The sequence below is a fragment of the Corallococcus sicarius genome (genome assembly GCF_003611735.1).
Taxonomy (GTDB): Bacteria; Myxococcota; Myxococcia; order Myxococcales; family Myxococcaceae; genus Corallococcus; species Corallococcus sicarius.
In genome coordinates, this window is the sequence record NZ_RAWG01000046.1 from 1 (window position 1) to 43,337 (window position 43,337).

The 43,337-nt window shown below is 70.5% G+C and carries 41 protein-coding genes; 17 read left to right on the forward strand and 24 right to left on the reverse strand.

Annotation, left to right across the window (positions count from 1 at the left end; genetic code table 11):
- Positions 1-37: 37 nt before the first annotated feature.
- Positions 38-529, reverse strand: coding sequence for a hypothetical protein (locus tag D7X12_RS09865; protein WP_208718919.1), 492 nt, complete (start codon positions 527-529; stop codon positions 38-40).
- A gap of 243 nt (positions 530-772) precedes the next feature.
- Here D7X12_RS09865 and D7X12_RS09870 point away from each other — a divergent pair, with 243 nt between their 5' ends.
- The 8 genes from D7X12_RS09870 to D7X12_RS09905 all read left to right on the forward strand — a co-directional run bounded on the left by D7X12_RS09870 (position 773) and on the right by D7X12_RS09905 (position 9,787).
- A complete protein-coding gene (locus D7X12_RS09870) occupies positions 773-2,005 on the forward strand; it encodes an adenylate/guanylate cyclase domain-containing protein (RefSeq protein WP_244224460.1) in 1,233 nt (410 codons plus the stop codon).
- 191 nt (positions 2,006-2,196) lie between these two features.
- On the forward strand, positions 2,197-2,715 hold the full coding sequence (locus D7X12_RS09875; protein WP_120609687.1) for an NADH-quinone oxidoreductase subunit C: 519 nt from the start codon (positions 2,197-2,199) through the stop codon (positions 2,713-2,715).
- A gap of 11 nt (positions 2,716-2,726) precedes the next feature.
- On the forward strand, positions 2,727-3,983 hold the full coding sequence (gene nuoD / locus D7X12_RS09880; protein ID WP_120625015.1) for an NADH dehydrogenase (quinone) subunit D: 1,257 nt from the start codon (positions 2,727-2,729) through the stop codon (positions 3,981-3,983).
- Positions 3,980-5,860, forward strand: coding sequence for an NADH-quinone oxidoreductase subunit G (locus D7X12_RS09885; protein WP_120625016.1), 1,881 nt, complete (start codon positions 3,980-3,982; stop codon positions 5,858-5,860). Before nuoD ends, D7X12_RS09885 begins: the two co-directional genes overlap by 4 nt.
- A 2-nt stretch (positions 5,861-5,862) precedes the next feature.
- Positions 5,863-7,314, forward strand: coding sequence for a complex I subunit 1/NuoH family protein (locus D7X12_RS09890; protein WP_120625017.1), 1,452 nt, complete (start codon positions 5,863-5,865; stop codon positions 7,312-7,314).
- A gap of 48 nt (positions 7,315-7,362) precedes the next feature.
- On the forward strand, positions 7,363-8,139 hold the full coding sequence (locus D7X12_RS09895) for a NuoI/complex I 23 kDa subunit family protein (protein WP_120625018.1): 777 nt from the start codon (positions 7,363-7,365) through the stop codon (positions 8,137-8,139).
- A gap of 173 nt (positions 8,140-8,312) precedes the next feature.
- On the forward strand, positions 8,313-8,675 hold the full coding sequence (locus tag D7X12_RS09900) for a (2Fe-2S) ferredoxin domain-containing protein (protein WP_120625019.1): 363 nt from the start codon (positions 8,313-8,315) through the stop codon (positions 8,673-8,675).
- A gap of 44 nt (positions 8,676-8,719) precedes the next feature.
- Complete coding sequence (locus D7X12_RS09905; protein WP_120625020.1) at positions 8,720-9,787, forward strand: alpha/beta hydrolase family protein; 1,068 nt, start codon at positions 8,720-8,722, stop codon at positions 9,785-9,787.
- On the opposite strand, the gene D7X12_RS09910 is transcribed toward D7X12_RS09905, so the two are convergent.
- Positions 9,784-12,390, reverse strand: coding sequence for an adenylate/guanylate cyclase domain-containing protein (locus tag D7X12_RS09910; protein WP_120625021.1), 2,607 nt, complete (start codon positions 12,388-12,390; stop codon positions 9,784-9,786). The two genes, D7X12_RS09905 and D7X12_RS09910, sit on opposite strands and share 4 nt — an antisense overlap.
- A 104-nt stretch (positions 12,391-12,494) precedes the next feature.
- On the opposite strand from D7X12_RS09910, the gene D7X12_RS09915 reads away from it, so the two are divergent.
- Positions 12,495-13,361: a hypothetical protein gene (locus tag D7X12_RS09915; protein WP_208718921.1), complete on the forward strand. Its 867-nt coding sequence runs from the start codon at positions 12,495-12,497 to the stop codon at positions 13,359-13,361.
- Positions 13,362-13,367: 6 nt separating this feature from the next.
- On the opposite strand, the gene D7X12_RS09920 is transcribed toward D7X12_RS09915, so the two are convergent.
- From D7X12_RS09920 to D7X12_RS09960, 9 genes are all read right to left on the reverse strand, one after another.
- The gene (locus D7X12_RS09920; RefSeq protein WP_341868209.1) at positions 13,368-14,363 is read right to left on the reverse strand and encodes a hypothetical protein; all 996 of its coding nucleotides are present in this window, start codon (positions 14,361-14,363) and stop codon (positions 13,368-13,370) included.
- A gap of 28 nt (positions 14,364-14,391) precedes the next feature.
- Complete coding sequence (locus D7X12_RS09925; protein ID WP_120625022.1) at positions 14,392-16,497, reverse strand: putative metal-binding motif-containing protein; 2,106 nt, start codon at positions 16,495-16,497, stop codon at positions 14,392-14,394.
- A 106-nt stretch (positions 16,498-16,603) separates the two neighbouring features.
- Entirely contained in the window at positions 16,604-16,915 is a 312-nt protein-coding gene (locus tag D7X12_RS09930) for a YtxH domain-containing protein (RefSeq protein ID WP_120609661.1), read from the reverse strand.
- Between the two features lie 53 nt (positions 16,916-16,968).
- Positions 16,969-17,352: a hypothetical protein gene (locus D7X12_RS09935; RefSeq protein ID WP_120625023.1), complete on the reverse strand. Its 384-nt coding sequence runs from the start codon at positions 17,350-17,352 to the stop codon at positions 16,969-16,971.
- 37 nt (positions 17,353-17,389) lie between these two features.
- Positions 17,390-17,587, reverse strand: a complete 198-nt coding sequence (locus D7X12_RS09940) for a hypothetical protein (RefSeq protein WP_120609663.1) — start codon at positions 17,585-17,587, stop codon at positions 17,390-17,392.
- A gap of 75 nt (positions 17,588-17,662) precedes the next feature.
- On the reverse strand, positions 17,663-17,878 hold the full coding sequence (locus tag D7X12_RS09945; RefSeq protein WP_120625024.1) for a DUF3618 domain-containing protein: 216 nt from the start codon (positions 17,876-17,878) through the stop codon (positions 17,663-17,665).
- On the reverse strand, positions 17,868-18,338 hold the full coding sequence (locus tag D7X12_RS09950) for a phage holin family protein (protein ID WP_120625025.1): 471 nt from the start codon (positions 18,336-18,338) through the stop codon (positions 17,868-17,870). The genes D7X12_RS09945 and D7X12_RS09950 overlap by 11 nt, the downstream gene beginning before the upstream one ends.
- Before the next feature lie 147 nt (positions 18,339-18,485).
- A complete protein-coding gene (locus D7X12_RS09955) occupies positions 18,486-19,250 on the reverse strand; it encodes an endonuclease/exonuclease/phosphatase family protein (protein WP_120625026.1) in 765 nt (254 codons plus the stop codon).
- Positions 19,251-19,272: 22 nt separating this feature from the next.
- Entirely contained in the window at positions 19,273-19,779 is a 507-nt protein-coding gene (locus tag D7X12_RS09960) for a hypothetical protein (RefSeq protein WP_120625027.1), read from the reverse strand.
- Between the two features lie 315 nt (positions 19,780-20,094).
- Between D7X12_RS09960 and D7X12_RS09965 the strand changes: the two genes are divergently transcribed.
- Positions 20,095-21,081 (forward strand): M23 family metallopeptidase, encoded by a 987-nt coding sequence (locus D7X12_RS09965; protein ID WP_120625028.1) that lies wholly within the window; start codon positions 20,095-20,097, stop codon positions 21,079-21,081.
- Here D7X12_RS09965 and D7X12_RS09970 read toward each other — a convergent pair.
- From D7X12_RS09970 to D7X12_RS10025, 12 genes are all read right to left on the reverse strand, one after another.
- The gene (locus tag D7X12_RS09970) at positions 21,058-21,951 is read right to left on the reverse strand and encodes a beta-keto acid cleavage family enzyme (protein WP_120625029.1); all 894 of its coding nucleotides are present in this window, start codon (positions 21,949-21,951) and stop codon (positions 21,058-21,060) included. The genes D7X12_RS09965 and D7X12_RS09970 overlap by 24 nt on opposite strands.
- An 80-nt stretch (positions 21,952-22,031) precedes the next feature.
- On the reverse strand, positions 22,032-22,814 hold the full coding sequence (locus tag D7X12_RS09975; protein ID WP_120625030.1) for an enoyl-CoA hydratase/isomerase family protein: 783 nt from the start codon (positions 22,812-22,814) through the stop codon (positions 22,032-22,034).
- A complete protein-coding gene (locus D7X12_RS09980; RefSeq protein ID WP_120625031.1) occupies positions 22,763-23,500 on the reverse strand; it encodes a TetR/AcrR family transcriptional regulator in 738 nt (245 codons plus the stop codon). Before D7X12_RS09980 ends, D7X12_RS09975 begins: the two co-directional genes overlap by 52 nt.
- A 147-nt stretch (positions 23,501-23,647) precedes the next feature.
- Positions 23,648-23,998: a helix-turn-helix domain-containing protein gene (locus D7X12_RS09985; protein ID WP_120625032.1), complete on the reverse strand. Its 351-nt coding sequence runs from the start codon at positions 23,996-23,998 to the stop codon at positions 23,648-23,650.
- Between the two features lie 68 nt (positions 23,999-24,066).
- On the reverse strand, positions 24,067-26,760 hold the full coding sequence (locus D7X12_RS09990) for an LPS-assembly protein LptD (RefSeq protein ID WP_120625033.1): 2,694 nt from the start codon (positions 26,758-26,760) through the stop codon (positions 24,067-24,069).
- A gap of 51 nt (positions 26,761-26,811) precedes the next feature.
- Positions 26,812-28,332 (reverse strand): AMIN domain-containing protein, encoded by a 1,521-nt coding sequence (locus D7X12_RS09995; protein WP_208718923.1) that lies wholly within the window; start codon positions 28,330-28,332, stop codon positions 26,812-26,814.
- 92 nt (positions 28,333-28,424) lie between these two features.
- A complete protein-coding gene (locus tag D7X12_RS10000) occupies positions 28,425-29,696 on the reverse strand; it encodes an alpha/beta fold hydrolase (protein ID WP_120625035.1) in 1,272 nt (423 codons plus the stop codon).
- A gap of 9 nt (positions 29,697-29,705) precedes the next feature.
- Positions 29,706-31,025, reverse strand: coding sequence for a bifunctional folylpolyglutamate synthase/dihydrofolate synthase (locus D7X12_RS10005; RefSeq protein WP_208718925.1), 1,320 nt, complete (start codon positions 31,023-31,025; stop codon positions 29,706-29,708).
- A 14-nt stretch (positions 31,026-31,039) separates the two neighbouring features.
- Entirely contained in the window at positions 31,040-31,891 is an 852-nt protein-coding gene (accD, locus tag D7X12_RS10010) for an acetyl-CoA carboxylase, carboxyltransferase subunit beta (protein WP_120625036.1), read from the reverse strand.
- Positions 31,892-31,987: 96 nt separating this feature from the next.
- Positions 31,988-32,743: an MBL fold metallo-hydrolase gene (locus D7X12_RS10015; RefSeq protein WP_120625037.1), complete on the reverse strand. Its 756-nt coding sequence runs from the start codon at positions 32,741-32,743 to the stop codon at positions 31,988-31,990.
- 1 nt (position 32,744) lies between these two features.
- On the reverse strand, positions 32,745-33,395 hold the full coding sequence (locus tag D7X12_RS10020; protein WP_120625038.1) for a Crp/Fnr family transcriptional regulator: 651 nt from the start codon (positions 33,393-33,395) through the stop codon (positions 32,745-32,747).
- Between the two features lie 94 nt (positions 33,396-33,489).
- Positions 33,490-35,871: a CHASE2 domain-containing protein gene (locus D7X12_RS10025; RefSeq protein ID WP_120625039.1), complete on the reverse strand. Its 2,382-nt coding sequence runs from the start codon at positions 35,869-35,871 to the stop codon at positions 33,490-33,492.
- A gap of 73 nt (positions 35,872-35,944) precedes the next feature.
- On the opposite strand from D7X12_RS10025, the gene purM reads away from it, so the two are divergent.
- The 3 genes from purM to D7X12_RS10040 are packed head-to-tail and all read left to right on the forward strand — an operon-like array spanning position 35,945 to position 38,216.
- Complete coding sequence (gene purM, locus D7X12_RS10030) at positions 35,945-36,982, forward strand: phosphoribosylformylglycinamidine cyclo-ligase (RefSeq protein WP_120625040.1); 1,038 nt, start codon at positions 35,945-35,947, stop codon at positions 36,980-36,982.
- Positions 36,979-37,644, forward strand: a complete 666-nt coding sequence (gene purN / locus D7X12_RS10035) for a phosphoribosylglycinamide formyltransferase (RefSeq protein ID WP_120625041.1) — start codon at positions 36,979-36,981, stop codon at positions 37,642-37,644. Before purM ends, purN begins: the two co-directional genes overlap by 4 nt.
- Positions 37,641-38,216: a 2-thiouracil desulfurase family protein gene (locus D7X12_RS10040; protein WP_244224462.1), complete on the forward strand. Its 576-nt coding sequence runs from the start codon at positions 37,641-37,643 to the stop codon at positions 38,214-38,216. The genes purN and D7X12_RS10040 overlap by 4 nt, the downstream gene beginning before the upstream one ends.
- A gap of 9 nt (positions 38,217-38,225) precedes the next feature.
- Here D7X12_RS10040 and D7X12_RS10045 read toward each other — a convergent pair whose 3' ends face one another.
- On the reverse strand, positions 38,226-39,305 hold the full coding sequence (locus D7X12_RS10045) for an enoyl-CoA hydratase/isomerase family protein (RefSeq protein WP_120625042.1): 1,080 nt from the start codon (positions 39,303-39,305) through the stop codon (positions 38,226-38,228).
- Positions 39,306-39,388: 83 nt separating this feature from the next.
- Here D7X12_RS10045 and D7X12_RS10050 point away from each other — a divergent pair, with 83 nt between their 5' ends.
- The 4 genes from D7X12_RS10050 to murQ all read left to right on the forward strand — a co-directional run bounded on the left by D7X12_RS10050 (position 39,389) and on the right by murQ (position 43,070).
- Positions 39,389-40,078 carry an HAD family hydrolase gene (locus D7X12_RS10050; protein WP_120625043.1) on the forward strand — a complete coding sequence of 230 codons (690 nt, stop codon included), beginning with the start codon at positions 39,389-39,391 and terminating at the stop codon, positions 40,076-40,078.
- A gap of 86 nt (positions 40,079-40,164) precedes the next feature.
- Positions 40,165-41,688, forward strand: a complete 1,524-nt coding sequence (locus D7X12_RS10055) for an NAD(P)-binding protein (RefSeq protein WP_120625044.1) — start codon at positions 40,165-40,167, stop codon at positions 41,686-41,688.
- Between the two features lie 105 nt (positions 41,689-41,793).
- Positions 41,794-41,985, forward strand: a complete 192-nt coding sequence (gene rpmB, locus D7X12_RS10060; RefSeq protein WP_120625045.1) for a 50S ribosomal protein L28 — start codon at positions 41,794-41,796, stop codon at positions 41,983-41,985.
- A gap of 23 nt (positions 41,986-42,008) precedes the next feature.
- Positions 42,009-43,070, forward strand: coding sequence for an N-acetylmuramic acid 6-phosphate etherase (gene murQ, locus D7X12_RS10065; RefSeq protein ID WP_120625046.1), 1,062 nt, complete (start codon positions 42,009-42,011; stop codon positions 43,068-43,070).
- Positions 43,071-43,337: the final 267 nt, after the last annotated feature.

The following is a 43,337-nucleotide window of genomic DNA, read 5'->3' on the forward strand; positions in this document are numbered from 1 at the left end:
GCGTTCGCTGAGGACGATACCGTCGGTTGCTTTTTTTTCAAGCAGAAGACGGAATACGAGATAGGCTCCGGTCTCGTGGGCTCGGAGAGGTGTATAAGAGACAGCCCCCCACCCACGCCCCCGCCGCGGCGCGGGCCTGCCAGGGCTCGCCGTGATCCACCAGCCACGCCAGCGCGGGCTTCAGCGCGGGAAGGTCGTCGAAGAGGGCGGGCCTCTCGAGGGCCCGGTCCCAGGCCCAGAACAACAACAGGGCCCACCAGTGCAGGACCGTCAAACCCGCGGCCCGCCAGCCACCGCGCCGCGTCCAGGCGAGGGCCAGCACCCCAGCGCCGAGCCCCAGCAGTCCCCCTGCCAGGAGGTAGACGGCGGCCACGCGCAGCACGACGCCCGGAAGCAGCGGACGCACCGCCGCTGCGAGCGCCGCGTAGGGGCCGTCCAGCGGGATGTCCACGCCCACGACGCCGGCCTTGAGCAGCCAGGCCGTCTCCGCGACGAACAACAGGAGCCCCAACGAGGCGCCCAGGGCCAAGCGCCCGGAAGCAGCGCTGAGCAAGGAGGCAACGGACCGCACGGACATGGCCCCTGCGTCTACCCTGCCCGGGCCGCTCCTGGCCACGTTTGTGTTCCTCCGGGCTTTCTGGAACTCCAGGATGTGCGTCCGGGGCCGCCTCGTTACAAGATGGCCCCGGATTGTTCCGAGTCGCCGCTCTGGTCGACCGGGGGGACCCCTTTGTCATCCAGCGCCAAGCCGAGCGACAGCCTCCAGCAGTCCGTGCGCCGAGCACTCGACGTGGAGCGTCAAGCCAATGGCCGCCATCTGGCCTGGGTGCGCCTGGCCGCGGTGGGCGTCCTGTTCGGGATGACCGTCTACCTGGGCCGCGCGCGCGACCTGCGCGACTGGGACATCTACCTGGGGCCGTTCGCGCTGTACCTCGTCTGCACCTCGTTCGTGGCCGTGGCGGTGACGACCTCCACGCGCATCTCCCGCTGGGCGTCGCTGTCCGTCGCGCTCGTGGACGTGCCCGCGGTGTACGTGCTGCAGCACCTGGCCCTGCCGGTGTCCCCCTCACCGGGCGGCGTGGCCGGCTTCACGCTGGGCATCTTCGCGGCGCTGGTGTTGCTGTCCGCGCTGGGCCTGCGCCAGTCCGTCACCCTGATTGTCATGGCGTTCGCCATCGTCGCGGAGGTGCTGCTCCAGCGCGAGGCTGGCATCGGAGTGGGCGCCCAGGTGGCCGGCGCGGTGATGCTGGGCATGACGGCGGCGGGCGCGGCCCGGCTGCTCCAGCGCATCCGCCGGCTGTCCGCCGCCGTGACGCAGGAGGAACTCCAGCGCGCGCGCCTGGGCCGCTACTTCTCCCCCGCCGTCGCCGAGCGCCTCCAGGACCGCGACTCCCCGCCTCCGGAGTTGCGCGAGGTGTCCGTGCTCTTCGCGGACGTGCGCGACTTCACCTCGCTGAGCGAGCGGCTGCCGCCCGAGCAGGTGGTCACCATCCTCAACGAGTACTACGGGCGCATGGTGGAGGTGGTGTTCCGCCACGGCGGAACGCTGGACAAGTTCATCGGGGACGCACTCATGGTGTACTTCGGCGCGCCCCTGCCGGACGCGCACCACGCCCGGAGCGCCACCCGGTGCGCGCTGGAGATGGTGCGGGAGCTGGAGGCCGTCAACGCCGAGCGCGCCGCCCGGGGCGAGCAGGGCCTGCGCATGGGCGTGGGCGTGCACTCGGGGCCGGTGGTGCTGGGCAACATCGGCTCCCCCTCCCGACGCCTGGAGTACACCGCCATTGGTGACACGGTGAACCTGGCCAACCGCATCGAGCGGCTGACCAAGGGCTTCGGGGTGCCGGTGCTCGTCTCCCAGGCGACCCGTGAGCGCGCGGGGGACGCCTTCCGGTGGGCCCCTGCCCCCACCGCCATCGTCCCTGGCAAGAGCCAGCCCGTGGTGACCTTCATCCCCGTCGTGGACGAGGGCACCCCGGCCCTGGGCCCCGGCGAGGCGGCCTGAGCAGCAGCCGGGCGGCGTCCAAGCCCCTGGCGCCTGCCTGCGGCCTGCCAGGGTGGATCGCGACGCGGGCTACTGGCCCACCTAAGTGGCCTACATGGTTGAGGGTTTACGTTGACGCCTCCCGCGAACGGTCCTTATAAAGCCGCGGTTTCCTCTGTCGTAAATCGAGGCCCCCCTTGAGCATTTTCGCGTTGGACCGGGTCGCCGCCCAGTTTCCCGAGGCGGTCGCGGAGCGCTATGTCGACCGCGCTGGCGGAGCCTGGGCCGTCATCCATGCGGAGTGGCTGCCGAAGGTCGCCACGTTCCTGAAGATGGACCCGGAGCTGGACTTCAAGCTGTTCGGCTCCGCGGACGCCGTGGACCGGCTGCACCTGGCGGAGAACGATCCGCGCTTCGAGATCGTCTACTTCCTCTATTCGCTCAGCCGGAAGGAGCACGTGCGGCTGAAGGTGCGCGTCACGGAGACGCGTCCCGAGGTCCCCTCCCTCACGCCGCTGTACCGCGGCGCGAACTGGTGGGAGCGCCTGGCGTTCGACTTCTACGGCATCCGGTTCGTGGACCACCCGGACCTGCGCCGCATCCTGCTGTACGACGAGTTCCAGGGTCACCCCCTGCGCAAGGACTACGCGCTGCGCGACCGCCAGCCGCTGATCCCCGAGCGCCCCATCAAGGACATCTTCCGCGGCCCCGGCACCAGCGGCGTCGCCTGACGAGACCTCCCATGGCCGACAGCCACAAGCCCGAAGCGCAGAGCTACAACCCCGACACGGATGGGTTCGCCCACGAGGAGTCGGAGCTCGAGTCACATCTCCAGTCGAAGCACATGGTCATCAACATGGGCCCCTCCCACCCGGCCACGCACGGCACCGTGCGGCTGAAGGTGGAGCTGGAGGGAGAGACGATCGTCAAGATCGATCCGGAGATCGGCTTCCTCCACCGCGGCTTCCAGAAGAGCTGCGAGAACGTCACCTGGACGCAGTGCCTGCCGTACACGGACCGGCTCAACTACCTGTCCGCGATGATGAACAACTTCGGGTTCCTCAACGCCGTGGAGAAGCTCATCGGCCTGGAGATCCCCGAGCGCGCCCAGTACATCCGCGTCATCGGCAGCGAGCTGCACCGGCTCACCGACCACCTGACGTGCGTGGGCGCCACCGGCCTGGAGATGGGCGGCTTCGCGCCGTTCCTCTACGGCATGGAGGCGCGCGAGCTGCTCCAGGACCGCGTCACGGAGCTCACCGGCGCGCGCCTCACCACCAGCTTCGGCCGCGTGGGCGGCATCAACCGCGACCTGCCCGAGGGCTGGGTGGAGAAGGTTCACAAGACCCTCACCCGCACGGAGGAGCTGCTCCAGGAGATGGACGGGCTGCTCACGCGCAACCGCATCTTCGTGGACCGCACCAAGGGCACCGGCGTCATCTCCGCCGCGGACGCCATCGACTACGGCTGGACGGGCCCCGCGCTGCGCGCGTGCGGCGTGGACCACGACCTGCGCAAGACGCACCCGTACTGGGTCTACGAGCGCTTCGACTTCGAAGTGGTGGTGGGCGAGCACGGCGACAACTACGACCGCTACCTCGTGCGCCTGGAGGAGATGCGCCAGTCCATCCGCATCCTGCGGCAGGCGCTGGACACCATCCCGGCGGGTCCCATCATCGTGGACGACTGGCGCATCGCGCTGCCGCCCAAGCCGGAGGTGTACGGCACCATCGAAGGCGTGATGGCGCACTTCAAGCTGGTGATGGAGGGCATCCAGGTGCCCCCCGGTGAAGTCTACGACGCCACCGAGGCCTCCAACGGGGAGCTCGGCTGGTACCTGGTGAGCGACGGCCGCGGCCGTCCGTACAAGGTCCACGTCCGTGCCCCGGGCTTCCCGGTGCTGGCGGCGCTGCCGCACATCATCCAGGGCAAGATGCTGGCGGACCTCGTTCCCACCTTTGACACCATCAACATGATCGGCGGCGAGGTCGAGCAGTGAGCGACAACGACACGAAGAAGCCCACCGGTGACGCGCAGACGCCCCCCAAGGGCGCGCCCACCGACTCGCCCGCGGCCAAGGTCGGCTCGGAGCCGTCCAACCCGCCCGCCGGCGCGAAGATGGACACCCCGCCGGTGGCGGCCAGTGGCCCCACCGGCACGCCTCCGCCGAAGCCGGCCGGAGGCCCTCCGCCCAAGCCGCAGCCCAAGAACCCGGGCTTCGTGACGGCGGTGGTGGACGGCAAGGAAGTGGTGGTCAAGCCGGGGACCAACATGATCGAGGCGGCCAAGCAGGTCGGCTCGGAGATCCCCTACTACTGCTACCACCCGCGCCTCTCCATCGCGGCCAACTGCCGCATCTGCCTCATTGAAGCGTCCAACGCGCCCAAGCTCGTCCCCGCGTGCCAGACGCCCATGGCCGAGGGTCAGGTCATCAAGACCACGACCCCCAAGGTCAAGGAGCAGCAGCGCGCGGTGATGGAGTTCCTGCTGCTGAACCACCCGGTCGACTGCTCCATCTGCGACCAGGCCGGTGAGTGCAAGCTGCAGGACTACTACATGAAGTACGACTACCGGCCCTCGCGCCTGGAGGGCACCAAGGCCCTCAAGACCAAGCGCAAGGTGCTGGGGCCCCGCGTGGTGCTGGATCAGGAGCGCTGCATCATCTGCACGCGCTGCGTCCGCTTCATGAACGAGATCCCGAAGGAGCCGCAGCTGGGCGTCTTCGGTCGTGGCAGCCACGAGCGCATCGACGTGTTCCCGGGCAACGAGCTGGACAGCAACTACTCGCTCAACACCGTGGACGTGTGCCCGGTGGGTGCGCTGCTCAGCCGCGACTTCCGCTTCAAGGCGCGCTCCTGGTTCCTGTCCGCCACGCCGTCGGTGTGCACGGGCTGCTCGCGCGGCTGCAGCATCTCCGCGGACTGGATGTCCCAGGACACCTACCGCTACCGCCCGCGTGAGAACGAGGCCATCAACAAGAGCTGGATGTGCGACCAGGGCCGCCTGTCGTACAAGGACCTGAACGTGGGCCGCGTGCTCGCCGCCCAGGTGGGCCGCCGCACGGGACCGCGCGACACGGTGCAGCCGGCGCTCACGCGCAGGGACGCCATCGTCGCCGCGGGCAAGGCGCTCAAGCCGCTCGTGGGCTCCTCGCAGCTCGCGGTGCTGGCCTCGCCGCTCGCCTCCAACGAGGACCTGCTCGCGGGCCTGACGTTCGCGAAGGTGACGCTCGGCGCGACGGCGGTGTTCGTGGGCGGCCGGCCGCAGGGCCAGGCCGACCACTACCTGATGACGGCGGACAAGAACCCCAACCGCCAGGGCCTCGCGCTCGTCGCGAAGGGCCTGGGGCTCACCGTGAAGCCCTTCGAGGAGCTCACGGCCGCCATCAGCGCCGGCAAGGTGAAGGCGCTGTACGCGGTGGGCACGGAAGTGCCGGTGGACGCGGCTGGCTTCGCCGAGGTCGCGGCGAAGCTGGAGGTGTTCGTCGCCCAGGCGCAGAACGAGTCCCCCGTGACGGCGCAGGCGACGGTGCTGCTGCCGGCGAGCGCGCACATCGAGGACGAGGGCACGTTCACCCAGCAGGACGGCATCACCCAGCGCTTCCGCAAGGCGTACCCCCCCAAGGGGGACGCGGTGCCGCACTGGAAGTGGGCTGCGGAGCTGACGCGCGAGTTGGGTGGCGAGGCCGCTCACACGTCCGCGCGCGAGGTGTGGCGGGCGTACTCGGCGAAGGTGGCCGAGTTCGCCGAGTTCAACTGGGACAAGGCGTCTCCGCCGGACCGGGAGAAGCCGGGCATCAATCCGCTGCCGTCGGGAGCCGACGGCCGTCCGCCGGGCTACCGTGAATTCGGCGCGCCGCGCGTGAGGGGCATCTGACCATGAGCCGCATCCTGACCATGTTGTTCGCCATGGCCTTCTGCATCTTCGCCCTCGCGGGCGGAGTGGCCACGGCGTACCTCGTGGGCTACCTGGCGGAGGAATACCTGTTCGACGGCGCCAGCCGCCTCACGAACATCCTCTTCCTGATGCTCACCTTCGTGATGATCATCGCCACGCTCCTCACGCTCGCCGAGCGCAAGTGGAGCGCGTTCATGCAGGACCGCGTGGGCCCCAACCGCGCGCGCCTGGCCATCCCGGGCCTGGGCAACCGCTCCCTGGGCGGCATCCCGCACATCATCACCGACGTGCTGAAGATGCTGACCAAGGAGGACTTCGTCCCCGGCACGGCGAACAAGTTCCTCTTCAACCTGGGCCCCATCCTCGCGTTCGCGCCGGTGTTCGCGCTGTTCGCGGTGGTGCCCGCGGGCCCGTCCGTGACGGTGTTCGGCAAGACCATCGACATGGTGGTCGCGACGCCGGACTTCGGCATGCTGTACGTGCTCGCCATCGCGTCGCTCGCCGTCTACGGCACGTCGCTGGCCGGCTGGTCCTCCAACAACAAGTTCGCCCTGCTGGGCGGCGTGCGCGCCTCCGCGCAGATGATCTCCTACGAGGTCGCGCTGGGCCTGTCGCTCGTGGGCCTGTTCCTGGCGTTCTCCTCCGTGCAGATGCCCGCGCTGGTGGGTGACGTGGGCAGCGCGCTCGGCACCGTCGCGGGCACCGGACAGGCGCGCTACCTGTGGCGCTCCGACGGCGCGTTCGACCTGGGCCTGCCCGCCTGGGGCATCTTCATCCAGCCCTTGGGCTTCATCGCCTTCTTCGTGGCCTCCTTCGCGGAGACCAAGCGCGCGCCGTTCGACGCGCCCGAAGGCGAGTCGGAGATCATCGGCTACTTCGTGGAGTACTCCGGCATGAAGTTCGGCATGTTCATGATCTCCGAGTTCATGGAGGTCGTGGTGCTGGCCGGTGTGACGACGGCGCTGTTCTTCGGCGGCCACCACCTGCCCTTCGGCGGCGAGTGGCTGGCGTCGCAGCCCTTCATGCAGGAGCACGGCTGGGTCTACGGCACCATCCTGGGCACGGTGTTCTGGATCAAGGTCGTGCTGCTCATCTGGGTGCAGCTGGTCATCCGCTGGACCTTCCCGCGCTTCCGGTACGACCAGATCCAGAACCTGGGCTGGAAGATCCTCCTGCCCGTGGGCCTGGCGAACGTGTTCATCAGCGGCGCGCTCGTGCTGTGGGATCCGTCCCTGCGCGCGCTGGCGGTGGTGGGCCTGCTGGAGATCGGCTTCGTCGTGGCCCTGACGATGTCCAAGGGTGCCAAGGCGGGCGCGGCGCACGACACCGCGCACGGCCATGGGCACGACGCCCACGGGCTGCCCGCGGGTGGCGCGCACGGCCTGCCGGCGCACGCGGACCCCCACTCCCATTCCCCGGCCGGCGCGCACTAACGGCGCCTGTCCGGCACAAGCCCTTCGCCGGAAGCGAGACAAGACACCATGGCGTTCAATGCTTCCCAGGACCCGCGCACGGACATCCGCGAGCGGATGTACATCCCCGAGCTGCTGCGCGGGCTGGCCATCACCACCCGTCACTTCTTCCGCAACATGTTCGGCACGCGCGACACGAACCCCCAGGTTCAGGACCGCACGGGCATGAACCTGATGACGACGGTGGAGTACCCGGAAGAGAAGCCCATCTACCCGGAGGGCTACCGCGGTCTGCACCGGCTGGTCCCGCGTGACGACGGCAAGCCGCGCTGCGTGGCTTGCTACATGTGCGCGACCATCTGCCCGGCGCAGTGCATCTACATCGAGGCGGGCGAGTACGAGACGGCGGACCCGGATTCTGAGTCGGCGGTCATCGAGAAGTACCCGACCCAGTTCGTCATCGACGAGCTGCGCTGCATCGTGTGTGGCCTGTGCGTGGAGGCGTGCCCCAAGGACGCCATCCGCATGGACACGTACATGCACACGCCCTCCGAGTACACGCGGCAGAACTTCGTCTACGACATCCCGAAGCTGCTCAAGGGGCCGCCCGTCTCGCACCCGTCGGATCCGTGGAACAAGCGCGACAGCTCCGCGGAGCCGCACCACGTCCACAAGGAGGCGCACACGCGCATCGGCGAGGGCCTGGTGGAGCTCAAGACGCCGCACTCGCTGGGCGCGGGGCACGGCGGTGGTCATGGTCATGGCCACGCCAAGGCCGTGGGCGCCGGTGGTCAGACGGTGGTGACGCAGCAGGGTCCCATCCAGGTGACGAAGTTCCTCAAGTAGCCTCTTCGCCGCACGCTTCCGGGGCGGGTCGTCCACCGCCCCTTCACACGCGCCTCCCGGCCCGCCTCCTTCCCTCAGTACGGAAGGGCGGGCCGACGCCGTTTCTGGGGTCATCTGGTGACGCTGCAGCTCTTCAATGCACTTGGCGGCAACCAGGCACGGCAGGCCCGGCGATGAAGCGCTACCGGTTGTCCGTGTGCAAGGGGGCGAGCTGTCGCGAGGGCGGCTCGGACGCGGTGCACGTGGCGGCGCGCGAGGAGCTGGAGGCGCGCGGGCTCCAGGCGCGCTGTGAGCTGTACCGGGGCGGCTGCTACGGCTTCTGCCACATGGGGCCCAACGTGGTGGTGCGCGAGGACACGGGCCGCAAGCGCGACCTGCTGTCCCCGGAGGACTACCAGCTCATGGGGTGGCCCGGAGAGGTCTACTATTCCGGGATGACGGCGGAGAAGATGCGCCGCGTGATGGCGGAGCACATCCAGGACGACGTGCCGGTGCGCGAGCTGTTCGGACAGCCCGACTCCGGCGACGACGACTGAGCGGGACGGTGTGCCGGCCTCCATCCTCTTCCCGGAGGTGAGCCTTGTTGCGTGCACAGCCGTCCCCTGCCCCCTGGCTGCTCGTCGGAGGCCTCCTGGCCTTCAGCGCATGCTCGCGTCCCGTGACGCCGCCCCCGGCGCCCCCGCGGGTGCTCGGCGCGCACGCGGATGCGGACAGCCCGCGCGTCGTCGGGACGGCGCTCGTCGAGGGCGGCGTCTCCCGGCAGGAGCTTTTGCGGCGCTACCCCCGGCGTGAACCGGACAGGGCCCTGGCGGAGCGACTCGCGGTCCTCCTCGCGGACTCCGGCCAGCGCCTGCGCTGGAGCGCCGCGCCCGTGGAGGACCTCGCCTGTGAAAACGGCGACGTCCGCTTCCGGATCCAGGTGCGCATCCCGCCCGCCTGCGAGGGGCGCTCTTGCCCCGTGCTCGTGTTCCATTCGTCGGCCTGTCCCCGGCCGGGCTACCACTGGCGGCCGGAGTTCTTCCTCCGCGAAGGCTTCATCTACGCGGAGCCCGCGGTGCGGGGCACAAGCTGCGGTGAGGCCTGGGCCCGCGCGGACAACGGCGCGCTCCGGATGTCGGCCGCCACGGACCTGGAGGCGAGCAGCCGTTGCCTGCGCGCGCGCTTCACCCGGGACGGGGTGGCGCCGAAGCTGGGCATCCTGGGCTGGAGCTACGGGGGCAACCAGACCCTGGTGGGCATGACGCGTTTCGCGGGCAGCTACGATGCGGGCTTCGCGCTGGCCGCCAAGACGGACCTGGGCTCGTTCCTCCGTCAGGCGCCTCCGGAGCTGCGTCGCGCCCGGGCGGAAGAGTACGGCGATCCGGAGACCGACGCGGACCGCCTGCGCGCCATCTCGCCCATCACCTACGTGGACCGGGTGCAGGGCCCCATCGCCCTCAAGCTGGGCGGTCGCGATCCGAAGGTGTCACTGTCGGACGCGGACGTCTTCGTGCGGGCGCTTGAGGCGCGGGGCCAGGACGTGTCGCTGATGATCGTCCCCGAGCACGCCCACCTCGCGGAGCGCCCGGAGGAGGTCGTCTTCGAGCACGCGCACATCCTCCGGTTCTTCACCGCGAAGCTGGGCGGGCCGGACTCCAGCGACGACTAACCCCGGTCGGAGGCGCGGCGGCGCCAGCGGATGACCCCGTCCCAGTCCGCCGGGGGCGGCGTCTGGATGTGGCCCTGGCAGCGCTGGACGTAGACGCGGGCCACCGGGTCGCCGTGCTCCACGCCGCAGCGGCGGAACAGCTCCTGGGCCACCAGGAAGTCGCGCGCGTAGTAGGCCGTGAGGGCCTTCTCGTACAGGGCCATGCCCGCCTGCTTCTCTCCGGAGAATTCACCCCGGCGGCCGAGCAGCTCGTGGATGCGCACGGGGTTGGGCTGGTCGCGCACGAGCACGCGGTCCACCTCGCGGAAGACGTAGGCGTCGCTCGCGAGCTGCGCGGTGGTCTCTCCCACCAGCACCTGGGTGCCGTACTGCTTGTTGGCGCCCTCCAACCGGCCGGCCATGCCCACCGCGTCACCCATGACGGTGTAGTGGGACTTGAGTTCGCTGCCCATGTCCCCCACGAGCAGGTCGCCCGTGTCGATGCCGGCGCGCACCGACAACCGGTGGCCGAACTGCTTCTCCCAGACGGGCTGCTTCTGCGCGAGCACCGCCTGGAGCTTGAGCGCGGCCTCGCAGGCCAGGTGCGCGTGGCGGTCCGTGCGCACGGGGGCGCCCCAGAAGGCCAGCACCGAGTCACCGATGTACGTGTCCACCTGCCCCGCCGTGGCGCGCACCACGGCGGTCATCTCCGTGAGGAAGGTGTTGAGCAGGGGCACCAGCTGCTCAGGGGGCAGCGTCTCCGCCAGGCGGGTGAAGCCCTCGATGTCGCAGAGGTACACCGACATCTTCCGGCGCTCCGGACGCATCAGGCTCACGTCGCGCGCGACGAGCCGCGCCACCTCCGGGCTCACGTAGCGGCCGAGCGCGCTGTGCACGAAGTCGCGCACGTCCTGCTCCGTGCGGAACGCGTAGATCGTGGTGACGAGGAACGCGAGCCCCATGGACCACAGCGGGCCCGCCACGGCGATCCACTGGCGCTCGTTGACGAAGAGCCAGCCGGCGGCGGCGACGTAGCCCGCGCCCGCGGCCAGCGCCACGCCGACGAACAGCACGGCGCCGCTCACCGAGCGCAAGAGCCAGCTGAACGACAGCGCCAGGAACGCGCCGATGAAGGCGAGCCCCATGGTGGCCAGCATGTCCATGCGGGGCGCCACGCGGGTGATGCCGTCCGAGCTGAGGATGTTCGCGAGCGCCTGGCCCAGGATGGCGCCGTTGGCGATGCCCGGCCCGATGGGCGTCACCCGCCGCTCGGGCGCGTAGCTGCTGGTGTTGGTGAGGATGACGGCCCGGCCGTCCAGGTCGTGGTCGAACCGGGCGGGGCGCTCCGCCTGCGTGTCGAAGAGGTTGAGCAGCACGTTCCACGCGCGGATGGAGCGGGCCAGCGGGCCGCGCGCGCCCCGGGTGGCGGACGGGGCCTCCCAGCGCAGCAGGCTGTAGCCGGACGCATCCATGGGCACGGAGTACTTGTCCCCGATGTGGAGGCGCCCGTCGGCGTACCGCAGCTTCTGCGTGCCGGCGAGGCGCATGGCGGCGGCGAGCGGCAGCGAGGGCAGCACGTGGCGCTCGCGCCCGTGCGGGCTGTACGCGACGAGGTGGGGCACGCCGCGCACGACGCCGTCGGGGTCCGCGGGCAGCGTGGTGGCGCCATAGCCGCTGGAGGTGCCCAACAGCGGCGTCACCGGGTGCTGGAGCTGGCGCACCTCCTGGAGCTTCTCCGGATCCAGCCCCGTCACCTGCACGGAGGCCAGGGAGAGGAACAGGTCCACCGGCGCCACGCGGAAGGCGTCATCCGCGGCGCGGCGCTCCTGGATGGACGCGGAGAGGGTGCCCAGCTGTTCGCCCAGGCTGCGGCCCTCGCCCTCGTCGGCGACGCCGGCCCAGACCTCCAGGCCCTGGCCGGCGGGGATGAGGAAGGCGGGGCGCTGGAGCGCGAGCACGGACTGGGCGCGGACGCGGGCCTCGGTGGGGCCGGGGTAGCTGCCCAGGCGGACGCGGTACGGCCACAGGCGGCCGGTGGGCGGTAGGGTGCGGGTGCCCTCCGCGCCCCAGCGGAAGGCGAGCACGGACTGGTCGGGGTCCTGGTCCAGGAGGGCTCGCAGCGCGTCGTCGTCCTGGGACAGGGCGCCGCGGCCGGTGCGGGCGGGGGTGACGCAGGCGCGCGGGCTGAGCTCCGGGTAGGCGAAGTCCAGCATCACCACGGAGGCGCCCTCCTCCACCAGCCGGTGGACCATGCCGCCCATGACCTGGCGCGGCCACGGGTACGCGGCGATGTCGGCGCGGGGGCCCTGCTGGGCCTCGGCGAGGGTGTCGTCGTCGATGGAGACGAGCACCACGCGGTCGGAGCGCTCGGAGCGTTCGCCGAGTTGGCGGATGCGCCAGTCGTAGAAGACGCGCTCGCCGCCGTCGAGCCAGCCCGACAGCATGTCCACGACGCCCGAGGGCGACAGCGAGGGGCCCGGCGTGTCGTCCGGACGCACGGGGCGTGAGACGCGCTGGGACACGAGCAGCCCCAGCAGGCAACCGAACAGGGCGGCCTGGACGAGCGAGAAGCCGAGCCGCTGGATGAAGCGGCGGCCGGCGGAGTGGATGCGGAGACGTTGCACGGGCGGCCCACAGGATACCGCTTCGGGGCCGAGCGCCTACGGGGGACACGCGCGGTATGGTTGGCTGCCCCACCGCTTCCCTTTTGAAAGAGCCAGAGCCGCCCATGAAACGCCTGTTGCTGTCCGCCGTCGCCGCCGTCTCCCTGCTGTCGCCCCTGGCCTGTGACATCGAGAAGACGGGCAACCAACTCGCCGCGGACCACGTGATGGTGGGCACCCTGCTGGCCACGCCGCAGGTGGACGTGTCGACCTCCGCGCTCGCGGGCTACGACGCGGGGACGTACGGAGGGCCGGACGGAGGCGACGTGGTGTCGTTCCCCGGGGAGACGGCGGCGTTCCTCTTCTTCGGAACGAAGTCAGGGGAGAACTCGCAGCCGGAGGGCCTCGCTGGCGCCACCGTGACGCTCCAGGCGGGCTCGGCGGCGGCGGTGCCCCTCAACGCCCAGGGTGGCGGCAGCTACGGCGTGACGAGCAGCTCGACGGACGCGCTGACGTACGCGTCCGGGGCGACGTATTCGTTCATCGCGACGCAGGGCGGGACGCGGTACGAGGCGCAGGTGAAGGACTCCCCGACGAAGGAGGCCCTCCCCGCGTTCCATCCTCCCGAGGGCTTCGTGCGGATCGCGGCGAACACGGCGTTCAGCTTCGACCGTCCGGCGCCTCCGGCGAACCAGGACCGCACGCTGGGCTTCGTGACGGTGGTGCCGGTGGGCTCGGATGGGCAGAAGGGTGAGCCCACGTATTCGAACGCGCCGACGACGCCGGTGGAGTTCCTCCAGCTCGCGGCGGTGCCGCAGGCCTACCGGGAGGCGCGCGTGACCATTCCCGCCACCGCGTTCCCGAACCCGAGGCAGACGTACCTGGTCATCTTCCAGGCCGTGCGCATGGGCGGCGCGGAGTCCGACAACCTCTTCCTGGGCAGCGTCGTCCTGGCGGGCACGTCCGAGGTCGGCATCTTCCGGACGAACTGAGGCGGGCTACCCCGTCTCGATGTCGAGCCCGAGGCGCCCCTCCAGCTTGAGGCGCAGCAGGTGGCCCGCGAAGCGCTCCGCCTCCTCGCGGGTGAGGATGCTGCGGAAGTCCGGGCCCTCCGCGAGTTCGACCTCCATCACGGCGCCGCGCTGGAGGAGGCGGAAGAAGTCCTCCCCTCCTCCCGGGCGAGGCACGCGCAGGGGCACGAAGCCCTTGAGCGGCAGGACGTCCACGCTGGCGTCGATGACGCGCAGGAGCCCCTGCGCGTCCGGGCGCACGGCGTCGGCGGGGATGGACTCCTCCGGGTAGAGCGGCGCGGGTGCGAGCGCCAGGTCCTCGGTGGAGTCGTCGAAGAGGAAGCCGTAGCGGGACGGCACGCGCTGCGTGAGCAGGTAGCAGAGCAGGACGGCTTCATCCGGCCCCACGCGGGCGACGTGGAGGATGGAGCGCTCCGCGCCTACGCGGCGCAGGAGCAGCGTGAGGTGGGGCTGGCTGCTCGCGAGGTAGCGGCGGACGCGATCCAGGAGCGTGGTGCGCACTTCGGTGAAGGCCGCTTGATAGCGGGCTTCGCTCTCTGCTTCGCGCTGGGTGACGGCGTCGCGGGCCCTGGCGAGCTTCGCTTCCGCGTCGCGGAGGAAGTCACTGGCGGCGCCCTGCGGCTGGAGGCCCGGGGTGTTGCTTCCGGGGTCCATGCCGGCCGCGCGCACGGCGCCCAGGAGGAAGGAGCCCTGCTGCGCGAGGCGCGCCTGTTCCTCACGGAACTGGATGAGCGAGGCCGCATGGTCGCGCTTCAGCTCCGCCCAGGCGTCGTAGGTAGACTCCAGTGTCTCCAGCGTGCGGAGCTGGCCGAGCGTGGACTCTGGACCGTCTGTGTTTCGGGGGGCCAGGTCTGTATTCGCCGTGGGAGGGGGCGCCTCCACGGCCGGAACATCCACCGGCGTGTCGTGACGCAACGGGCGCGGGGGAGACTTGGACGACGGTGGCTTCTTCCCGGCGCTCACGGTGCGTGCTCCTGGTGCGAAGGCCTGCTCACTGGGGCCAATAGGGATAGCGGTGGACGTAGCCAAACCGACCTACGACCCAGATGTCTTCCGGACTGTTCCCAGCGATTCCATACATGGAAGAGCCGAAACCCACGATGCGCCAGCCTTCCCCGTTGTACCAATGGATTTGCCCTGACTCACTGACGATATAAATGGCATTCTTCCCGAAGGCGAGCACCTCCGTGAAGTTGTCAATGGCGTCGGGCGGCCCAGCGGCGACATTCCACGTCACACCGTTCCAGGACAGCAGTGTGCCGGCACTTCCAACGGCGTATGCCAGCCTCGGGCTGACGACCTGGACCCCATTCAATCGTCCAGTCGCGGGCACGCCCGGTTCGGGGAGCCAGACACTCTGGGACGGTGAGTACCGGAATATCATCGAGGAGTCTTCCCCCCCCACGGCAAACATGACTTCGGGCGACACACCGCTGATGTCCCGTAGGGGGCCTGCGTCAATCACCTGCGAAGGACCCACCGACGAGGCCCCCCCGTCCCAGGTGAACACAGCCCCTCTTGGCCCACTCAGTTCGCTTGTGACGCCATGGATTTCAACGCCCTGGCCCGCCCTGACGAACCCCTGAAGTCCCGTCACATTGGCTGCGTTCCCCATCAGTGAGGTCCAGGGGCCGCAATCTGAACTGAAGGGCTTCTGTACAATCAATTGCCCCTCTTCACGCCCGACATAGGCAACGCCTGTCTGAGGATGTGCCCAGACACTGAGAAGGGAATCAGGAAAACCTCCGGTGGAGCAGGCGCCAGGGAGCGCGCTGAAGCCAGAGTGCGATGGCTCTTTCACAGCACGTGCTGAGTTGGAGCCAACGATCCACACACCACCGTCGCCATAGGTCGCGACATCGAACCAGTCAACTCCAGCATCAACCACGGTCCGCAGGGACCAGGAAGGAGGCATGACACATGCGCCCGACTCATCCCATAGGCCATCACAGTCGTTGTCCTGCTCGTCGCAGAGTTCGCGCGCATTGGCATGAATGAACGGATTGCCGTCGTCGCAGTCCCCTTCTTGAAGGATGAAGGCCCCAGCCGGACGCGCGCAAGACTTCACCCCAGCATCGCCTTGCCCACGACCGTCATCATCTTCGTCCGGATACCAGGTGGATGCCGGGCTCGAAGCCTGGCACCGGGCCCCAGCGCCACTTTCATCACACTGAATTGAACCAAAGCATTGCGTCTGCGCGTTGAGACAACTGCCGCCAATATTGAAGCCCTCGTCAATCCCTCCCACACAATTGTCATCCACACTGTTGCAGAGTTCCGAGGCGCCCGGCCTCACCGTGGCCTGACGGTCATCACAGTCGTCATGGAGCGCACTGAGCGGCAAACGGTTCGGGGGAAGTGTCGCGCTACAGACAGACACCTGCCCCTGCTGCAGGTCTCCATGACCGTCCCGATCCTCGTCGGCCCAGGCGTACTGCACGGCAGGTGCGACACAGACCACCGCGGCGTTCTCTCCACAGCTCCGGACGCCCGTGCACCCTTCGCCCGTGGTACAGGCCTCTCCCACTCCAAGCCCGTCATCCGCCTTCCCGGTGCAGTTGTCGTCCTTGGCGTTGCAAAGCTCCGCCATCCCGGGGTTCACCGTCGGCAGCGTGTCATTGCAATCCGTCCCACCGGTCCCCATGCTGACGTAGCCATCCCCATCCGCGTCCGCCGCGACCAATGTCAACGGCAGTCGGACGACGGTGCCCTCGCGAAGGGCGACGCGCTCGGTCTTCGTCGTCACCGCGGGCCCGTCGCACGCCTGCTCGAACGCCTCGACGGAGACCGACACCGCCAGACTCCAGTCCTTCGGCGGAGAGAACCCTTGCGCCAACGTCTTCCCCTGCAGCGCCGTCCCCCGGTACGGAACTGAAACGGTCCTTGTGGCCTTGCTCCCATCGTCCTTCGCCACGAACCGCAGACACCCGGGCACGAACCCCTTCGCGTCCACGAACATCTGCAGCATCCCGCAGTCCGCAGCCCCGGCCGCGCAGAACTCCTTCTCGCGCCACAGGTCCTCCAGCGACGGCACGGTGCACCGCACCAGGGACACCGCCAGCAATGCCACCCACATCACGGGACGAAAACGGGACATGCCGTGAATCCTAGTTCATTCCCTGTCACCGCCTGCCCCGGAAACACAAAGGCCCCTCCCCGCGTACAGCGGGAAGAGGCCCGTGGACTTCAACGCCAACCCGGAATCAGGTCGTGCGCGAACCCGGGGGCACCGTGGAGCCGGTGGCCGCGGTCTGCGTCTCCGTGCCGCGCGCGCTGTTGATGGCGCCCACGAGCTTGTCCTGGCCACCCTGCAGCTTCGTGCGCAGGTCGCCGCGCAGCTGCTGCCCGGGCTTGTCCGCCATCAGCAGGCCCACGCCCACGCCCACCAGCAGGCCGGCGGCGAAGATGCCCAGCGCGGGCAGCGTCGTCTCCGCGGTGGTGCGCCGCGTCTCCAGGCCCACCAGGTCCAGCAGGTCGTCACGGTCCAGCTTCTTCAGGTCCTTCAGGCTCAGCATGTCCGACTCCGGGGGTTTGCTTCAGTGGGAAAGCCGTGTGGCGTTGAGAATGACTAGACGCTGCCCGGGGGCGGCGTGCCGCGACCGGACTGGTAGCCCTGGAAGGCCGACTCGGCCATGCCCAGGAGTTCGTCCTTCACGAAGGGCAGCGCGGCCAGCCGCACGCCCAGCTTCAGGATGCGCGCCGTCAGCGGCGTGAAGAGGCCACCGCCCAGCACGTAGCCGACGCCCGCGGCGATGGCCAGGGTGCCGTAGGGGTTGCGCTCCACGCGGCCCTTCAGGTCCAGGCTCTGGCCCAGGTCCGCCACCGCGCTGCGCGCGTTGTCGATGAACTGCTGCGCGTCCGAACCCAGCTGATCCACGCGCTGGCCGAAGCCCGCGTCATCGCCGTGTTCCGCCGAGCCGTTGCTGCCCGTCGTACCCGAATAACTCGTCATGGTCGTGCTCCCTTCCTGAACCGTCCCCGAAGGGCGGTTAGCGCGAGGCGATCCGGCCCACGAGGAAACCCACCGCGATGGCACCCAGCAGGCACGTGCCGGGGTTCGCCCGGATGAAGCCCACCACCTGACGATTCAGGTCCACCAGGTTCTGCCGCGCCTCGTCCACCTGCGGCAACACCTGATCCTGAAGCTGCCGCGCCCGGTCTGCCATCTGCTGCGGATTGATTTCCATGAAGGCCCTCTGCTCTGTGCGTTGGTTCTCGATTGCTTCCAGAAATGTGCTCATCCGGCCCCGCAGGCGCTCAACTCAACGCGAGCGCCGCGAGCCCACCACGTACCCCACGAGGAAGGCGGTCCCCACGCAGGCGTAGGGATGACGCCGCACCCACTGGCGCCAGTCGGTGGCCACCGCCACCTCCTCGCGCAGCGCGCTCACCGACGTGGCCAGGTCGGCCCGGGTGCGCTCGATCTCCTCGCGAAGCGCCGCGCTGCTGCGCGGAAGCTGTCCATTGCTAGCGGCCATGCTGCGGCTCCTTGAAAGCCTTCTCCGTGCCGTTCTTCAGCGTATTCACGCCCGGCGCCGCCTCGGGGGGGCGCGTCGTGGTGAGCGCCGCCATGCTGCGCGACAGCTCACTCGCCGTGTCATCCATCATCTGGCGCGACTTCATGCGCTTCACCGCGCGGAGGATGCCGAAGACGCCTCCTCCCAGGTTCAACCCGCCCACCAGCGCGAGCGCCCCGGCCCACCCCAGCCACGTGGCCAGGACGGCCGCCAGCGCGCCGCAGACGAACGCGTAGCCCACGAGGAGGAAGGGCACGAACACGGCGATGCTCGCCACGTCCAGGCCTATCGCCTTCGCGTCCTCCGCGATCTCCAGCCGCGCCAACTGCAGGTGCTGCGTCACCAGCTTGCTGAAGCCGTCCGCCATGCGCCCGACGAGTGCGGCGACGCCGCGATCCGTCTGTTCACTGCCCACGTGCATGCGCTCTCCGGCCGACGCTCACATCCTGTGCGCGTGGGCGCCAACCTAGGCACCCCCGCTCGCCGCGACAACCACGCCGCGGCGAAACTGTCCGGCGTTCGCAAGCGTCGGCCACTCAACGCGAAAACCCTCCGGACCCGCGTGAGCCTAGCCGATCAGCTGCACCGGCGGAGCGACAGGCGGCTGCACGGCGATGGGCGCCTCGAAGCGCATCACCAGCGGCAGGTGATCCGACGCCACCCGGCTGAGCGGCGTGCGGTGCGGCGTCACCGACACCGGCCGCACCCCGGAGTCCACGTAGATGCGATCCAACCGGAACAGGGGCAGCCGCGTCGGGTAGGTGCGCGCGGCGGCGCCCAGCTCGAACGCGGCGTCGTGGATGGCCTCCCGCACCAGCGACGACACCGGCCCGTTGCCCCACGAATTGAAGTCCCCGCACACCACCATGGGGTCCTTGCGCGCGGCGTCCCGGAGCAGGTCGGCGGACAGCAGGAGCGACTCCTGCCGCCGCCGCTCACTCACCGACAGGCCCAGGTGGAGGCAGAAGACGTGGAGCTGCTTGCCGCCCTCCAGGTCCAGGTCGCACCGCAGCGCCCCCCGGGGCTCGCGGCCCGGCACGCTCAGGTCGTAGTTCTTCGACTTGAGCACCGGCAGCCGGCTGAGGATGGCGTTGCCGTAGCGCCGGCCGTTGCGGACCACGTTGGGCCCGAAAGCCATGTGCATGCCCAGCATCTCCGCCAGGTGTTCGGGCTGGTCCTCCCGGGGCGTCTTGCCCCGGAAGTCACCGACCTCTTGCAGGGCGATGATGTCCGCGTTCACTTCCTGGAGCACCGCGCCCACGCGGGACAGGTCGAAGGCCCCGTCCACGCCGATGCCGCTGTGGATGTTGTAGGAGACGAGGGTCAGCTCCACGCGTCGTTCACCCTCCCCTTTCTCAGGCCGGGATGAGCCGGCGGGCCGCCAGACGCACGACCCCCAGGGGCAGCGACGCCAGCCGTTGCACGGCCGACGCCACGTCGCCCACGCCGGTCTGGATGGCCTTGAGCTGCAGGCGGGCATCGCTGACGAGATCCGACAGCCGGCCCTGCGAGGGCAGCGGCTCCTTGGTGGTGGGCAGGGCGCCGATGGGCGCCGTCGTCCCGATGGCGGGCGCCGCGGCCTCCTTGCGCTTCTTGGCGTTCGCGCGGGCCGGCTGCGCGTGGGAGAACTTGGCGTCCGGCTCCGGACGGGCCAATTCCTCCAGCTGAAGCTCCATCTTGCGCGCCATCAAAATCTCCTCCGTCTGGGCGTGGCTCTTGCCGTAGTGGACGCCCTCCTGGTCGTCCACGGTCACGCGCGTGGACTGGGCCAGCTGTTCCTTGTCGCGCTGGCGAAGGCCGCGCTTCTGCACGGGCAGCGTCTTGGGCACCTGGAAGTGGTCGAAGCTGTAGGAGCGAGGCATGCGCGCTCTCCTTTCCAAAAATCAATGCGCTGCGTTGATGGACTGAAGCTAGGGAGCCCTTCGCCGTCCGTAACGCCTTGACCGTGAGGAACCGCCACGCCTGCCTGCCCTCCGTCCGACCCAGGACAGGGTTTCGCCTCCCAGGGCACCTAAGTACCGACAACAGCACGCTTCCGCAGCCTGCCTCCGGGACGGCCTTCCAGACGTCCACCAGGAGGCATCCGGACGAGCCCTTCAAAGCAGAGAAGCAGACAACCCACGCCCGTGATGCCGCTCCGGGAAGGTTCCGCGCGCGCGTGGTGTAAAGAAGCGCCCATGCCCGCCCGGAATCATTCCGCGTCCCGCTTCCTGCTCCTCACCCTGCTCGCCTCCGGTCCCTCGGTGCTGGCCACTCCGTCGCCCGCCTCCCCTCCGGCCGTCGTCCGGGGAGAGATGGCGCCCCTGCCGGTGAAACCCACCAGCGGCCCCCACCTCTTGCTCCAGCCCGTCAGCGCGAAGCCGGGCGACCCGGTGCTGGTGACGGTGCGCGGCGCGTCCGGGCTCCCCACCGGGACGCTGGATGGCCGGCCCCTGCGCTTCTTCGCGTGGCAGGACGGCTATGCCGCCCTCACCGGCCTTCCGGTGGAACAGCCCGCCGGCACGGTGAGCGTGGACGTGACGGCCCCCGGCCGGGGCCTGCCGGTGGCGCTGTCCGGTTCGGTGGCGGTGGGCGCGCCGGGCTACCGCGAGCGCGAGCTGCGCGTGGCCGGCAAGTACGTGTCGCCGCCCAAGGCGGTGAAGGCGCGCATGGAGGCGGACCGCAAGGCGTTCGCCGCGGCGTTCGCGCAGCCCTTCCGCACGCCGCTGTTCGGGCAGAACTTCGCGTGGCCGCGCCAGGACACGGTGACGGCGCCCTTCGGCGACCGGCGCTCGTTCAACGGCAAGCTGCAGAGCCAACACTTCGGCGTGGACCTGGACGGAGACCCGGGCGCGCCGGTGTTCGCCGCCAACGACGGCACGGTGGTGATGGCGCGCGACAACTACGCCTCCGGCAACACCGTGCTCGTGCACCACGGCGCGGGGCTCTACACCGCGTACTTCCACCTGTCGCGCATCCGCGTGAAGGACGGCGCGAAGGTGAAGGTGGGCGAGGAGCTGGGGCTCGTGGGCAGCACCGGCCGCGTCACCGGTCCCCACCTCCACTGGGGCGTGAAGGCGGACGACCGGTGGGTGGATGGCCAGACGCTGCTCAAGCTGGACTTCTTCGGCGCGCAGGAGACGCCGGGCGTCGCCGCCAGCTCACCAGACCTGGGGAATCGATAGCGCGCGGCGCGCCTCGTCGGGCGTCATCGGCTCGCGACCCGCGTCGCGGGCCATGCGCACGGCCTTCTCCACGAGCGGGCCGTTACCCTTGGCCATCTCCTTGCCGTGGGTGTCCAGGTAGAAGTTGTCCTCCAGGCCCACGCGGATGTTGCCGCCCAGCACCAGCGCGGCCATCACCAGCGGCCACTGCACGCGGGAGATGCCAATCACCTCCCAGGTGTCGGTGGGGCCCACCTGCCGCGCCATGTGCGCCAGGTTCTCCGCCGTGGGTGCGACGCCGCCCAGCACGCCCATCACGAAGCTGTACTGGAGCGGCGGCTTGAGCGCGCCCATGGCCAGCAGCGGCTGCGCGTTGTGGATGTGCCCCACGTCGAAGCACTCCAACTCCGGCTTGCTGCCGCCGCGCTTCATCGCCTCCGCGGCCAGCAGGATGTCGGAGAAGGGGTTGGGGAACACGAAGTCGAAGACGAAGCCTTTGCGCTTCTCTGAATACTTCGCGTAGTTCATCGAGCCCATGTTGAGGGCGGCCATCTCCGGCCCCACCTCGTGCACGTACTCCAGGCGCGAGCGCTTCTCGTCGTCGCCCTCCACCCCCATGTTGAAGCCGCCGGTGGAGAAGTTCACGATGATGGGGCTGCGCTTCTTCACCTCGTCGCGGATCTGCCGGTAGATGTCCTTGCTCCAGGACTGATCGCCCGTCTCGGGGTCTCTCGCGTGGATGTGCACCACCGCGGCGCCCGCCTCGTACGCGCGGCGGGCCTCCTCGCCCAGCTCCACTGGCGAGTACGGGATGTAGGGACACTGCTCGCGCTTCGTCAGCACGCCGTCCAGCGCGCACGTCACGATGACCTTGTCGTTCAGCGAAGCCATGGATTGAGACCTCCTTCAGGAGAAGTCGTGGGGGGAGAAGCCGGGGAGAGAAGCCGGGGGGAAAGAGCTGCGAAGGGGTTTCAGCGGTCCTTCCACTGCGGGGGCCGCTTCTCCAGGAAGGCCGTCACGCCCTCGGCGGTGTCGTCCGCGAGCACGTTGAGCGACAGCTGCGACGCCAGGAACTCCAGCGCGGCCGGCAGCGGCAGGTCCTCCGCGGTGAAGAAGGCGCGCCGGCCCAGGGCCAGCACCGCCTGGCTCTTGCCCGCGAGCTTCCCCGCGAGCGCGGCCACCGTGGCGTCCAGCTCCGCGGCCGGCACCACCCGGTTGAGCAGCCCCAGCGCCAGGGCCTCGCGCGCGGGCAGCCGGTCCCCGGTGAGCACCAGCTCCAGCGCGCGCTTGCGCCCCAGGTGCCGCTGCAGGAGCGCCATCATCATCATGGGGAAGAGCCCCACGTCGATTTCAGGGGTGCCCAGGTCCGCGCCCTCCACCGCGACGGCCAGGTCGCACGCGAGCACCAGGCCCAGCCCACCCGCCAGCGCGTGGCCGTTGACCCGCGCCACGGTGGGCTTGCGCACGTCCTGGAAGCGCGTGAGCAGCCGCCCATAGGCGCGCCGTCCCTCGTGGGTCGCCAGGAAGCCGCCGTCTCCGGAGAGCTGCCCCAGGTCCCCGCCCGCGCAGAACGCCTTCTCCCCCGCGCCGGTGAGCACGAGCACGCGCACCGCGGGGTCCGCGTCCGCGCGCTCCAGCGCGTCGCTCAGCCCCTGGATGACACCCGGCGACAGCGCGTTGCGCGCCTTGGGCCGGTCGATGGTCAGGTGCGCTTGGGGGCCTTGGACTTCGTACCGGACTTCTCCCGCTTCCATGTGGACACCTCTGGAGGGGCCTCGCTCTTCGGAAGCTCGCTGCCCTGCGGCAGCTCACTCCGGGGGACGAGGACGCCGTGAAGGAAGGAGTCGGCGATCTGCGCCTTGGCGCGCTCCAGCATCACCGTGTCGCGGGCGTCCGCGAGCCCCACGACGAAGGCCGTGAGGCCCATCTCGATGGAGCCGAAGAGCAGCGCGGAGGCGAGCAGCGGATCCACGTCCGGGCGCAGCTCACCCGTCTCCCGGGCGCGCGTGAACATCTGCGCGCTCAGGCGGATGACGTCCACGAAGGCCGTCTGCCGGTTGATGCGGGCGCCCGCCGGACTGCGGGCGATCTCCAGGATGAGGACCTTCACCGCGCGCGGGTCGACACGGTAGGCCTCGAAGGCCACGTCCGCGATGCGGCGCACCTTCTCCGCGAGCGGGCCTTCGCTCTCCGCGACCACGCGCGCGCGGGAGATGAAGCCGCTCCAGCCCGTCTCGAAGACGGTCTCCAGCAGCTCATCCTTGTTCTTGAAGTAGTGGTAGACGAGCCCGTACGCGACGCCCGCCTCCTTGGCGACGTCCGCGATGCGGCAGCCGTGGTAGCCCTTGCGGGCGAACACGTCGATGGCGGCACGCAGGATGGTCCGGCGACGCTCGCTCTCCCGCGTCCCGCCTTCTGGCGCCGACTTCTGCTGGCCCACGCGTCCTCCCGGCTGATTGATTCAAGAATCAGTCAGCCACGCTACGGACGCAGGGCCCCGGGGTCAATCCTTACGTGGGGCCCCCCGCCACGCCGAGGGGGAGGCGGGCGGAAGGCGCTCACGTCGAGGGGCCGGACTGAAGGGACTTCAGGCCGGGGTGCCGTTGAACATCACCCGGGCCACGCCCAGGAGACGGTCCACGTCGCGGGCGTTGAGGCCCCGGGCGCGGGCGAAGTCCGACAGGGGACGCAGCAGGTCCTCCGTCTGGGCGGGGGTCTGCTCGGTGCCCGTGAAGAGCTCACCGAGACTGACACTGAGGGCATTGGAGAGCGCCGCGAGGGTCTCCACATGAGGCACACGCTCGCCGCGCTCGATCATCGACAGGAAGGACACGCTGATCTGTGCCCGCTCTGCGAGCTCTTCCTGCGTCCATCGCTCCGGGCGCTGCGTGCGAAGCTCGCGAATGCGCTGGCCAATTCTTTTTCCGAGGTCCGACACGAAAGACGACTCCTGGGGGAGGGGAATGTTCCGAGGTGAGTGCAACCATCGCGCACGGCGGGTGATTCCTACCCGCCCGAACCAAAGGACCCGAAACCGGCGACACTCAGGTTGAGTCCGGCGAATTCCGGCGACTGATTGCGCCGCAGGATGACCACCCCCTCGATTCGCCAGCAGTCACACGCCGGTCCGTAGGACACGCCGAAGGTCTGCTGTGCAAGGGGCTGACTTTCCTGGGAATTCAAGTCCTTATACAGAGGCTGCACCAACGCTTCGTATCGCAACCCGAGCCCGAATCCGAGCTTGATTCGCGTACCGACAGTGAGAGCCTGGGCCCGTTCGGTCGGAGAGGGGTCGAGCTGGTCGGTGTGGGATGGCAGGGGCCGGGGTGCGTCGCCCACGAGCATGTCCACCCCCCGGCGCACGAAGTCGGGGCCTTGCGCGAACGGATCCAGCCCCCGGTCCAGGGAGAGCTGCTTCACGGCGAGCAGGTCGTCATAGCGCGCGTAGAGCGCGTTGCCGCGGCCGTTGTCGATGGTGAAGTCCGCGCCCAGTTGGGTGATGTCCCCCGTCGTGGGGTCCATGCGCACGAGCCCGCCCGCGGTGAGCACGCCCGCGCTGGCGGAGAGGCGCGCGAAGGTGTCGCGCAGCACGCTGCCGCGCACGGTGTCACCGCCCGCGACGGGGGCATGGCGGGACAAATCAAAGCCCTGACCGATGCGCAGGCGCAGCGGTTCGCGGTTCGTGGGGCCCTTGCGCACGCGCAACGTCTGGTCCACGGCCAGCACGGCGTGGAGGAAGCCTCGCACGCGGCCGTCGGACTGGAGCGGCACGGCGGAGTCGAGTTCGTCGTAGATGAGCGGGACGGCGCTGGAGCCCTCCGGCCGCGCCACGGTGAAGCCCCGGCCCCAGCCACCGGGCACGTAGCGCAGGCTCACCGACGGCGAGAGCGTGTGGCGGTAGAGCGTGTCCTTGTCCGTGAAGGTGCGGGCCAGCTGCGAGTCCAGCACCAGGTCCACCAGGGGGTAGCCGCGCTGGGAGGTGCGGCCGGAGAACTCGCCCACGGCGACGTCCTGGCGCACCCCCAGCGAGGGCGTCAGCCGGGCCCAGGGCCCCAGCCCGTAGGAGGTGGACAGGCGCGGGAACAGCGAGACGCGGTCGCGGGCCTCGCGCTCCGTGGGGTCGAAGCGGCCGTTGCCCTCCAGGTCGTCCTTCGGCAGCGCGAAGTAGTTGAAGTTCAGCGGCACGGACGCGGGGCGCCACAGGCCCAGGGGCGTGAAGACGCCGTCCCGGCCGTCATCCGCGAAGGCGCTGCGCAGGGGCGTCAGCCGGCTGTACTCCACCTGCAGCCCGCCCGTGGCGCTCCCGCCGAACAGGGGCCGGTCCGGCAGCGCGAAGGTGATGCCCGGCAGCCGCTGGAAGGTCGTCGGGCCGTGCGGGTCGAACGCCACGTTGTTCGCGGTGGCCTCCGCGGGGATGGTGTTCGGCTTGAAGAAGCGGAACGGGTAGCGCAGGTCCTGGCGCAGCGACACGTCCAGGCCCAGGTAGCGGTCATCCTGGCGCTGGTACACGACGGCGGTGCTGCGCAGGTAGCTGTAGTTCTGCACCAGCACGTCGGCGGTGAGGTCGCGCGTGTAGAAGCCGTCCGACACGAAGTACGCGTCCACCCGGTCGCGCCAGCCGTCGCCCAGCTCCTGCGTGTGCTGCCAGGACGCCTCGCCGCGCAGCCCGCGCCGGTCCTGGACGATCTGCTGGGTGGGCACCGGAAAATCCGGGTTGGAGCGGTCGTAGACCCGCATGAACGCCCCGGTGATGGGATCCAGGCGGGGCCGCAGGTCGTAGAGGAAGCCCAGCGTGGCGCGGCCCCGGGTGCGGTCGCTGGGGACGTAGCGGAACTCGGTGTGGAGCCGGGGCCCCTGCACGCCGTTGGGGCGCGTCTCGCGGATGGGGTTGCCCTCCGCGTCCACGAACTGGGGGTTCACCACGTCCCCGCCGCCCGTGAAGTAGCCCGGGGTGAAGGTGAGATCGTAGCTCTCCCCCAGCGTGACGAAGACGGGCACGTCCAGCGCGAAGCCGTTGAGGCCGGAGTTGGCGGGCCGGGGGATGAGCAGGCCCGTGCGCCGCTCGGCCAGGGGCAGGTACAACCACGGCAGCGCGAACACCGGCACGGAGCGCACGTACACCACGGGCCAGGTGAGGATGGCCCGCTCGCCCATGACGACGTTGGCCTCCTTGGCCTCCACGCGCCAGCCGGGCTCCCCCGGGCCGCACTGGCACGGGGTGAAGGCGAGCCCGTCCACGGAGAAGGCCGCCTCCCCGGTGCGGCGGATGCGCGTGCCGCTCATCAGGACGGGCGTCTCCCCCAGCTTGCGCAGCTCCTCCGGCGTCTTGGCGGCCTGGAGGGCTTCGGGGGTGACGCCCTTCTTCTGCATGAAGAGGCCGCCCTTCACGCTGGCCTCGTTGGAGCGCAGGTCCACGCGCACGTCTTCCGCGATGGCGGCCATCATGCCGCTGACGAACATCACGTTGCCGGTGGCGGTGGCCACCTGGGTGGCCTCGCTGTACGTCACCTCGTCCGCGCGCAGGACGTTGGGGCCGCTTCTGAGCTCGCAGTGGCCGCGCGCGGTGAGGATGTCCGACTCGTAGACGACGTAGTCGGCCGCCAGCTCCACGACCTCGCCGGTGGGCAGTTCCACCTGGGTGGCCAGCGGAATCTGGGCCGACACCAGGAGCGTCAGGGCGACCGGAGCGAGGAAGGTCATGCGGGGTGAGTCGGCGGTGGGCGCCGTGCCGGCAACGGCGCCCTGCCCGTCCTACCGGCCCGGACGCGGGAAGTCGAGGGTGATGAGCCCGCCTTCCTGACGTGTCTGGTAGCGAACCCCCTGCTTCAGCTGGATGACCACGCGCACGGTGTGGCCCGCGCCCGGTACGGCCTCCACGCGAGACACCGCCGACGGGAAGAAGTGCGTGTCCAGGGGCAGCGTGTTGTTGGACTCCACCACGCGCGTGTTCTCCAGCTCCAGCACCACCTGGTTGCCAGCGTCGCTCACGTTGTAGCGCACGGGCTCGTTGGTGCGCACGAACACGCGCGAGCTGTCCGGCTGCTGCTGGAAGCCCACCAGCGTCATCGTCTTGCGGCGCGAGGACGTGGCGCCGCCCCCGCTCTCCCGGGGCTCGCGCGCGGCGCTGCCCTGGCTGGGACGCGCGGTGGACTCACGGGACGCCACCGTGCGCTCCTGACGGCGCTCGCGGGCCTCCGCGGCCTGCTGGCGCTTCGCCTCGGCGGCGGCGACGCGGGCCTGCTGCTGCTCCTCGCGGCGGGCCTGGGCGGCGGCCTGGGCCTCCTCGGCCTGCTGGCGCTTCGCGTCGGCGGCGGCGGTGCGGGCCTGTTCGGCCTGCTCGCGCTTCGCCTGGGCGGCGGCCTGGGCTTCGGCGCGCTTCGCCTCGGCGGCGGCCTGCGCGGCGGCGCGGCGCTCCTCGGCGGTGTTCTTCGCGGACGCCTGGGCCTGTTCGGCCTGCTGGCGCTTCGCGTCGGCGGCGGCCTGCTCGGTGGCGCGGCGCTCGTCCTCGGCGCGCTTCGCGGCGACGCGGGCGTCCTCCTCCTGGCGCTTGCGCTCGGCGATGGCGGCCTCTTCCGACGCGCGGCGCTCCTCGTCCTGGCGCTGCGAGGCGAGCCGGGCCTCCTCCTGCTTCTTGCGCTCGGACTCGGCGTCCTCCTTGGCGCGGGCGGCGGCCTCGGCGGCGGCCTTCTCCTGGTTCTCGCGGTCGGCGCGGGCGGCGTCGGCGGCGGCCTTCGCGGCCTTGTCCTGCGCGTCCCGGTCCGACGCGGCGGCGCGGGCCGCGTCCTGGGCATTGGCGCCCGCGGGGGTGTTGGTCGCGGAGGCGATCTCCGCCGTGCCCTGCTGCTGCGCGGGCGGCGTGTTGGCCGCGACCGCGGTGCCGCCTCCCGCGCCCAGGACCTTCACCACCAGCTTGTTGCCGGCGGACTGGATGTCCGTCTCCACCTCGCGCTCATAGCCGATGAGGATGCGCGCGATGGACGCGGACTCGGTGCCGTACATGGCGGTGCGGATGCCCGTCACGGTGCCGTTGGCCACCGGCAGCTCCGCTTCCACGCCCTGGAACACGGCGCCGGACACGTCGATGACGAGCCGGGGCGGATCCGTCATGGTGAAGCTGTTGAAGTCCGGCTTCTTGCTGCCGTTGATCTCCACCGTCCCACCGCTGACGGTGATGCCGGTGATGGTGTTGAGGTCCGCCGGCGCCGACTGCTGCGCCAGCGCCACCAGGGGCACGAGCACCCATCCGAGCAGCGACACCGCATAGGCCTTCATCGACCACTCCCGTTGACGTTCGCCAGAGGGGCGTGAAGCTAGCACGCAGCCGGGGGGCTCCAACTTTTCAGGCCGGCGGGAACGTCCGGGCTTCAACGCAAGCGCGGCAGCACGGGCGAACGCGTGCGGTGCGTGCGGGTGTATTCAATGAGGTTCTTGATGTCGTAGCAGATCTGCCGGATGTCGTGCCCCATGGTGAGCTCGACGTGGCTGTTGCCCTTCACCGGCCGCCACAGGAGGTATTCGCTCTTGGCGGCGCGATACACACTGCGGGTGGACTCCACCGACGCCAGCGGGTCCAGGTCCCCGAAGATGATGGCCATGGGGATTTCAATCTTCCCGAAGCCGCGCTTGAAGTCGTAGTCCGTGCGGTAGCAGACCATCTCGCCCCGGCGGATCCACCGGGCGAACTGCTCAATCACCTTGCGCGGCTCGCGCTCGCCGCCCTCGCGCAAGAGCCAGCGGATGTCGTCGCGGCTGACGCGCTCGGTGTTGACGAGCCGGTTCAGCTTGCGCGTGAAACGTTGATACAGCGGCGACTCATCCGCCTGCGCGAGCTGCCGCTCCACGAACTTGAGGACGACGTCCACCGGCACCGCGTTGAAGACGAGCGACCTGGGCGCCTCCGTCTCCAGGCGCTTCTGGAGCCTGGGGCTGAAGACGCCCGCCCCCTTCGCCAGGAGCCCCTTGCCGAGCGCGCTCGCGCGGCGGTTCAGGTTCATGCCCCCCAGCGCCATGTCCACCGCGCTCGCCAGGAGCGGCGAGCCGTGCGCGAGCAGGCGCAGCAGCATGAAGCCGCGCCCCAGGTCCGCGGGCGCGCCAATGGTGATGAGCCCCTCGAAGTCGTCGTGGATGCCGGCGTAGCCGTAGCCCAGCATGCCGCCCATGGAGTGGCCGCAGTAGAAGACGCGCTCGCGCCGGGTGATGCGCTTGACGCCGGAGACGGCCGCCGGCAGGTCGTAGAGGAAGTAGCTGTCCAGGTCCCAGCCGTAGTCCAGGTCCGGGGGCAGCGGGCGCTTGAAGCGCTCGGCGCGCTCCTTCTGGAAGGCGATGGAGCTCTTGCCGTGCCCGCGCAGCTCCAGGATGTGGATGTCCACGCCGAAGAAGAGGAGGTTCTTGACGAACTGTCCGCTGGTCCAGGTGTGCCGGTTCTGGGAGAAGCCGTGCACGAGCAACAGTGGCTCACCGAACAGCGGCTGCGCGAACGCCTGTTTCACCGGCCGGTAGCGCGTGATGACAAGCGACCATCCGTCCGCCGTCTCCACCACGTAGTTCGTCTTTGAGTACAGTTGCCGGAAGTCGACTTCATCGACGGTGGGCATCGGAGGGCCCGGAAGGGCCGATCTCCAGTCCGGCAAGCGCATGTTTCAAAGTTACTGCCGGTGCTGCATCGCGCCAAGGTTTCGTGCGAGCAATCGTTTCACGGCTCCTACCAGGAACAATGAGCCCGTGCACAACACGAGCCCGTCCGCGGTGGCGTCCGCGTCCCCGCGGGCTCCGGCGAGCGCCTCCTCCAGGGAGCCGTGCACGACGACGCGTGAGCACAAGGCCCGCGCTTCGTCAGCGTAGCGCTCCGGGGGAAGCGAGCGCGACGTGTCCAGGGGCGTGAGGTGCACGGAGGTCGCGAGCGGAAAGAGCGCGCGCATCATCGGTCCGCGGTCCTTGTCCGCCACCACGCCGAACACCAGGTGCAGCGGCCGGCCCGCGTAGAGCGCGCGCAGGGCCTCCAGCAGCACCGCCACGCCCGCCGGGTTGTGGGCGCCGTCCACCACCACCGGGGGGCGCGCCGCCACCTCCTCCAGCCGGCCGGGCCAGCGCGCGGTGGCCAGTCCCACGCGGGCGGCCTCCGGCGTTACGGCCACGCCCTGCGCCTGGAGCACCTCCAGGCAGGCCAGGGCGACCGCGGCGTTCTGGCGCTGGTAGGGCCCCCGCAGCGACAGCGTCAGGTCCTCGAGCGTCCAGGCGAGCCCCTGGTACGCAAGCCTGCCGGTGTCGCGCACGGCGAACTCGAAGTCGCGCCCCTCCAGGCGCACCGGGACGCCCAGGTGCTCCGCGCGCAGCAGGAGCATGTCCAGGGCTTCGGGGTCCTGGCGTGCGAGCACCACTGGGACGTGCGGCTTGAAGATGCCCGCCTTCTCCCCGGCGATCTCCCGGAGCGTGTGGCCCAGGTACTCCATGTGGTCGAAGGACACGGGGGTGATGCACGTCACCAGGGGGTTCGCGGCGGTGGTCGCGTCCAGCCGTCCGCCCAGCCCCGTCTCCAGCACCGCCACGTCCACGCGCTCGCGGGAGAAGTGCCAGAGGGCGACCACGGTGCCGAACTCGAAGTACGTCATCGGATCCGACAGCGCGGAGGGGTAGCGCTCCAGGACTTCCAGGATGCGCTGCCCGAAGACGTCGTCGGAGATGTCGTCTCCCGCGACGCGGATGCGCTCGTTGACGCGCACCAGGTGCGGCGACGTGTAGAGCCCCACCCGGTGGCCCGCGGCCTGGAGCGCGCTGGCCACGAAGGCGCAGGTGCTGCCCTTGCCGTTGGTGCCGGCGACGTGGAGCGCCGGGAAGTCGCGCTCCGGGTGGTCCAACGAGGCCAGCGCGTCCTTCACCCGCTCCAGCCCCAGCTTGATGCCGGAGGGGTTGAGCGCCTGGAAGAAGCGCAGGGCCTCCTCGGGGGTGGAGGGCGCGTCCGCGTCCATAACGGGCGGCCGCCCTACCCCAGCATGCCCAGGAGCTGGCCCAGCTTCGTGCGCAGCTCCTTGCGGTGGACGATGGCGTCAATCATCCCGTGCTCCAGCAGGAACTCCGAGCGCTGGAAGCCCTCCGGCAGCTTCTGGCGGATGGTCTGCTCGATGACGCGCGGGCCCGCGAAGCCGATGAGGGCGTGCGGCTCCGCGAGGATGATGTCGCCCAGCCAGGAGAAGGACGCGGCCACGCCGCCGGTGGTGGGGTTGAGCATCACCGACACGTACGGCTTGCCGCCGTTGCGGAAGCGCGCGATGGCCGCGGACGTCTTCGCCATCTGCATCAGGGAGAAGATGCCCTCCTGCATGCGCGCGCCGCCGGAGGCGGAGAACACCAGCGCGGGGCACTTGAGCTCATAGGCGCGCTCGAACACGCGCGTCACCTTCTCACCCACCACGGAGCCCATGGAGCCGCCCATGAACTCGAAGAGGAAGCAGCCCAGGGAGACCTGGTGGCCCTCGATGCGGCCCACGCCGGAGATGAACGCGTCCTTCTCGTCCAGGTTCTTGCGCGTGGCCTTCAGCCGGTCCTTGTACTTCTTGGTGTCGGTGAAGCCGAGCGGGTCCAGGGGCTCCAGGTCCTTGTCGAACTCCTCGAAGGAGTCCGGATCCAGGGTCGCCGCGAGCCGCGAGCGCGCCGTCCAGGCGTGGTGGTGTTCGCAGTGCGGACACACCATCCAGTTCTTCTCCAGCTCCTGACGGTAGATGATCTCGTCGCAGCTCTCGCACTTGGCCCACAGGCCCTGCATGCGGGAAGGCTGGGGCTCGGCTGCGGGCTCGGCGTCGACGGCGATACGAGGCTTCTTGGAGAACCAGGCCATGAGGGCGCCAGGGGTTAATCCGCCTGCCGCCCACCGTCAATACCCCCGTACGGCGCGCCGCGGCACGGCCTGCGCCAGCCGGGCGTCATGGCGGCGCTAGAACTGGAACGTCTCTCCCAGTTCCAGGACGTTGACGGGCAGTGGGGCCAGCTCCTTCTTGAGCTGCGTCACGAAGGCGGGCTTCAGGTGGTAGAGCATCACCTGGGCGCCGTTGCGGTCGAACTTGCGCAGCTCCGAGCCCACGGTGGCGGGCGTCAGGTGGCCGGAGATGTCCGCCAGGGCCTGGAGGCTGTTGGGGAAGCTGGCCTCCAGGAGCAGGGCCTTCAGGTCCTTCGTCGCGTTGAGGGCCTTCCACAGCTTGTCCGTGGGGCCGGTGTCGCCGCTCATCGCGAGCGAGGACTTCCCGTCGGAGATGATGAAGGCGCACGACTCCACGGGGTGGCTCACCGGCACGCTCTTCACGGTGTAGGGGCCCACCTGGAAGGTGCTGCCGGCGCGGAAGGTCTTGATGGCGAGCACGGGCTTGAGCCGCGTGGGGATGCGGGTGAAGTCCGGCCAGAGGGCGTTGTTGAACATGTTCTCGCGCAGCGCCTTGGCGCACTCGCGGGACGCATGGATGGTGACGGGCTTGTCCCTGCGGCCGATGACCAGGTCGGCCAGCAGCGGCAGGTCCTTCACGTGGTCGAAGTGGCTGTGGCCGACAAGGATGTCGTCGACCTTGCAGAGCTGCTCCAGCGTGAGGGTCCCGGTGAGTGCGCCCGCGTCGAGCGCGAGCACGTCATCCACGAGGAAGCAGGTGCTCCTGCACGTGGGAAGCTCTCCGCCGTGGCACCCGAGGACTTGCAGCTTCACGCTAGAGGTCTCCGAACTTCCACTTCATCTCGAGGTAGTTGAGGAAGTCATGCAGCCGGGCCGTGTCATACACGGTCAGTCTGTCACCGCTGCGCTCGATGAGCCCCGCGCGCTCCATGCGGTCCAACATGCTGCGCACGGCGGGCTCGCCCACGCCGATCTGCCGGGGCATCTCCCGCACCGCGAAGTCGATCTCCACGCCCTCCTCCAGCGGCCGGCCGCGCGCCTGGCAGGCCTGGAGGATCTGGTGGACCACGCGGCTGGCCGGATCCCCGTGGAGCAGGTTTTCGATCTGCGCGTCCGCCTCCGACAGGCGCTCGGCCAGCTTCTTGATCATCCGGACGGCGATCTCCGCGTTGCCGCGGATCATCGCCTCGAACGTCTTGGGGTCGATGACGAGCAGCTTCGCGTCGTCGTGGACGGCGGCGGAGGCGTTCCGGGGCTTGTTGGAGATGATGGCCATCTCCCCGAAGAACTCGCCCGGCCCCAGCACGGCGAGCACCTTCTCCACGTCGCGCACGCGCTTGGAGATGGCGATCTTCCCCGACTGGATGACGAACATCTCCTTGCCGATCTCTCCCTCACGGAAGAGCTCGGTGCCCTTGGGGAACTCCTTGCCAAATCTTTGAAAGAGGGTTTCCTCGGCGCCCATCTGACCAACGAGTCAATCAGCCCCCACCCCACCGGTCAAATATCGCGAGAGCGATATCGCGAGGCCGCCTGGGCCGCCTGCCCCCGGGCCCGACCTATTTGGTCGTCGCGGTGAAGACGCCATCCCAGTCCTCGGGAGGCGGCTGGAGGCGGTGGGCGGCCACGGCGGCCAGGTAGCGGAGGGAGACAGGGTCCTCTGGCCAGCGGGCGAGCACGGCCTGGAAGCCTGCCCCGGCGCCGTCCCAGTCGCGGGCGGAGAAGCGCGCCGCCGCGTCCTCGAAGGTGGCGAGCGCCTCCGCGTCCGCGGGGGAAGCGGCTCCCAGGGCGCGCAGCTCGTAGAGGCCCACGGGTTCGCGCTTGCCCTTGACGCGCACGGCGCCCAGGCGGCGGGCGGTGACGTGGTCCTTCACGAGCGCGTGGGTGTGCTCGGAGATGAGGATCCGGGTGCCGTACTCCTTGTTGAGCCCCTCCAGGCGGGAGGCGAGGTTCACCGCGTCGCCCATCACGGTGTAGTTGAAGCGGCCGAGCGTGCCCATGTGGCCCACGTTCATGAAGCCGGTGTGGATGCCCACGCCGATGTCCACCTCCGGCTGGCCGGCCTCGCGCCAGCGGGCGTTGAGCGTGTGCAGCGTGTCCAGGAACGCGAGCGCCGCGCGGCAGGAGCGCAGCGCGTGGTCCGGTTGATCCACCGGCGCGCCCCAGAAGCACATGATGGCGTCGCCGATGTACTTGTCGAGCGTGCCCCCGTGCTGGAAGACGACGTCCGTCATCGGCGTGAGGTACGCGTTCACCAGGGCGACCAGCCGCTCCGGGGGCAGCCGCTCCGCCAGCGTGGTGAAGCCGCGGATGTCGGAGAAGAGGACGGTGAGTTCCTTGCGCTCGCCGCCCAGCTTGAGCCGCTCCGGGTGGGCGAGCACCTGCTCCATCACGCTCGCGTCCAGGTAGTGCTGGAACGCGTGGCGCAGGCGGGCCTTCTCATGGTCCACGGAGAGGTAGCTCAGGAACAGCAGCCCCACGGCGGTGGTCATCAGCGAGGCGACGGGCACCACCGTGGCCACCTGGACGCCGATACCGAACAGGAATTGATCCACCTGGAGGTAGGTGCCCACCAGCACCAGCGCCGCGACCAGCATCCACGCGGTGCGCACGCGCGTCAGCAGCCGGGCCAGGAGCCACGCCGCCGCGAGCATGAAGGCCGCCTCCAGCCGCCACGCCAGCGCGGGCCGGGTGAGGAAGTCCTGCTGGAGGATGTTGGAGAGGACGGCCGCGTGGACGAAGACGCCGGGCTCCAGTTCGCGGAACGGCGTCACGCGCTGATCAAAGTTGCCCGTGAGGGTGATTCCCACCAGCACGGCCTTGCCGCGCACGGAGGCCGCGTCGAACCGGCCGTCCACCACGTCTCCCAGGCTCAGCGTGGGGAAGACGCTGGCGTCGCCCGGGTAGTTGATCAGGAGGAAGGGCTCGGACTCCGGCAGCGGGACGTAGCGGTGCGCATGGTGCTGCCGTCGCAGGCGCAGGCCCACGAGCCGGCCCGTGTCCACGTCCAGCATCGGCTCCACGGCCTCCGCGCCCACGTAGGCGGCGGCCACCTGCACATCCAGCGACGGCAGGAAGCCCCCTGCCCCTTCCAGCTTCGCGAGCGGAGGCAGCCTGCGCAGCGTCCCGTCCGCGTCGGGCACGGCGCTGAAGAAGCCCAGACGAGCGCTGGCCCGGGCCAGCTCCGGCAACGGAGTCTGCGCGGAGTGGTTGCGCCACCCGGGCACCCCGGCGAAGTCGCGCGCGATGACGGCCGCGGGCGTGAGGGGGCTGAAGAACCGGCGCAGCAGGTGCGGCGCGAGCAGCGGGGCGCGCTCCTGTTCCTGCGCCGCGAAGAGGGCCTCATCCCCGGACGGATAGACGATGACGCCCTGCACGGCCTGGGGCGTGCGCGCGAGCGCGGCGGCCAGCGCGGCGTCCCCGGTGGCGGTGACGCTCGCGGCCAGCTCCTTCCTCCAGGTGGCGAGGGCCGGGGCCACGGTGAAGGCCTCTGGCGTCTCCTGGAGCACGCGGTCCAGGGTGCGGGCGGCCTCGGCGCGCACCTGGGAGGCGGTGCCGGGGTCCGCGTCGGCGAAGACCATGTCCAGGCCGATGGCGGTGGCGCCCGCTTCGCGCAGGTGATCCACCGCCAGGGCCAGCTTCTCGCGGGGCCAGGGCCAGCGGCCGTGGCGCTGCACGCTGCGCTCGTCCACGGCGACCACCATGACGTCCGGATGGGGGGCTTTCGGGCCGCGCACCTGGAACTGGAGGTCGGTGACGCGCCCTTCGAGGACGTGGACGCCGCGCACCAGGAGGGGCACGGGCGGAGCGCCTTCGGCCACGAGGCCGATGGCGGGCGTGGCCTCCACCCAGGCGTGGAGCCCACAGAAGAGCGCGGCCACCAGGAGGGCGAGCAGTTCGAAGCGGTGGCGTGACAGGCCGGTCTTCATGCCGGGGGGCATGGTAGCCGCAAACCTGACACGGGGGCTCCGAGGCCCGAGACAGGGGGCTCCGGGAGGGATACAAGGCCGGCCCGTGGGAACGACCTACAAGCAGTCCGGAGTAGACATCGAGGCCGGCGACGCGTTCGTCGAACGAATCAAGCCCCATGCCGCGCGCACCACGCGCCCCGAGGTGTTGGCCGGGGTGGGCGGGTTCGGCGGTCTGTTCGCCCTGCCGCCCGGCAAATACCAGGCGCCGGTGCTGGTGGCGGGCACCGACGGGGTGGGCACCAAGCTCAAGGTGGCCTTCCTCGCGGGGCGCCATGACACGGTGGGCATCGATCTCGTCGCCATGTCGGTGAACGACATCCTCACCTGTGGCGCGGAGCCGCTCTTCTTCCTCGACTACTTCGCCACCGGCAAGCTGGAGGTGGACGCGGCGGCGGAGGTGGTGAAGGGCATCGCGCTGGGGTGCGAGCAGGCGGGGTGCGCGCTCCTGGGCGGGGAGACGGCGGAGATGCCGGGCTTCTACCCGCGGGGCGAGTACGACGTCGCGGGCTTCTGCGTGGGCGTGGTGGAGCGCTCGGCCATCATCGACGGCAAGACGGTGAAGCCGGGGGATGCGCTCATCGGGCTGACGTCGTCGGGCCTGCACAGCAACGGCTATTCGCTGGCGCGCAAGGTGCTGCTGGACGACGCGAAGCTTCCGCTGGACGTGACGCCCGAGGGGCTGGATCGCCCGCTGGGTGACGCGCTGCTGGAGCCCACGCGCATCTACGTGAAGGACGCGCTCGCGCTGTGCCAGGCGGTGAAGGTGAAGGGCATGGCGCACATCACCGGCAGCGGCATCCCGGGCAACCTGCCCCGGTGCCTGCCGGACGGGACGCGCGCGGTGCTGAGCGAGGCCGCATGGAAGAAGCCGGCCATCTTCGACCTCATCGCGAAGACGGGCGGCGTCGCGCGCGACGAGATGTTCAGCACGTTCAACATGGGCCTGGGCCTCATCGTCGTGGTGGCGAAGGAGGACGTGGCGAAGGCGCTGGAAGTGCTGCGCGGCCGGGGCGTGGAAGCGTCCGAGGTGGGCCGGGTGGAAGCGGGCCAGGGCGAGGCCACGGCGGTCATCGACCCATGAGCGCGCGACGGGCGCGGCTGGGGGTGCTCGTCAGCGGCGGCGGGAGCAACCTGCAGGCGCTGCTCGACGCGGCCCGGCAGGAGGACTTCCCGGCCGAGGTGGCGTGCGTCGTGTCCAACGTGCCCACCGCGTACGCGTTGGAGCGCGCGCGGCAGGCGGGCGTGCGCGCGGAGGTGGTGGATCACAAGGGCTTCGGGTCGAAGGCGGACTTCGAGGCCGCGCTGCGCGGCGTGCTGGCCGACGCGGGCGTGGAGTGGGTGTGCCTGGCGGGCTTCATGCGGCTGGTGAGCGCCGACTTCCTGAACCACTTCCCCGGGCGCGTGCTGAACATCCACCCTTCCCTGCTGCCCGCGTTCCCGGGGCTGCATGCGCAGCGCCAGGCGCTGGAGCGCGGCGTGAAGGTGGCAGGGTGCACGGTGCACTACGTGGACGCGGGCACGGACACGGGGCCCATCATCGCGCAGGCGGCGGTGCCGGTGCTGCCGGAGGATGACGAGGCGAGCCTCAGTGCGCGCATCCTCGCGGAAGAGCACCGGCTGTATCCGCTCGCGGTGCGGCTGGCCGTGACAGGCGCGGTGACGCTGGATGGGATGCGCACGCGGGTGGATGCCATCGTCACGGGGGATGGACGCGCGCTGCGCAGTCCGGGTGCCCCGAAGTGAAGCAGGACGCGGCGCGGGGGTCTGATTCCGGGGACTCCGCTGCGACGAAGGCTTCGGACGGCGCGGCGCAGCCAACGCAGGCCTCCGAGTCCTCGGCCCGCGATGCGCGGCGACAGGCCCTGCGTGACGCGCCCGTGGTCCTCGTCAGCGCGTGCCTGCTGGGCGAGGCCTGTCGGTATGACGGTCGCTCGCAGCGCTCGGAGCGGGTGCTCGCGGCACTGGAAGGCAAGGCCGTGGTCCCCATCTGTCCGGAGGCTGGCGCGGGCATGGGCATCCCCCGCCCTCCCGTGGACCTGGCCGGTGGCACGGGCGTGGACGTCTGGGCCGGCCGCGCGCGGGCCCTCACCCGGGACACTCGCGAGGACCGCACCGCCGCGTTCCAGGAGGGCGCCCGGATGGCGCTCGACGCCGCTCGGAGGTTCGAGGTCCCGGTGGCGCTGCTGAAGGAGAAGAGTCCTTCGTGCGGCAGCCAGCGCGTCTACGACACCGGCGTGCTGCGGCCGGGCGAAGGCATCACGACCGCGCTGCTGCGCGCGGACGGGCGTACCGTCGTCAGCGACGAAGACCTGTAGTCCAACGGATCATCCCCGCGCGGGCAGCACCAGCTCATCCCCGGGACGCGGCGCGAAGCAGGCCTCCACCTCCGCGTCCGTCACATCCGAGAGCGTGGCCGGGCTCCAGCGCGGCTTCTGATCCTTGTCCACGAGCACGGCCCGGATCCCCTCGCGGAAGTCCGGCCGCGCGGTCAGCGCCTGGCTCAAGCGGTACTCCACCCGCGCCATCGTGTCGTAGTCCTGGCCGCGCCCCTCGCGAAGCTGCCGCAGCGTCACCTTGAGGCTCGTGGGCGACATGCGCAGCAGCGTGGCGCGCGTCTCCTCCGCCCACGCGGACCCCTCCTGCTCCAGCGCCGTGAGGAGGTCCTCCACCCGGTCCCCCCGGAAGCACCGCGCGATGACGTCCGCTCGCGCTTCGAGCGTGGAAGTCCCTGGCTCCGCGATGAAGCCCGCGAGGACATGCGCCGCCACGTGGTGGCCCGGCCCGCTCCAGTCCGCGGCCACCAGCGCGTCCACCACCTCCTCCAGCCGCGAGGACTCCACCCGGTGCGTGGCATACCCGAGCCACACCGCGTCCGCCGCGTCACACCGCGCGCCCGTCAGCCCCAGGTACGTCCCCGTCTCGCCCGGGAAGCGCGGCAGGAACCAGCCGCCGCCCACATCCGGGAAGAGGCCGATGCCCGTCTCCGGCATCGCGAGCACCAGCCGCTCCGTGACGGCCCGGAACCCGCCGTGCACCGACAGCCCCAACCCGCCACCCATGCAGATGCCATCCACCAGCGCGATGAAGGGCTTCGGGAAGTGGTGGATGCGATGGTTGAGCGCGTACTCGGCCAGGAAGAACTCGCGCGACAGGGGGCCTCCCCCGCCTGCGTCCGGACGGCCGAGCGACCCGGCCACCGCGCGCACGTCCCCTCCCGCGCAGAACGCCTTGCCCCCCGCGCCGCGGATCACCACCGCCTTCACGGACGGATCCGCCGCCCACGCGTCCAGCCGGGGATGCAGCGCCCGGCACATCTCCAGGGACAGCGCGTTGAGCGCCTTCGGGCGGTTGAGGGTGACAAGGCCCACGGCTCCCCGGGTCTCCAGCAGCACGTCCTCGCTCATGCCGGCGGGGATATCAGGCCCGACCGTGCACGCTTGGGAGATTCCGGGGGTGACACGGCGGCGAAAAAAGGTATGGGGAGAAAATGACTTCCGCAGCGCCCTCCCTGCGCGCCGCCGTCTTCGACATGGACGGCACGCTTGTCGACAACATGGACTTCCACAACCGGGCCTGGGTGACGCTCGCCCGGAAGCTGGGCCTGGAAGGTCTGACGGCCGAACGGTTCCAGAACGACTTCGCGGGCAAGAAGAACGAGGAGATCTTCCCGGAGCTCCTCGGGCGCACGCTGTCCGTCGCGGAGCTGGATGCGCTCGCGGAGGAGAAGGAGTCCCACTACCGCGCCATCTACCGACCCTATCTGGCGCTGCACCGGGGCGCGGGGGCGTTCCTCGACCGGCTGCGAGACGCGCGCCTGCCCATGGCCGTGGCCACCGCCGCGCCGCAGGGCAACCGCGAGCTGGTGCTGGACGGGCTCGGCCTGCGGCCCCTCTTCGCGGTGGTCGTCGGCGCCGAACAGGTGAAGCGCGGCAAGCCCGCGCCGGACATCTTCCTCGCGGCGGCCCAGGCGCTGAAGGTGCCCCCGGAGGCGTGCGTGGCCTTCGAGGACGCCATCAACGGCGTGCTGTCCGCGCGCGCCGCCGGCATGGTCACGGTGGGCATCACCACCACCACCACGGCCGAGAAGCTCAAGCAGGCGGGCGCCCATTTCACCGCCGCCGACTTCGACACGCTGCCGCCCGCGCTGCTGGCGCGCCTCTTCGACGCGCGGCCCTGAAGGGGCGGCTAGGGGGTTCCCCGGACCCGGAGCCCCCGTGCCAAAAGGGCGCCAGACGCGGTGACGTTGTGTAGTGTTCGGCCGCCATGTCGACGTCCGCCGCCAAACTCAAGCTCCCCTCGGGCCCGTCCCGGCACGTGTACGACGTCATCGTGCTGGGCAGCCAGGTCGGAGGCGCGCTCGCCGCCGCGCTCCTGGCGAAGCGCAACCACCGCGTGTTGCTGGTGGAACACGACGGCATGGGCCCCGGCTACGAGCACGATGGCTTCGTGCTCCCCTACGCCCCCTTCGTCGCGCCGCCCCTCAAGGCGATGCCCGTGGTGGAGGAGGCCCTCGCGGAGCTGGGGCTCGCGACGACCATCGGCCGGGCGCTGCGCCCCCATGTCCCGGAGCTCCAGCTCGTCCTGCCCAAAAACCGCGTGGACCTCACGGCGGACGCCACCCGGCGCCGCGCGGAGCTGACGCGCGAGTTCGGCGAGGCCGGCGAGGGCATCCAGGGCGCCCTGACGGGCAGCGCCGCCCAGCACGAGGCCACCGACGCCTTCTTCAAGGAAGGCCCCCAGCTGCCCCCGGACGGCTTCTTCGAGTCCTGGAAGCTCAAGGGGCTCATCAAGGAACACCCCGGCCTCACGGCGACGCCCCGGCTCGCGAGCGAGGACCCCGCGCTGTCGCTGGTGCGCGGCCTCTTGCCCTTCCTGGTGCACCTGGAGAAGCCCACCGCGCCCCTGGCGCTCACCCGGGCCCTGTCGCAGGTGCTCACCTCGCCTTCCACCTACCCCGGCGGCATGGACGCCCTGCGCGACGCGCTCACCCGCAGGCTCGCGGAGCTGGGCGGCGACGTGCTGGGCCGCGACAACCCGGCGGGCTTCATCGTGGAGGAGCTGGCCTTCGACGGCAGCAAGTTCGCGGGCGTGAAGCTGGTGCGCTCGGAGACGCTCTACCGGGCCTCCTGCCTGGTGACGGCCACGGACTCCGGCGCGCTGCGCCGGCTGGTGACGGACAAGAAGCACCACCGGGGCCTCCTGGAGCACCTGGACCAGTCCAACACCAAGTCGCTGCTGTTCACCGTGAACTGGGTGGTGCCGGAGGCGGCGCTCCCGCGCGGCATGGGCGAGCTGGTGCTGGTGGACACCCAGGACCCGGAGCTGGGCCCGCTGCTCGTGCAGCAGCACCCGGCCCGCACGGCCGCCTCCGCGGGGGCCCACAAGGACGTGGAGGGCGTGCGCGTGGTGTGCGCCGGCGCCTTCGTCCCGGCCTCCGCGCGCGACCTGGGCGAGGAGCACCTGCAGGCCCTGGCGCTGAAGATCGACGAGCACCTGGACCGGCTGATGCCCTTCACGAAGCAGCACCGCGCGCTGCGGTCGGCCCCCTACCTGGACGCCGGGGGAGTGCGCGGCAGCCGCCTGATGCCCCACCCCCTCTACAGCTTCGAGACGGAAGCCTTCCTGGGCGTCACGGGGTTGAATCAGCGCACGCCCGCCAAGAACGTGATCCTCGCGGGCCGCGAGGTGTTGCCCGGCCTGGGCCTGGAGGGCGAGCTGCTCGCGGGGATGCGGGCCGCGAAGCTGGTGCAGGACATGCTGAAGAAGAAGGATCCCCTCAAGGGGTAGGGGTCCGTCACGGATCCGGCTGGATTTTCGGACTGTTTCTGGTAGGGTCCGCCGCTCTTTTATGGGCTGCCGTAGAACGCCCCAGTTTTCAAGGAGTTAGCAGTCATGGCGTGGAAGTGCGACCTCTGTGGGAAGCGTCCGCTGGTGGGTAACAACGTCAGCCACGCGAACAACAAGACCAAGAAGCGGAGCCTGCCGAACCTGCAGAAGCTGCGGGCGAATGTCGCGGGCAGCATCGAGCGCGTTCTGGCCTGCACCCGCTGCATCAAGGCGGGCAAGGTGACCAAGGCCGCCTGAAGTCCGGGGTCCTTCCGGTGGGCATGACGCGCGCGCCTCAAGCAGCGCTTCCGCCCACCGAACGGCTCCACCCCCGCGCGGATGACCTGGACCTCCTCCCTGTCGAGGCGGTCGTCCGACGGTTGCATCAAGAAGACCTGATCGCCCTTCGTGCGGTCCGTGAGGCCTTGCCGGCAATCGCCGTGGCGGCCCGGACCGTGGCGGAAGCCCTGCGCGTTGGAGGCCGGCTGCTCTACGTGGGCGCTGGCACCAGCGGGCGGCTCGGCGTGCTCGATGCCAGCGAGTGTCCCCCCACCTTCGGCGTGCCGGCCACGTGTGTCCAGGCGGCCATCGCGGGCGGCAAGCGGGCCCTGACGCGCGCCGTGGAGGGCGCCGAGGACGACGTCGAAGCGGGGGCTCGGGCCGTGCGCGCCTTCCGGGCAACGGCGCGCGACGTGGTGTGCGGCATCTCCGCGAGTTCCTCCACGCCCTACGTCCGGGGCGCCCTGGACGAGGCGCGGCGCCTGGGGGCCCGCACGGTGCTGGTGTGCTGCAACCCGCCCGGCAGGGCCATGCGGGCGGACACGGTGGTGCTGGCGCGCACCGGGCCGGAGGTGGTGGCGGGCTCCACGCGGCTCAAGGCGGGCACGGCGACGAAGCTCGTGCTGAACGCGCTCACCACGGCGGCCTTCGTGGCGCTGGGCAAGGTGTACCGGGGGCGCATGGTGGATGTGCGCCCGACGAACGCGAAGCTGCGGGCCCGCGCGGCGCGGATGGTGGCGGAGCTGACGGACCTGCCCGCGGCCCGGGCCCGGGCGCTGCTCGACGCCTCGGGGGACAGCGTGAAGCTGGCGCTGGCCATGCACTTCACCGGACTTCCGGCGGCCCAGGCGCGGCGCAGGCTCCAGTCCGAAGGCCTGCGGACGCTCGCCCCCTCTGTGCCCGGCCGGGCTTCGAAGCGGGGCGGAAGGCGGGCCTCCACTCCGGTGGAGAATCCGCGCGGCAAGCGCCCCCAGACGGCAGGTGCAGCAAGGCCCCAGACCGCACCTCCCCCTGCGCAGGCAGCGAAGACGCGGCGCGACAAGCAGCCCAAACGACAGGGGTAGCAGGTCCTCCTGCGTCGCCTGTAGCCGGGCGGTGACCGGAAGACGCGGCGCCACAAGCGGCCCCCAACACCAGGCCCAGCAAGGCCCCCTACGTCGCCGGCCGCAGAGCAGGCGGCGAAGACGCAGCGCGGCAGGTGGCCCCGAACGGAGGCCCCCAAGCCCTTGCTCGCGCCCCCCGCTCCCGCCAGGGCCCCGGGGCGCCGCCGGTCCTGAACACCGGAAGCCCCGGACACGGCGAGGGTGGGAGCCGGGCTTTAGACTGAAGGC

Coding starts and splice junctions, on each gene's coding strand:
- D7X12_RS10020 (WP_120625038.1), bottom strand. CDS start 33,395: ATGGGCGCCGAGGAAACCCTCTTTCAAAGATTTGGCAAGGAGTTCCCC.
- D7X12_RS09890 (WP_120625017.1), top strand. CDS start 5,863: ATGAGCCGCATCCTGACCATGTTGTTCGCCATGGCCTTCTGCATCTTC.
- rpmB (WP_120625045.1), top strand. CDS start 41,794: ATGGCGTGGAAGTGCGACCTCTGTGGGAAGCGTCCGCTGGTGGGTAAC.
- D7X12_RS09965 (WP_120625028.1), top strand. CDS start 20,095: ATGCCCGCCCGGAATCATTCCGCGTCCCGCTTCCTGCTCCTCACCCTG.
- D7X12_RS09990 (WP_120625033.1), bottom strand. CDS start 26,760: ATGACCTTCCTCGCTCCGGTCGCCCTGACGCTCCTGGTGTCGGCCCAG.
- D7X12_RS10050 (WP_120625043.1), top strand. CDS start 39,389: ATGACTTCCGCAGCGCCCTCCCTGCGCGCCGCCGTCTTCGACATGGAC.
- D7X12_RS09940 (WP_120609663.1), bottom strand. CDS start 17,587: ATGGAAATCAATCCGCAGCAGATGGCAGACCGGGCGCGGCAGCTTCAG.
- D7X12_RS09945 (WP_120625024.1), bottom strand. CDS start 17,878: ATGGCCGCTAGCAATGGACAGCTTCCGCGCAGCAGCGCGGCGCTTCGC.
- D7X12_RS09925 (WP_120625022.1), bottom strand. CDS start 16,497: ATGTCCCGTTTTCGTCCCGTGATGTGGGTGGCATTGCTGGCGGTGTCC.
- D7X12_RS09895 (WP_120625018.1), top strand. CDS start 7,363: ATGGCGTTCAATGCTTCCCAGGACCCGCGCACGGACATCCGCGAGCGG.
- purN (WP_120625041.1), top strand. CDS start 36,979: ATGAGCGCGCGACGGGCGCGGCTGGGGGTGCTCGTCAGCGGCGGCGGG.
- D7X12_RS09915 (WP_208718921.1), top strand. CDS start 12,495: ATGAAACGCCTGTTGCTGTCCGCCGTCGCCGCCGTCTCCCTGCTGTCG.
- D7X12_RS10005 (WP_208718925.1), bottom strand. CDS start 31,025: ATGGACGCGGACGCGCCCTCCACCCCCGAGGAGGCCCTGCGCTTCTTC.
- murQ (WP_120625046.1), top strand. CDS start 42,009: ATGACGCGCGCGCCTCAAGCAGCGCTTCCGCCCACCGAACGGCTCCAC.
- D7X12_RS09970 (WP_120625029.1), bottom strand. CDS start 21,951: ATGGCTTCGCTGAACGACAAGGTCATCGTGACGTGCGCGCTGGACGGC.
- D7X12_RS10025 (WP_120625039.1), bottom strand. CDS start 35,871: ATGCCCCCCGGCATGAAGACCGGCCTGTCACGCCACCGCTTCGAACTG.
- D7X12_RS09935 (WP_120625023.1), bottom strand. CDS start 17,352: ATGACGAGTTATTCGGGTACGACGGGCAGCAACGGCTCGGCGGAACAC.
- D7X12_RS09950 (WP_120625025.1), bottom strand. CDS start 18,338: ATGCACGTGGGCAGTGAACAGACGGATCGCGGCGTCGCCGCACTCGTC.
- D7X12_RS09995 (WP_208718923.1), bottom strand. CDS start 28,332: ATGAAGGCCTATGCGGTGTCGCTGCTCGGATGGGTGCTCGTGCCCCTG.
- D7X12_RS09975 (WP_120625030.1), bottom strand. CDS start 22,814: ATGGAAGCGGGAGAAGTCCGGTACGAAGTCCAAGGCCCCCAAGCGCAC.
- D7X12_RS10045 (WP_120625042.1), bottom strand. CDS start 39,305: ATGAGCGAGGACGTGCTGCTGGAGACCCGGGGAGCCGTGGGCCTTGTC.
- D7X12_RS09900 (WP_120625019.1), top strand. CDS start 8,313: ATGAAGCGCTACCGGTTGTCCGTGTGCAAGGGGGCGAGCTGTCGCGAG.
- D7X12_RS10055 (WP_120625044.1), top strand. CDS start 40,165: ATGTCGACGTCCGCCGCCAAACTCAAGCTCCCCTCGGGCCCGTCCCGG.
- accD (WP_120625036.1), bottom strand. CDS start 31,891: ATGGCCTGGTTCTCCAAGAAGCCTCGTATCGCCGTCGACGCCGAGCCC.
- D7X12_RS09960 (WP_120625027.1), bottom strand. CDS start 19,779: ATGCCTCGCTCCTACAGCTTCGACCACTTCCAGGTGCCCAAGACGCTG.
- D7X12_RS09930 (WP_120609661.1), bottom strand. CDS start 16,915: ATGCTGAGCCTGAAGGACCTGAAGAAGCTGGACCGTGACGACCTGCTG.
- nuoD (WP_120625015.1), top strand. CDS start 2,727: ATGGCCGACAGCCACAAGCCCGAAGCGCAGAGCTACAACCCCGACACG.
- D7X12_RS10000 (WP_120625035.1), bottom strand. CDS start 29,696: ATGCGCTTGCCGGACTGGAGATCGGCCCTTCCGGGCCCTCCGATGCCC.